Here is a 57,671-nt window from a genome sequence, read left to right on the forward strand (position 1 = left end):
GCTTCATAGGTATTAGTGAAACCTAAAACCCTTAATAAGTTTTTAATTATTCTTCTCATTGTTGAGAAATCATCAACAATCAAAACCTTCATTTCTTTATTCAAAATATTCCCCTAGAACAACAATCTACCTATTACTATATATATGTATATATAGATAAAAATTGAAAAAAATACACTATTTTTGTTAATTATCTTTAACTAACTAACATACTGCGGGCCATTATCACCAAAATCCATTGCCAATAACTACCCATTAATAGTTAAATATTAGCAGAATTAACTTTAGATTTCAGTTTATGTAACGCTTGGCTAAGAATTTGGCTAACACGTGACTCACTCACCTCTAGAATTAACCCTATCTCTTTTAAATTTAACTCTTCATCGTAGTACAGTGATAACACCAAGGCTTCTCTTTGTGGTAGTGCCTCTATCATTTCAGCTAACTGCTGCGTAAATTGATTTTCAGCCACATCATCAAAGGTGCTATCCGCCGTTGCACTGCTTTGTGCAAACATATCATTTGGATTAGGTAAATCTTCATAAGCGACTAATTTGGCACAATTAACATCCTGCAGCATTTTCTGATATTCACTCAGAGTAACCTGTAAATGCTTAGCGACTTCTACTTCAGTAGCGCTTTCTCCGGTCTGCTTTTCCACTTCATCAATGGCCGTTGCGATAGTGCGGCTATTTTTATGTACCGAACGTGGTACCCAATCGCCTTTACGCAGGTCATCTAACATCGCACCTCGAATACGAATACCGGCGAATGTTTCAAAGCTTGCACCTTTAGTTGCATCAAAATTACGCGCCGCTTCTAATAAACCGATCATGCCTGACTGTACTAAATCATCGACAAGTACATTGGCAGGTAATCTGGCCATTAGATGGTATGCAATTTTTTGTACTAACTCTGAATGACGACCAATCAAGTCAGTTGTATCAGATTGATATCCCTGCGCTTTAATCACTTATAAATATTCCCGCTTGGTTATTATCTATATCTGCCATTTATAAAAGTTCTTTAATACTTTCATCGTTATCGTTTAATAATAACTTCTCAATGAAAAATTCTAGATGCCCACCTGGCTGATGTGGAATAGGCCAATCACTGGCACGATTTGCTAATGCTTTAAATGCTAATGACGCTGGTGTTTTAGGAAAAGCATCCACCACGGTTTTTTGTTTTCTCACTGCTTGACGTACATTGCCATCAAAGGGAATACAAGCAACTAACTCTAACGATGCATCTAAGAAACGATCGGTAACTCGAGTCAGCTTAGTAAATAGGTCTTGCCCTTCACGTAAACTGCGTACCATGTTGGCAACAATCTTGAAGCGATACACGCCATTTTGCTTACTTAATATTTTAATCAAGGCATAAGCATCGGTGATCGATGTTGGTTCATCACATACCACCATTAATACGTCTTGCGCTGCTTGTGCAAAACTCACTACCATATTAGAAATACCGGCAGCAGTATCTATTAATAAAATATCGATAGGTGTTTGTAGGGAGCTAAAAGCTTGGATTAAACCTGCATGCTCTACATCCGTTAATTCCACCATTGATTGTGTACCAGAGGTCGCTGGAATAATCATCACCCCTTCAGGGCCATGTACAATCACTTCATCTAAGGAACATTCACCAGATAACACATGAGATAGGTTTTTAATGACTCGAATCCCTAATAATACATCGACATTTGCTAACCCTAAATCGGCATCAAGTATCATTACTCGCTTACCCATTTTTGCAAGCGATACAGCCATATTAAGCGTTACATTTGTTTTGCCTACGCCACCTTTACCGCCAGTGACTGCAATAACTTTTACTTGGTGATTTGTCATTCGTCTTAACCCGCTTGCTTGATCTGCCATCATCTTACTTACTCATTATTTAAATTAATTAAACCAACACACTAACTACTATAACACCGAAATTAATCGTCTGTATTGCTATACCATTGATGCGACTCTTCTTGTTGTTGGTTTTCCATCATTGTTAATGTATCACTAATTAAACTTTCTACTTTTGCAATTTCAATATCTTCGGGAACACGTTGCCCTGTGGTGATGTAACTAATAGGTAATGCATGTTTCATTGTCACACTTAATACTTCACCTAATCCTAGACTTTCATCAATTTTAGTTAAGATACAACCCGATAATGGAATACGTTTAAAGTGCTGTAATGCTTCTTCAACCACTCGACGTTGTGCCGTTGAAGGAACCACTAAATAGCTTTTAATATTTACGCCACTGCTACTCATTAATGTTTCTAATTGTTCTGACAGGCGAACATCGCGTTGCCCCATACCAGCAGTATCAATTAACACTAAACGCTTTTCTCTGAACTGATATAAAATTTGCGATAATTCATCCGCATCTTTAGCAACTCGCACAGCACAACCCATGATTTTACCGTAAGTGGCTAACTGTTCATGTGCGCCAATACGGTATGTATCAGTGGTGATCAAAGCAACTTGCTCTGGACCATATTTAATCGCAAATTGTGCTGCAAGCTTAGCGATTGTGGTGGTTTTCCCCACGCCCGTCGGACCTAATAAAGCAATCGCACCACCTTTTAACAAGATTTCATTTTGTCCGATAAAGATTTTATCTTGTAACAATGCTTGGATATATTGCTGAACTTCACTAGAAGAAGCGTCTTCAGGTACATAACTCGCTAAGTTATCGGCAATTTCATCGGAAAATCCAGCACTATTTAACCATTTAATGATCATCGCTCGAACCGGCTCTTTACGCTCCATCTCTTGCCACATTAAACCGGATACTTGATGCTCTAAAAGCTTACGTAACGAAGCAACTTCTTCGCTTATTTTTGCCATGCCTTTGTTATCTTGTGCACGGTTAGCTGAAGCAGCTTGTTTGATTGAGCCTTGGCGTGGCTCTTGGCGATGCCAATTTTGTTGTTCTGCTAATGTAGGTGGCTGTGTTGGAACGGATCTCGCATTCTCTTTTTCCAACTCTTCATGGAAAGAGAAAGCTGGCGGCTCTTGACGCTTCTTAGGCGCAGGCTTTTTGTTTTGCTGCGCATTAACCTTACCAAAAAATGAGTTTAATGATTTTGCAAAGTCTTCACCGCTCTCTTTACGGTTACTGCGAATGCTATTAGGTAACTTAATTTTAGGCGCGCTTTTTTCAGCCCCTTTTGAAGATAGCTGAACATTATCATCTTTCAGTTGTGACAAGCTATCCGCTTTATCAGATTTAGGCTCGGGTGCCTGAGACTGGTAATCAACCGCTGCGACTATTTCAATGCCACCCACTACTTTTTTATTCGACATGATCACAGCTTCAGGACCTAATACTTCCTTCACTTCCACCATTGCAGTACGCATGTCTTTTGCAAAAAATCGTTTAATTTTCATTGATTACAACCATTATTGCCCAACTGAGCTAATTATTTTAATTTGCTTATCATCCGGAATTTCCTGATAAGAGAGTATATGCAAACTCGGAATAGTATTTTTAACAAAACGCGCTAATGTGCCACGTAACACTCCTGATGTTAATAATACCGCCGGTTGTCCTACTAACTCTTGTTGCTGTGCAACTTCAATCAGTGAATTCTGAATACGCTCTGCTAAACCAGGCTCAATTCCCGCCCCGTCAGCACCACCTGCTTGTATAGACTTATGCAGTATTTGTTCCAACTCTGAAGACAAGGTTATAACAGGGATTTCCGGCTCATTGCCAATAATTTCTTGGACTATCATGCGTTTTAGTGAAATACGGCACGCTGCTGTCAAAACTTCGGCATCTTGGCTACGTGGACCATAATCAACCAAGGTCTGTACAATAGAGCGAATATCACGAATCGCGACATTCTCATTTAACAATCCTTGCAACACTTTTACTACCGTACTTAATGACAGTACTTCCGGTACTAAGCCTTCAACAAGTTTAGGATGCTTTTTAGCTAACATATCTAATAAACTTTGCGCTTCTTCATGACCTAATAACTGCGCCGCATTATTACTTAAGATCTGACTTAAATGAGTGGCAACTACAGTAGCAGTATCAACGACTGTATACCCTAAGGCTTGGGCTTGCTCACGCTGCGCTTCATCTATCCAAACAGCCTCTAATCCAAAGGCCGGATCAATCCCGGTAATGCCTTCAATAGGCCCAAACACTTGCCCTGGATTAATTGCCATATCTTTATCATGATAAATATCAGCATGACCACAGCCTACACCCATTAATGAAATAGAGTAATGGTTAGGTGACAAATCTAAATTGTCGCGAATATGTACAGGTGGAATTAAGAACCCCATCTGTTGAGATAGTTTTTTACGTACCCCTTTAATGCGATCTAATAACTGTCCACCCTGAGATTTATCTACTAATGGAATCAAGCGGTAACCAACCTCTAAGCCGATAGTATCAACACTGCGCACATCATCCCAACCTAACTCTTTGACTTCGGCTGCACCGGCTTCATTAGCCGCGCCACTCTTTTGTAAAGCCAAAGCGGTTTCTTCCTGAGTTTTCAAACGCTTTAACTGCCAATAAGCACCACCAGCAGCAACGCCACCTAAAGTCAGAAAAGCGAGGTGTGGCATGCCCGGTACGATCCCCATAACCAGTAAAATACCGGCAGTGATCATTAATGCTTTTGGATCATTAAACATCTGACCCAGCATTCGATTACCCATATCTGCTTCGGTATTTTCACGGGTTACCGTGATCGCAGCTGCAATGGATAATAATAGAGAAGGGATTTGTGCAACTAAACCATCACCTATGGTCAATAAGGTGTAGATCTCTGCAGCCTCAGACAGAGGCAGATCATATTGCGCCATACCTATGATAAAACCGCCAATGATATTAATAAATAAAATCATAATACCGGCGATTGCATCACCTTTAACAAACTTACTTGCACCGTCCATTGAGCCATAAAAATCGGCTTCCATGGTGACCTCTTCACGGCGTAAACGCGCCTGATCTTGGTCAATTAACCCAGCATTTAAATCGGCATCAATGGCCATTTGTTTACCAGGCATTGCATCCAATGTAAAACGAGCACTTACCTCTGAAATTCGCCCTGCACCTTTAGTCACCACAACAAAGTTAATGATCATTAAAATGATAAAAACAATCAGGCCCACCGCCAAATTACCGCCGATCACCACTGAACCAAACGCTTCAATCACGTTACCAGCAGCGTTACCGCCTTCATGACCTTCTAATAACACAACACGGGTTGATGCCACATTAAGTGCTAAACGCAATAAGGTCGCGATTAATAGCACGGTCGGGAAAGCAGCAAAATCTAGCGGACGCTTAGTATAGATAGAGACCAATAAGACTATTAATGCTAAAGCGATATTAAAGGTGAATAGAATATCTAATAGCAATACCGGCATAGGTAAGATCACCATGCCTAATGTCGCAAGTACTAGAATTGGTGTCCCTAAGCCACCCAGTAAAGTTGCTCGTTTAGACCAAAGTGATGTGAAGATTGCGTTAATAGTGTCACCTAAAAAGAAAAATGTTAACGAATACTAAATATCCAATAGGGGTTACTCTAACCAACTAATTTAGATATTAAAAGTGGTGGATGCTCTGTATACAAGATAAGCACGCTTCAATGTGATAAATAATGACTAAATACACGTTAATCTTATTATTAAAGTGTCAAATAATTATCTTCATCTTAGTCATAAGCAAATAGAATACCAATTAATAAAGAAAGTGGAAAAGTACTTCGATAAAAGAGGGGCAGATAAGACTTAGTTCGGGTAGAGGAAATCATCTGGCACAGGAATGTCATTAGGTAAAGCTTTTGGTCGACCTGATTTACCTTTTCTAAACTGTTCCAATTGGTAGATGTAAGCTAATATCTTAGCGATCGCAATAAATAACTCTTCAGGAATATCATCACCGATTTCGGTAGTATGATAAACCGCACGACACAATTGTGGTGATTGCATCACAGGCACCTCATGCTCTCGCGCTACTTCACGAATTTTCAGGGCCATAAAGTCAACACCTTTTGCAACAACATAAGGAGGTCGGTCGCCCTCTTTATCGTACTTAAGCGCCACTGAATAATGGGTCGGGTTGGTCACAATCACATCGGCATCGGGAATATCGCCCATCATAGTTCGTTGTGACATCTCATATTGTAATTGACGAATACGTTGTTTGACTTCAGGTTTACCCTCTGAGTTTCGGAATTCATCTTTGACCTCTTGTTTGGTCATTTTTAACTCGTCATTATGCTTGTATATTTGATAGGGCACATCAACGGCAACAATCACTAATAATGACAAACACAATAATAGAAACATCCAGCTCAGCATATCTAAGGCTTCAAAAGCACTGCCGGGTAATTGACTAACAGATAGATGTAAAATATGTTCAAAGGTCGCTGCTAAAATAGCCCAAGCAACACACATAACCACGGTGACTTTTAAAATTGACTTAATCAACTCAACCCATGCTTGCATTCCAAACATGCGTTTAAAACCAGCTTTAGGACTCATTCGGCTAAATTTAGGCATCATGGCTTTAGTACTAAATAGCATGCCACCTAATAGAGAACTACCAAGGACAGAAATAACAAATAACATCAGAAGAATAAGGAAAACAGGCAAGCCTAAACCACTCACGCCTTCCACCAGCGCATGCCACATATGATCAGGCGAATAGATATCAGCACGTTCAAAGGTAAATGCACGCTTCATCATCACAGATAATTCATAAGCGAGCCTATCACCAAATACAAACATTGATAACGCAGCAGCAATTAGCACCGACGCGGTTGCAAGTTCTTTAGAGCGGGCCACCTGCCCCTTTTCTTTAGACTTCCGGATTTTATCGGGGGTGGCCTGTTCGGATTTCTCCGTACCGCTTTCATTTTCAGCCATGTCTTAGCCTATTAATATCCAATAAAATACTAAGGTGGAGCACAAGGGTTATTAAGCATTTCACACATACTTGTAACCCCTTCTGTCCATTGATTTTCAAAGTGCATAGGCACATTTAATAAAGTTAACCATAGTACAAATAAACCAAATACCATACTAATGGAAAAACCTAAACTGAAAATGTTTAGCTGTGGTGCTGCTTTAGTCATGATACCAAAGGATAAATTAACCAATAACATCGCCACCATAGAGGCAATCGAAAAAGCTAAAGCCGCGTGAAACATAGTAGAAAGCCAATCCGCCACATGATAATAATCTAATGCTAACAAACCACTTTCCGAAACAGGTAAAGTCGTAAAACTCTTAATGATCATTTCAATCATCAATAGGTGCCCATCCACGCCTAAAAACAGCAAGGTCACTAATAAAACATAGAACTGACCTACCACAGGAGAGCTTTCACCACTTAAAGGGTCGGCCATGGAGGCAAAACCTAAACTGGTTTGCATAGCGATGATCTGGCCAGCAATAACAAAGGTTTGGACAACAAAAACGGAAATAGTACCAATAGCAACGCCAATCAATACTTGTTGCATCACTACAATAAAACTATTTAATGAAAACAGCTCAATATTATCAGGGCCAGCAGGGATAGCAGGTAAGGCGATTAATGTAATGGTTAAGGCATAAAATAAGCGAATACGTGTCGGTAAAGTATTAGAGCCAATGGCAACCATCACCATCATCATGGCGGCAATACGGCTGAATGCCCATAGATAACTGGCAATCAGATCTAAAATAAGATCCGCCGAGAAAACCATTAGCCAACCACTTGCGGGATCTGATCAATCATGGACACAAAGAATTCCATTAATTTACCAAACCCCCAATGTGCACCAAAGGCTAACGCCACTAAGGTCATAATAAGACGAGGTAAAAAGCTTAAGGTTTGTTCGTTAATAGAGGTCGCCGCTTGGAAGATAGCCACCACTAAGCCCACTAATAAGCTAGGAATGATCACTGCAGAAACAAGGATCAATACCAACCATAGCGCTTGTCTAAAAATATTAACAAAAACTTCCGGTTCCATAAGTCTCCCTACAACCCGAAACTATTAGCTAAACTGCCCATGACTAAATTCCAGCCATCCACTAATACAAATAACATCAACTTAAAGGGTAAGGAAATAATCATAGGCGATAACATCATCATACCCATCGCCATCAAGATACTGGCCACCACTAAGTCAATAATCAAAAAAGGAATAAACAACATAAAACCAATTTGAAAGGCGGTTTTTAATTCACTGGTGACAAAGGCAGGAATCAATACCGTAATTGGCACCTCTTCCGGTGTATCCACTTGTACATCCGCAATTTCCATAAACATTTCAAGGTCTTTTAAACGCGTTTGCGACAACATAAACTTCATCATCGGCTTCTTACCTTCCTCCAATGCTTGCACAATGGTCATCTCTTCATTGAGATAAGGTTGTAACGCTGTTTCATTGATGCGGTCAAACACCGGCGCCATGATAAAAAAGGTCAAAAACAACGCAATACCATTAATCACCTGATTAGAGGGAGAGCTTTGCAATCCTAATGCTTGACGAAGAATCGACATCACCACCACGATACGGGTAAAAGAGGTCATTAGTATCAGCATAGCTGGAAGAAAGCTCAATGCCGTCATAAAAGCTAAAACTTGCAGGGTAACGCTGTATTCCTGATCACCTGCAGGGCTAGTTGTCACTGTCACCGCCGATAAGGCAGTAGGGTCTGCTAATACTTGTGGCACAAACATTATTAGACTTGAGACTAATAACCAGAGTAGCTTATTCATTATTTTTCTTTCCTACTTTGGATAGCACGGTAGCAAATGCAGCTTTGAATGATGGATTTTCAGGGATATCAGTGGTTTCTTCCTCAACGGGTTCTAATTGGTCCAGTAAATTCACTGAGTGCTCACTTACCCCTAACAAATATTGTTTACCACGCACCTCTATAATTTGTACACGGCTTTTATTGGTTAAAGCTTGTGTGGAAATCACTTTAATTGGACTATGTTGACCACCATGACGGATCAAATTGCTTTTTTTCATCAAAAATGCAAATAAGAAGATACAAGCCAGTACCAAAATCAGTGACCCCAACATGGTACCGATCGCTAACTCTGGTCGCTTACTTGTCTCTTCTAACGCCACGGCAGGTAAGCTGACTGTTACTGCAGCAACCTGCATTATCGCAATGAGTGGCTTCATTTTAATTTTTTAATACGTTCAGTTTGGCTAATCACATCGGTTAAGCGAATACCAAATTTATCGTTCACGACCACTACTTCACCATGGGCAATCAAGGTGCCGTTTACCAACACATCCAATGGTTCGCCAGCGATTCGTTCTAACTCAACCACTGAACCTTGGTTAAGTTGTAACAAGTTACGTATATTGATTTTGCTGCGCCCTACTTCCATGGAAATAGTCACAGGGATATCGAGAATACTATCTAAACGCTCTAGCTCCTCATCACTCATTGGTTTCTTAGTATCTTTCAGCTCATCTAAATCAATACTTTTAGCCTCTGAGCTCGCTTTTTCAGATTCTTCTAATGCGGCAGCCCAATCATCAGCCATATCTTGTTCTGTACTCATTATTTACTTCCTATTATTGCATTCACAATACGATTGCTATTTGTCTCTTAAATCTTCTAAATGAATTTGTGTTTTTTGAATTTCAGGTCGACTAATTTTTTCGGTAATTTTTAAAGCATAATTTTCATTTGCTTTACCTAAGGTTGCTCTATAACTTGGCAAACCTTCCACTGACACTAATAAGCTTTCCGGTAGGTCAACGGGAATAATATCACCTGTTTTTAAATGCATGATTTCACGCAATGACAACTCTTTTTCCACCACACTAGCATCAATCCCTACTTCCACATCCATGATTTCATCTTGAAGCGCTTGCGACCAACGTTGGTCGGTGTCTTCTTTATCACTTTGTACACCTGCATCCAATAGCTCACGAATAGGCTCTAACATGGAATAAGGCATAGCAATATGGAAGTCACCACCACCACCATCTAGCTCAATATGGAATGAATTAACCACAATCACTTCCGTTGGGCTGACGATATTGGCCATCGCAGGATTCACTTCTGAATCAAGGTATTCAAACTCGGCATCCATGACCGGCGCCCAAGCGTTATGGTAATCCTCAAAAATTATTTTTAATAACATTTGAATAATACGGCGCTCGGTTGGTGTAAATTCTCGACCTTCAATTTTGGCGTGGTAACGTCCGTCCCCGCCAAAAAAGTTTTCAACTAGGATAAACACTAAACGTGCTTCCATAGTAATCAAACCGGTACCTTTTAAGGGACGAAAACGTACCATATTTAAACTGGTTGGAACAAATAAGGTATGAATATACTCACCAAATTTGAGCATCTGTACACCATTGATAGACACTTCAGCGGTGTGACGCAACATGTTAAATAAGCTAATTCTTAAGTGTCGAGCAAAGCGCTCGTTAACCAATTCCAAGGTTGGCATACGACCACGGACAATTCTGTCCTGGGATGAAAAGTCAAAATGGGCATGGGTATCACCCGTGTCCATATCATCGTTATCACCATTGTCCTCATCGACATCATCAACACCATGTAATAGCGCGTCAATTTCATCTTGAGATAATAAATCCATGCTTAAACCTTATCTATTACTGTAAAACAAAACCGGTAAATAATACCGTATGGATTAACGCACGTTGCTCAACCATAGTGGTCGCTTTATTAAGCTCTTCAAGCGCAGTCATTCGTAATTCATTTTTGCCCTGAGGACTTCTTAGCTGCTCCACTGAAGCTTGCCCAAAAACTGTCACTAAGGTGCTTTCTAATAAAGGAATATGTTTACGTACTAATACTGTATCAGCTTTATTATCGACAATTAACTGTACTTTAATTTGTGCTGTTCTATTGCGACTGCCTTCCATTAGGTTAAATACTAAAGGCCTTGGCATAGGCACATAATTAGCCTCTAATTTTTCCACTTCTTCCACAGGTGTTTGCTGTGCTGCGTCTTCACTTTCTGGGTCTCCGCTAAAGAACAGAAAAAAAACAGCAGCTGCAGCGATAATCAATACCAAAACGGCAGCAACAATAATAATGATTAATTTCTTTTTCCCTGCAGGTGCGTCACCTGATACTGCATCTTCTTCTGCCATGAATACTCCTTAAAATAATCAGTGTGGATAACATTTCTAAACTAGGTAAATAATACACTGATTTTCATAGTTATTTAGTCGTAAATTTGTGATGTTTAAAAAATATTATGCATAATAATCAATTCCTTGATCATTAGAGGCTATTTTTGAAGGCACCCAAATTGCTGTGCCATTATCTTCAACCATATCTTGGTTATCAGCAGTATTGCCATTGAATACGGTTGATGATGCTTGTTGTCCAGATTGCTGACGTTGCTGCGACTGTTGTGACTGCTGCTCAACATTCGCTTCACTTAATTGGATCCCTTGTTGTGCTAACTGCTCTCTTAAACGCGGCATATTTTGTTCAATAATGTCTTTACTTAACCCCGCTTGAGTCTGAATACTTAACTGTACTTGATCCTGCTGCACTTGCACCTTAATAAACATAGACCCTAACTCAGCCGGATCTAAACGAATTTGTACTTCTTGTTTTCCTTCCGATAGCATCATCATCACACGTTCGCCCATTAGGTGAGCCGCTTGTTTAGATTGAATATCCAAAGGTTCCTGTAATAGATGATTAGTCGCTTGCATCTGTTGATTAACGGCGACCAGTTTATCGGATTGAATTGCATTGGTTTGAATAGGTTTGGCACCATTTACATCAGTAATCGTTTGAGCCGCAGCCAGCCCTTCTACTTTCAACGTAGCAGGTGTATGTTCAGAATCAGATTGTTCCCCTTCTGCACTAGGTACTTCAGCCAAGGAGCTAGTTTGCTCAGTTGCTACTAATTCTGTTGTTTTATTAGTTAGGTTTATTGGACTGTCTAATTGATTTTTTTCCAACGATCCTTGTTTACCTTGTACTAGCTCATCCACTACAACTTGATTTTCACCCTGTGTAGTATTGAGGTTAGTTTGCTGCATATTTGCTAAGCTGCTTGTGCTGTTACTTTGCACATTGGTATTGATCTGCTGTGCATCTCGAATACTGGATAATAGCTGAGCTTGTTGTGATGCTGTTGTTTGCCCTTTAGCGTCACTGAGCACTATTTCCGAATCCGTGTCATTTTGTACTGAATTCGCATCTAATTTTGTTGGTTGTGCATTGAAGTTATCAAAAGTAAAAGCAGCGCCTTGATCAACAGTTTGAATGTTATCGCTATTACCAGCTGCTAGTTGAGTATTAACCACGCTTTCGGGCTCAGGCGTATCTGATTTTGTTGTTTGTGTACGGATATTATCAAAAGTAGAAGCAGCACCTTGATCAACGGTTTGTATATTATCGGTATGACCAGCAGCTAGTTGAGAATTAACCACGCTTTCAGAGTCAGACGTATCTGATTTTGTTTTTTGCGCATGGATATTATCAAAAGTAAAAGCAGCACCTTGATCAACGGTTTGTATATTATCGATATGACCAGCAGCTAGTTGAGAATCAACCACGCTTTCAGGATCAAGCGTATCTGCTTTGGGATCCGTCAATTCATCTAACATATCAACACTATTTATATCACCTGGAGCCGTCTGCTCAAGCGGTTCATTAGTACTGCTTAATGAAGAAAAGCTTATGTCCGCTTGTTGTTGCTCTAACGCATTAATAGGTTGCTCGGATAACTGTTCAGTAGCTTGGCGATCCACTACTTGCGTATAAGTAGAAGTTAATTCAGCATTATCATTTGTGGTGGTTGGTAATACTTCCACAGTGCTTTCCTGCTGATTAACTAGGTTTTGGCCAATAACCTTATTCGTAGGGCTATCGCTAACCATCAGTTGTTGCTGATTTTGATCTATCTCTTGGTTTTGTTCTGTTAACGAAGTCGTAGCGTTGATTAAATTATTTGGCACTTCTCTTGGATTTTCTATAGATTCGTCATGCAGCTTAGCCGCATTATCTGTAGGGGTTTTATCAGCAACAATTTTATCGTTTAATAACTCAGAAAATCGCAGTTTGTTGAGCGAAGATCCCTGCTCAGAAGACAATAAGCCGTTCTCAGTCACTTCACTCTCTTTATGTGCTTTCAAATCGCTGGCTGTATTTCCAGCTAAAAATAAAGGCTGCATCATAAAACATTCTCTCTATATCAATACACTGGCCAATTACGCAATGTCGCTACTGGTTAGTTGTATTCTTGCTGTGATTGTTTGTTTTTAAAAAACTGAAAAGTCGCAAACTCGTCTAATAACTGCTGCTCTTTTTTATCTTCTAATTTACTTTTCTCAAGGGCTTTTTTCTCTAGTAATAACCCCATTGCTTTATGAGCTATCTGACTATCTGTCCACTTACGTTTTGCTTCACGTACCGCATATTCATACTTAACAAGGGAAGACTGCTGATTACTTAAACCTTGGTCGATCTGCACAATAAATTGCTGATATTTCCCAAGTGTAGAGATAGTTAAACCTTGAGATCCTTTTTCACTTAGCTGTGAAATATACTGACGACGGTATTGATGCAGGTTCTGTAATTGATTACGTTGCTCAAAAAGATCGTTTTTAGCCTGTTGATAAACTTTCAACGCTTGATCAACTTGTTTTTCTCTTTGTTCATATACAAGCTGTAATGCATGGTTGGACATAATATAATCCTTTAACTATTCACAAACTCCTGCGTTAAAACGGCAAGCTGTGTCAAACAATCGTTATAACTGATACTGTCTTTCATACCTTGTTGCAAGAAGTGATCCAATCTAGGTTTAATTAGGATAGCTTTATCAATTCGTGGGTCACTACCGCGTGAATATGCGCCTATCGTAATCAGTTCTTTGTTTTCTTCATACAAGGCATAAGCCTGTTTTAGTACTCGTGCTAGGGTTTGATGTTCGTCAGAGGTAACCATTGGCATCACTCGACTAATCGATTTAGCGACATCAATAGCGGGGAAATGTCCGGCATCGGCTAAATTTCTAGATAGTACAATATGTCCATCTAAAATAGCCCGAGAGGCATCGGCAATAGGGTCTTGTAGGTCATCACCTTCGGTTAATACGGTAAAGAAAGCACTAATAGATCCTTGATTATCATTGCCATTACCGGCTCGCTCAACCAATGCAGGTAGCTTGGCAAAAACAGAAGGCGGGTAGCCCTTAGTTGCTGGTGGCTCACCAATCGCTAATGCAATTTCACGTTGCGCCTGAGCAAAACGCGTTAAAGAATCCATTAATAGCAATACATTTAACCCTTGATCGCGAAAATACTCGGCAATAGTTAATGCCGTTTCACAACCTTTTAAACGCATTAATGGTGAAGCATCGGCAGGGGCGGCAATAACCACCGCCCTCGCTCTTCCCTCTTCACCTAATATCTCTTCAATAAACTCTTTTACTTCTCGGCCACGCTCACCAATCAAACCAACCACTACTACATCCGCATTAGTACCGCGAGTCATCATGCCTAACAACACACTTTTACCAACGCCTGAGCCAGCAAATAACCCCATACGCTGGCCTTGGCCAACGGTTAATAATGCGTTAATCGCTTTGATACCTGTATCTAATGGGGATTTAATCGCTTTGCGAGAAAGCGGGTTAATACGTGTATTTTGAAAACCACTCATCGTACTGGTTTTTACATCACCCTTGCCATCGATTGGATTACCCATACCATCCAGTACGCGTCCTAATAATTCCATACCAACAGGAATGCCTACTTCTTTAGTTTGTGGGATAACTTTTGCACCGGGTAACACACCGGTTAATCTTTCACTTGGCATTAAAAATAAACGCTCACCAGCAAACCCAACGACTTCGGCATCGATATAACCGTCGTTTGTTTCAACTTTACACATACTGCCAACTGCAGCACTACACCCTACCGCTTCTAGCGTGAGACCAACAACCCTCACCAGTTTACCTGCCACTACTGGGTGAATTATAGAGTCGCCTACTTGGTATTGGTTAATACGCTGAGCTAAGCTATTCATTAACGTCAGTTACTCTGTTACTACTTTCTATTGAGTCTTCGATGGACGCTTCTGATCCTTCTACATCCTCTGCTTGGATAGCTTCATCATCACCTTGCTCGGTCACTGTTTCAGCTGCTTCTTTTAGCATCTCTTCGGTTTGCATCTCATAATCTAATGGTTGCTCGTTGAGTAACTCACCATCATTACTGACCTCTGGCGTATTTTGATAGTTTTCTTTAAGGAAATGCTTTAATACTTGTGTAATACGCGTTGAAAAAGCGTAATCGACACTTGAGGTTTGTGTTTGTATTTGGCAATCACCACGCAATAGAGCAGGTTCAGCGCGAAGATCCCAACCTCGCTTTTCACACTCTTTTTCAGAGAAAGCATCTTGTACAAAGTGGAGGTCTTCTGGGTTTAAGCAGATGATAATATGTTGCTCACTAACTGGTAGCGCTTCAACTCCCTGCTTTAAAGCTTGCAGAACCACTTGCGGGTTAACTGTGACTTCGCAACGCACCATTTGCTCGGCAAGCTGTGTTGCTAATGTTATAAGCTGTACTTCAACATGCTCATCTAACTTTTCTAATGGTTTATGTAAACGGGACACAAGTTGTTGCCAATGTAAGGTTTGTGCATCTATCCTCACTTGCCCTTCTTGTAAGCCTTCTTCTACGCCTTGTTTAAGCCCCGCTTGGTGCCCTTCACTTAACCCTTCTAGTTTTCCCTCTTCAAGCCCTTGATTAAATCCGGCTTCCTTACCTTCATTAAAACCATCTTCATAGGCTGAGGCTCGAATCGCTTCAATATCTTCTAATGTTAATGGCGTTGGGCCTTCCTCTTTAGCTTCCTGCTGTTCAGAAGTCTTCTCTTGATACCAGTTCGCAGGACGACCAAAGAGATCTGTTTCATCATCACCTAATGCAACATCCTGTTCAAAGTCAGGTATTGTCCATTTCTGGAATGCATTGTCATTGTCGTTATTCGAAGCCATCCATTTACCTTATTTTTCAGCTAACGTGAGTGAGCGATATTATAAAAACTCATCTCCGCCACCGCCACCTAGCATAATTTCACCGGAATCAGATAAACGACGAGCAATATTAAGGATCTCTTTTTGTGCTCCTTCAACTTCGCTGATTCTGATAGGTCCCATCGCTTCTAGGTCATCGGCTAACATCTCTGCTGCACGTTTAGACATATTCGCTAATACTTTATTCTTAAGCAACTCATCGGCACCTTTTAAAGCTAATTGTAGTTGCTCTGGTGGCACTTCACGTAATAGGGTTTGAATACCACGGTCATCAACATCGATAAGGTTATCAAATACGAACATAAGATCTTGAATTTGTTGACTCATATCTTCATCAGATTCACGTAATGAATCCATTAATGGACCTTCAATAGCCGTATCTAAGTAGTTCATAATGTTAGCAGCTGCTTTAGCACCACCCATTTTCGCTGCTTGTGCGCCAGCTTGACCTGCAAACTGTTTCTCCATGATCTCGTTTAGTTCTTGTAACGCAGCTGGTTGAACCTCTTCTAAGTCAGCAATACGCATCATTAAGTCTAAACGCACTTTCTCTGGGAATTGCGTCAATATTTCAGCAGATTGCTCTGGATCTAAATAAGATAAAACAATGGTTTGAATCTGCGGATGCTCATTTAAAATGATACTCGCAACTTGACGCGCGTCCATCCATTTCAATGAATCAAGGCCTTTAGAACCACTGCCTAAAATAATTTGATCCACTAAGTTACCGGCTTTATCTTCACCCAGTGCTTCAATCAGTGATGAACGAACAAAGTTTTCGCTATCTAACCCAATATTACTGTATTTTTGAATATCTTCGATAAATGCGCGATGCACACCACTCACTTTAGCTTGTGAAGAGTCGTCCAATGCAGCCATCTTCATACCTAACTTTTGTACTTGTTTAGGCTCTAAATTTCTGAATATTTGCGCTGCATCGGCAGGCGTTAAGCTCAACATTAATAAAGCCGACTTTTCAACACCCGTTAATTGAGTAACGTCATAGGTAGTGACTTTTGTTGTTTCTTGGTTGTTTTCATTCTCACTCATCTTCCATTAACCACTCTTTAATTACTTGTGCCGATAAACCAGGCTCGTTAGCCACTAATGATCTTACTGCTGTTAATAGATCTTCATCTTTATGGAGATCTGGCAGTTTAAACTGACCATTACTCATTCCGAACTCAAGGCTTTCATTATCATCATCAGATAGCATTTGTAGATTATCATTCTCTACTGAACCAATCGCCCCACCTAGTTCATACTCTTCCGCACTTTCAAGCGACTCTGGGTATAACAGTTTTTTCATAATAGGACGAACGATTAATAGCAAAGTCAAAATAATGACAAATAAACTACCGCCAAATCTTACGTAACCTTGGAAGGTTTCTGTTTCCCATAATGCTTGCTCTGGTTCAACAGGTAATTCAGGTCGATTAAAGCTGACTGAAGCCAGTGCCAAAATATCGCCACGTGCAACATTGATCCCCAAACCACCCAACAATAACTGTTTAATATTTTCTACTTCTGCTGCACTGCGTGGTGTATAAACGACTTCACCCGCTTCATTGGTTGATTTAATGTAATCCAATGCCACTGATACTGCTAATCTATCAACTTTACCCACTTTATGTTTAGTATGCGTAATGGTGGTATCTACTTCATAGTTACGAGTTGATTCTGTACGAGAAGAGCCATTATTTTCAGCCTTGGCATTTTCCGCTGCTTCCTCTAACTCTTCAGGAATCGCACCATTTGCAGGAGGTTGATTTGATAAAGCACCCGGTACAGAACCAATATTCGCCCCTAATGATGACTTATCTTCAATCAGCATTTCACTACGTACAGCCTGATTAGAGGGATTAAAGGTTTTTTTCGTTTCCTCTACCACGGTGAAGTCCATCACTAAATCCACTTCAGAAGTATAGTTGGCGATACCTAATACTGGTATAAGAATAGCATCAATTTTTGACTTATATTCATCTTCTCTTTCACGCTGCATCGCAAACTCTTTACTAGTTTGGGCAGAGCTACCTGTACTACTTCCTGAATGCAGTAAACGCCCTCTTTGGTCTGTTACTGTCACATTATTAGGTGAAAGTCCCTGCACAGCTGAAGCGACCAGGTCTACAATGGAATCAACTTCCTGCGCAGATAACGCATAAGAACGTGCACTAGTTACAACAACTGTCGCACTTGCTTGTCTTTCTTTACGAGCAAACACACTCTCTTTAGGGATAGCTAATAATACTTGTGCATTAGTGATGTTTTTCATCTCTTTAATCGCAAGCGCTAATTGACGTTCACGACTTAGCTTTAACCTTTCTTTTTCAACACGTTGACTTACACCAAAGCCCATATCTTGTAATAAAATATCATCGCCGTTGTCCGCATCATCATTAGCTAAACCTGCGCGTGTCATTAGCAATTTAACTTTTTGATATTGATCGGACATAACTGAAACGTTATTACCTTCTAACTTGTAGGGGATTTTCTGTTGGTCTAAAAAATCTAATGTAGAGATAAGTTCATCAGTTTGGTAAGTCCCTAACGGGCGGTATTCAGCTTCTTTACCCCATGACCAGATGATCACAACAATCGCCAACACAATTAATAAGCCAATAATCATGCTAATTTGTCGTAATACATCTACGTTAGAGAAGAATGATGAAACAGCACTTTTCTTTGGCGCTGTAATCTCACTTTCATTCCCTTCTAACAATAAATTTGCGTTGCTTGCTGAATCAGACACAGGACTTCCTTTTTAACTAATTTACTTTAAACAAAGACTGATTAAACAGGCATACTCATTACTTCTTTGTAAGCTTCTACCATTTTATTACGCACTTGTACTGTGGCATCAAAGGCTAAGCTTGATTTATTCGCTGCAATCATCACATCAGACAAACTGACGTTTTCATCACCCATTTCGAAACCGTTACGTAAGTCTGAAGTGTTTTGCTGCAAACCATTAACATTCTCAATAGCTTGCTTCAGCATGGCAGAAAAGTCCGCAGGAGCAGGGTTAACAGAAGAAGTGTTTAGATCACGGCTCAAGCCTTTTGCTTCTACACTTTGTGTTTGTAACTCTTTAAACATTGATGCTGCATTAATATTCATTGTGATTAGCCTATTTTTGACACTGATACTTGTAAAAAGCAATTACTATGCCATTAACTAAAAATAGGTATTAATTTATATTGAAAAGACAAGGTGCAAAAATTATTAATATAAGAAGTGAGTAAAAATAACGAAGTCAGGTGAGGAAAGGTAATGGCACTAAGTTACCTTAATGCCATTAATAATAATTAACTATTCAGCGTTTAGCTTTTCAATCTCTTTATCTAAAGCTAAATCAGCACGCTCTGCTTTGAACTCTTGGTATAAAATATCTTTTTGTTGAGTATTAACAGTTCGTTCAGATGCACTGATCAGTTGATCAAAAATAGCCTGCGTAGATTGCTGGCCAATACCTACTAATACACACAGGTTGGTTTTATCAGCAATATTCACAATGTCTGTTTGAATTGGGTTAGTACCCACTAGCGTTTGCTGGGTTACTTGTTTAGAAACACTCGAGAAGGTTGTACCTGATTCAACACCTGACGCCGCTTCTATTTTATCACGGTATGTTTTATCCATCGCACTAACACGCGTTTCAATTCGTTGTGCTAAAGAGGTACGTGCATTAGCTACCGCTTGTTGTTTATCGATCGACATATTACCTGACCATAAAACACATTCAGATACAGCAATACCATCATCAATTTGAGGGTTTAAAATCCATCCTGGAATGTCACCGACAGCGGTTTCTTGAACCGGCTCATTCGAAGAACATGCCGTTAATAACACAATAGTAGATAAGCTTAATAGAGACTTTATTTTTAACATCATCATTCCTTAATTTAAAAGATTAACAGCAAACACTGCTTAATGTGATTGCTATAACAATCATCCTTTTCATTACAGTCTAAGTTATTTATAAATTATTTACATAAAAAAATCCCCATTTTAATACTTAAAATGGGGATTTAAATTACTTAATATTTATCTAGCATCTTTTAGGATGCTGGAATGTTTACTAATTAGCTTTTGAATTCAGGGTAAGCTTCAACACCACAATCGTGCATATCCATACCCGCATCTTCTTGCTCAGCAGTAACACGGATACCCATAGTTACTTTGATGATAGACCAAACGATCCATGATGCGATGAATACAAATCCAAAGATAACCGCTGCGCCGTAAAGCTGAGTCATAACTGATGCACCGTCGTTAGACATTGGAACAACTAATAGACCGAATAGACCACACACACCGTGTACAGAAATAGCACCTACTGGATCATCGATTTTTAATTTATCTAGACCAACAATGCTGTAAACAACGATTACACCAGCAATTAAGCCGATAAGTGCTGAACCTAGTGGTGATGGAGATAGTGGATCAGCAGTGATTGCAACTAAACCAGCTAATGCGCCGTTTAGAATCATAGTTAAATCTGCTTTACCCCATTTGAATTTACTTACTAATAACGCTGCGATAGCACCTGTTGCTGCTGCTGCGTTAGTGTTTAAGAAGATTTGACCAACTGCTGTTGCATTTTCTGCATCAGAAACAAGTAGTTGAGAACCACCATTAAAGCCAAACCAACCCATCCATAGGATGAATGTACCTAATGTTGCAAGTGGCATGTTTGAACCAGGAATTGGGTGAACACTACCATCTTTACCGTATTTACCACGACGAGCACCTAGTAAAACAACTGCCGCTAATGCTGCTGCTGCACCTGCCATGTGAACAATACCAGAACCAGCGAAGTCACTGAAACCAGCTTCACTTAGGAAACCACCGCCCCAAGTCCAGTAACCTTCCATTGGGTAGATGAAACCTGTTAGGAATACTGAGAAGATTAAAAATGCCCATAGCTTCATACGTTCAGCTACTGCACCCGATACGATAGACATTGCTGTTGCAACGAATACCACTTGGAAGAAGAAATCAGATTCTAGAGAGTGGTCTGCACCTTCAGAAGGTGAACCAATTAATGAACCAAAAGAAGGTAACCAACCACCAGCGCTGTTATCAACATACATAATGTTGTAACCAACTAATAGGAACATAGTACATGCAATTGCATATAGTACGATGTTTTTAGTTAAAATTTCGGTAGTGTTTTTAGAGCGAACTAAACCTGCTTCTAACATGGCAAAACCTGCTGCCATCCACATAACTAGCACACCTGATATTAAAAAATAAAAGGTATCCAACGCAAATCTTAGTTCTGTAACTGTTGTTTCCATAATAGTAATCCTTAACTTATATAAACTTGTGGTTTAAAGTGCTTCTTCGTCGAATTCGCCAGTACGAATACGAACAACTTGCTCTAATGGCTGAATGAAAATCTTACCATCACCTACTTTCCCTGTATTAGCTGCGCTAATAATAGCCTCAACTAAACGCTCAACATCTTCGTCCTTAACCGCAATTTCTAATTTCACTTTAGGTAAGAAATCAACTTGGTATTCTGCGCCACGGTATAATTCTGTGTGGCCTTTTTGACGACCGAAACCTTTAACTTCAGAAACAGTAACACCTGCGATACCAATACCCATGACTGCTTCGCGTACTTCATCTAATTTAAATGGCTTAATAATTGCGGTTAACATTTTCATCATATATTCCTTTAAGGTGTATTAAACGTTTGTTCATAGCCTTCTATTAACAACTACCGTGCCAGAAAAAAATAACCATTATTTAACAACAACTTAAGAACGAACCACCACTAAATACATATCGAAAACGCACCATAACAGTGCGTTAATTAAGTGTGCCATGCACCGATATGTAACAGATGAAATATTTATCACAAAAATAATTAATGAACTTAGTAAATGATTGATTGTCATGATCCTTTATGCCCATAAAAGCTCATTTATACTGCTTAGAAAGCAACTTTTATTAGCATTTAATCCTTTATCTCTCTGCTATCAATGGCCATGAAATAAAAATTAATTAACCAACTAACCTGCTTAGCCCTTAGCAAATAAAGCTTCATCTGCTATAGTGCGTAACAATTTTTCGACTTAACAACCTTGAAGGTATGTAACATGAAAAAAATAAGCCTACTGCTTATCACTTTCTTACTGAGTATGAATGCGCTTGCCGCTCCAATGATTGTTCCTAAAGCTCCATCAATCGCAGCCAAAGGCTACCTATTGATCGACTTTGATTCTGGGAAAGTCCTTTCTGAAAACAATAGTACTGAAACGCTAGAGCCAGCTTCTCTAACTAAGATGATGACCAGCTATATTATCGGTCAAGAGCTTAAATCAGGTAACTTAAAGTTAACGGATAAAGTAACCATCTCAAATAATGCTTGGTCTAAAAACTTCCCTGATTCTTCAAAAATGTTTATCGAAGTCGGTAAAGAAGTTACCGTTGAAGATTTAAACCGAGGCATCATTATTCAATCAGGTAATGACGCTTGTGTGGCGATGGCTGAGCATATCGCAGGTAGTGAATCTGCTTTTGCTGACCTAATGAACTCGTGGGCAGCGCAATTAGGCATGAATGATACACACTTCGTAAACAGTCATGGTTTACATGCAGACGGTCATCATACAACCGCTGCTGATATGGCTATTCTAGCGAAAGCAATCATCACTGATGTGCCAAATGAGTACAAAATCTACAGCGAAAAATCATTTAAATACAATGGTATCGTTCAATATAACCGTAACGGTTTATTATGGGATAAAAGCCTTAATGTAGATGGCATGAAAACTGGCCATACTAGCGCAGCTGGTTACAGCTTAGTCTCTTCTGCAACTAAAGATGGCATGCGTTTAATCAGTGTGGTTATGGGTACTCGCTCTGATGAAGCCCGTAAAGTTGAAAGTAAAAAGCTATTAAATTGGGGTTTCCGTTTCTTTGAAACAATCACTCCTTATAAAGCTAATGACCAACTAGCTAATGAACGTATTTGGATGGGTACACAAGCAAACATTCGCTTAGGTGTTCCAGTTGATACGCCATTAACTTTGCCACGTAACCAATCACAAAACCTAAAAGCTGACTTTGTAATCGACAATGAATTACGTGCACCAATTCAAAAAGGTGACATAGTAGGTCAAGTTAACTACACACTAGCTGATGAAGCAGTGGCAAGTTACGATTTAATCGCTTTAGAAACCGTTGAAGAAGGTGGTATTTTCAGCCGTATTATTGATTACATAAAATTACTATTTATTGGTTGGTTTGGTTAAAATAGTCCCCATATATACCATTCACATACAGGTATAACATTACCCCAATAACTAAAAGTGAGGCTTGTCCTCACTTTCTAATATCTAACTTGTTCAGGAACCAATCATGGCATTGAATACTAAATTTGATGAATTACTCGACTTTCCATGTAGCTTTTCATTTAAAGTAATGGGCCTTGCTGACCCACAACTTATTCCAGATGTAGTGTCTGTTATTCAACAAATTGTACCAGGTGATTATGCACCTACAGTTAAACCAAGCTCTAAAGGTACTTACCATTCATTAGCAATTCCAGTGATTGTGAATAGTAAAGAGCAAATTGAAGATATTTATAGTGCTTTAAATAAACTCGATCTTGTACGTTACATTTTATAAGCCAACAATATGACAGCCATTCAAGATAAATTAATCATTCGTTACTTAGGGGTTAAACCCTACCAAGAAACGTGGCAAGCAATGAGTGATTTTACTGAACAACGCGATCAAGATACAACCGATGAAATTTGGTTAGTAGAGCATACACCGGTATTTACACAAGGGCTTGCAGGTAAAGCTGAGCACTTGCTAAGAACCTCGGATATTCCGGTGGTTAAAAGTGACCGTGGCGGACAAATAACTCACCATGCACCAGGACAATTAATTGCCTACTTACTGATCAACATTCGTCGTAAAGACTTCAACGTACGTAGTTTAGTCAGTATCATAGAACAGGCGATCATCGACCTTCTCGCTGATTATAATGTCATTGCGATTGCCAAACCTGATGCACCAGGTGTTTATGTTGATGGAAAAAAAATTGCTTCATTAGGACTAAAGATCCGAAAAGGTTGCTCATTTCACGGGCTAGCCTTAAATGTAGATATGGATCTCAAGCCTTTTTTACAAATTAACCCATGTGGTTATGCAGGATTAGAGATGACTCAATGTCGCGACTTAGGTATTAGCGCGTCAGTGGCTGAGTTATCACCATTATTGATTGAAAAATTGAATCAAAGTTTACACTACACACAGATAGAGAGTTTTATTAATGAACACTAAGCCAAGCCAATTAACCGCGGGCAACAAACTGCGCGATGCAGATAAAATGTCTCACATTCCAATTAAAGTTATTCCTTCAGACAAAGCCACTGTGTTAAAAAAACCGTCTTGGATGAAGATTAAATTGGCTGCTGATAATACCCGTGTTAGTGAAATTAAAGCGGCATTACGTAAAAATAAATTACACTCTGTATGTGAAGAAGCTTCATGCCCTAACTTAAATGAGTGTTTCAACCACGGTACAGCGACCTTCATGATTCTAGGTGATATCTGTACTCGTCGTTGTCCATTCTGTGATGTTGGTCATGGTAAGCCTTTAGCTGTTGATAAAGATGAGCCAAAAAAACTGGCAGAAACCATCAAAGATATGAAGTTGAAATACGTTGTAATTACCTCTGTTGACCGTGATGACTTACGCGATGGTGGCGCACAACACTTTGCTGATTGTATTCGTGAAATCCGTTTATTAAATCCAAGTATTAAGATTGAAATATTAGTACCTGACTTTAAAGGCCGTATGGATAAAGCATTAGCTTGTTTTGAAAAAGATGTACCGGATGTATTTAACCATAACTTAGAAACTGCGCCGCACTTGTACAAGCAAGTTCGTCCAGGTGCTGATTACAAATGGTCATTACAGCTACTTAAGAAGTTTAAAGAGCAGCACCCTACTGTACCTACTAAATCTGGTGTTATGATGGGCTTAGGTGAAAGTAACGAACAGATTGAAACAGTAATTCGAGATCTTGCTGACCATGGCGTAACCATGTTAACACTTGGCCAATACTTACAGCCTAGCTTACAACATCTTGCCGTAGAGCGTTATGTTCCACCAGCAGAGTTTGATGCACTAGGTGAAATGGCTAAGTCAGTCGGCTTTGAACATGCTGCTTGTGGCCCATTAGTACGTTCTTCATACCATGCAGATTTACAAGCATCAGGTAAAGAAGTTAAATAAACTGACTTTATCACTCGTAATAAAAAGCCAGCAACTAAGCTGGCTTTTTTGATCCTAGACTAATGCCAATCATACTAATTAACAGATCTATTTTACTTGTTAAAATAGTTTATTTCTTCGTCGTAAATTTCGTAAAGGGAACAGCCATTAAAGAATGAATATCTTTTCATTCATTCCCCGACAGATGATTAACGAAGTTAATCATCGATAGGCTCAATTTACGTCTTAAACTAAGTCATTTTTGCTGCGCAAAATTTAGCTCACTTATTTAATATAATTGGTATAAATAAACAAATCATTATTTTTGATCGTTATGAGGGCTCTGTTGCTCCTCTTCTTGGTATTGATTCTGATTTTGTAACTTATCGTTATCAAGCACCTGTTTTAGATCCGCTAGGTGTTGGCGAACCGCAGCACCATAGTGTTTATCATCTCCCCAGACATTTGCTAACTCTTCTAATGCACTTTCATCGTACTTCTTAAATAGGTCGCCGGCCTTTTCAGCAAAAGATGGCGACTCACCTAATAGCTTTAATGCATCCACACCTAAATTCACCGCAGAATCAAAGCTTTCACGTCTAAAAGTATGGACGCCTTTTTGAATAATTCGATAAGCATGTGTTCTATCAATGGCGCGCACCACGATTTTTAAGTTAGGGAAATGCTTTTGTGCAATATCAATAATTTGTAGAGACTTTTCCGCCTCATCCACAGCAATCACCAGTAACTTAGCTTCATCTGCACCGGCTGATTTTAATAAATCACCACGAGCAGCATCACCATAGAACACCTTAATACCAAAACGACGCACTAAATCGATTTGTGCTGGGCTATGGTCCAAAATAGATAGATGATATCCCTGCGCTGTTAATAAACGCCCTACCACTTGCCCAAAACGTCCATAGCCCACAATAATCACATGATCAGTAGATTCTAAATGTTCAGGATCATCATACGCAGCGGTATGTTTGTCTTTTAATAACAGATGCTCATATATCATTAATAATACAGGTGCAAATAACATAGAAATAGCCACCACCAAGGTGGTTATTTTAGACTCTTCAGCGGTCAGAATATTTAAAGTACCTGTTAATGAAATCAATACAAAAGCAAATTCACCACCTTGCGCTAATGCCAATGAAAATAATATTTTCTGCTTAGATTTAAGCTTAAAAAGTAATGCAATCCCATATAAAACAAGCCCCTTCAGAACGATTAAGCCAATCACTAATCCCATGATTAACAAAAATTGTTCCGATAACAGTTGAAAGTCGATAGAGGCGCCTACCGCAATAAAAAATAGCCCTAATAACAAACCTTTAAAGGGCTCAATATCTGTTTCTAACTCATGCCTGAACTCGCTTTCAGCCAAGACCACTCCGGCTAAAAACGTACCTAATGCCGGTGAAAGTCCGATTTTTTGCATAATCAAGGCAATAGAAACCACCAAAAATAGCGTAAATACCGTAAAAATCTCCCTTAAGCGAGTCTCTGCAATATAACGGAACAAAGGCGTTGAAACATATTTGCCAACAAAGTAGATGCCACTAATCACTAACACTGAAACCGCGACTTGTCCCCAAGCAGGAAAATCTTCTATTAGACTACCGTGACTGTTAACGCTTGAGCTTGCATCACTAAACGCTAATAAAGGTAACAAAGCTAAAATAGGGATCACTGCAATATCTTGGAAAAGTAAGATAGAGAAGGTATTTTGCCCTGCGGGTTGCTTGATCCAGCCTTTTTCAGTCAGCGTTTGTAACACAATGGCCGTAGAAGATAACGCTAACATTAAACCTAACGCTAATGTTGTTTGCCAATGCATATCAAATAATAAGTAACAAGCGCCCCATATTAATAAGGTGCTTAATCCAACTTGTAAACCACCTTGGATCACAATGGAATGACGCAATTTCCATAGGCGACTCGGTTGCAACTCGAGACCAATTAAAAACAGCATCATTACCACACCAAACTCTGCAAAGTGCAGTACTTCAGATTGGTCTCCTACCAATCCTAGTGCAAATGGTCCGATTAAAATTCCTGCTAACAGGTAGCCTAATACAGAGCCTAAACCAAGGCGTTTAGCAATAGGAACAGCGGCTAGCGCGGCAGCAAGATAAATGACAACAATTTCTAACATTAGAGTCCTTTAGTGATTAATAAATATAACGAAGAGAGGTGGTTATTAGTTTAATGGATAAGTCTCAATAAATATCGCTTATTTTCACTATCCCTGCAATCTTAAATTTACCGTTAAATACACAAAAGCCTCTATTAAAGAGGCTTTAAGTAATATCGATAAATTAATAATGGTTAACTAATCAAAACCATAAAAACCTGGGAATATCACGATCGAAGCTAATACTAACAATTGCAAACCGATAAAGGGGATAACACCTTTATAGATATCCATGGTTTTTACCTGTGGTGGAGCAACCCCTTTTAAATAAAAGAGGCTAAACCCAAAGGGTGGTGTTAAAAATGAGGTTTGTAGATTCATGGCAATCAATATTGCAAACCAAGTAAGATCAATCCCCATCATCTCAGCAATTGGGTAGAGCATAGGTACCACAATGAATGAGATTTCAACAAAGTCGATGAAGAAACCTAGAATCAAAATAACAATCATTGAGATAATTAAGAAGCCCCATTTTTCACCCGGTAAGCTAAACATGATCTCCTCAATAATCTCTTCACCACCCGTGTAAGAGAAAACCATTGAGAAAGCCGTTGCACCGATAAAGATAGCAAATACCATTGCAGTCACTTTAAGGGTTTCAAAGGAGGATTCCCAAATCACCTTCCATGAGCATTGTCTATATAGCATAGCTAATAGAATCGCTCCCACACCACCAATCGCAGAAGACTCAGTGGGTGTCGCTATGCCATAAAAAATAGAGCCTAATACAGCAAAGATAAGAGTAAGAGGTGGTGCAATCGCTTTAAAAGCGATCCAATAAGGTTTTACACCACGAGTTCCAGACAAGGCTGACTCTGGTAATGCAGGTGCAGATTCAGGTTTAAAATATGCATAAATCAACACGTAGAGGATAAAGGCCCCCACGAGTATTGCCCCAGGGAAAACCGCAGCTCTGAATAGGTCACCTACTGGCACCCCCATTACATCACCCAATATAATAAGAATAATAGAAGGTGGAATAATTTGTCCTAAGGTGCCCGATGCACAAATAACCCCAGTGGCTAACTGTTTATCATAGTTATATTTGAGCATCACAGGTAATGAAATTACCCCCATTGCTACCACAGATGCGCCCACCACACCCGTTGAAGCCGCTAATAAGCAACCTACTAGAATGGTAGAAACAGCAACACCACCTCGAACACGCCCAAACAACTGCCCCATGGCTTCTAACAATTGTTCCGCTAATTTGGTTTTTTGTAGAATATTCCCCATAAAGATAAACATAGGGACTGCCATCATGATCGAGTTTTCCATGATGCTCATAATGCGATAAGGCATAAAAGCAAATAACTCTACACCTTCGGCGAAGATGCCAAAGATCAATGCAACACCAGCAAATACAAAGGCAACAGGAAAACCTGTTAATAGCAGTAATAACGCCACTCCAAACATAATAATACCAATCATAAAATTCCCTTTAAATGTGGTTATTGCTTATGCTACGTAAGCTTTTTATTAATACACCGAATGCACTTAATGCTAATGCCAATGCAGAGAGCGGGATCATCGATTTAATAATCCAGCGATGTGATAAACCACCGGGATCACCACTGGTTTCTTGTAAATTATATGACTCTAACGCAAAGTCGTAGCCGTACCAGATAATAAGCGCACAAAATGGTAACAAGAAGAAGATACAGCCCAGAAAATTAATCCATGCTTTACCTTTTTCACCTAACCTTTCATAAATAATATCAACTCGAACGTGCCCTTCTTCCTTTAGGGTGTAAGCAATCCCTAATAAAAACATTGAAGCAAACAGATGCCACTCTAGCTCTTGCAAACCAATGGAGCTGGATTTAAAAAAGTAACGTGCCACCACATCGTAAAAAACATTAGCTAGCAGCAGGATCATTAATGTGGCTGCTATTTTTCCAACTATATCGGAAAAACGATCAAATACACTTTGCAGACTTTCCATCCAATAATATTCCTTATAGATAAAGAGTGGATAAGCAAAAATCAAAAGCGACACAATCCATAGTGTCGCTTTTAATAATCAAGCAATTATTCTTTAGTACTTTGAATATAACCAAACTCTGAAATATCAGTCCATACTCGTACTAATTTCAGATAATCCTGTTGAGACTTAATAATTCGAGCCGCCATTTCGTCATCAGCTGCTTTCTCAGCAAGAATGTCATCATTGGCTTTTTTCAATGCAGTTAACACTTCAGGAGGGAAGGTTTTAACTTGAATATTAGGGTATTCGGAGGTCATTTCAGCCCAGTTTTCCGCGCTTGATGCATAAGATTGCACATACATATCGTAAGAGGCTTTATGCATTGCTACTTTCAAAATAGCTTGTAAGTCGGCAGGTAACTTCTCCATTTTCTTTTTGTTAATAATGAACATTAACTCGGTTGCAGGCTCATGCCAGCCCATGTAATAGAAAGGTGCAATTTTATGGAATCCCATGCGTAAATCTAAAGATGGTCCTACCCACTCTAATGCATCAATCGTGTTACGCTCTAAAGCCGTGTATAACTCACCCGGTGGAATATTCACTGGCGTTGCACCTAATTTTGCTAAGACTTCACCGGCAAAACCAGGAATACGCATTTTTAAGTTTTTCAAGTCTTCTAAACTATTGATCTCTTTACGGAACCAGCCCCCCATTTGCACACCAGTATTCCCCCCTGGGAAGGCAACTAAATTATGCTGAGCATAAAGTTCATCCATTAAATCTTGACCACCACCGTATTGGAACCAAGCATATTGCTCCATCGCCGTCATACCAAAAGGCATAGTGGTGAAGTACATCGTATTAGGCACTTTTCCTTTGTAATAATAACTTGCTGAATGGCCCATATCGTATTGGCCACTTTTCACCATATCAAAAACACCAAAGGCCGACTTATGTTTGTTTGCCGAATCCACTCGGATTTTCAAACGCCCATTTGACATTTCCTCTGCCATTTTCACCATATTCTTCACTGAATCACCAAAAACAGGGAAATTAGGTCCCCATGATTCCGCTAATTTCAAACGATAAACTTTGTCCGCAGCAAATGCATTAACGCTGGTTGCCATCACAACAGCTGCCACTAAGGTATTTTTAAATAAAGACTTCAGCATTGTAAACTCCATGTAAATTTAGGTTAAACCCATTGTTTTAAAACAATAAAGTGAAACTAGCCTCGCTCTGTTTCACCTACTCACAACAGGATAAGTGTTATAAGCTTGTTAACAGACTGCCACTACCTTAAAAGATATGAATCTGTTTAATCACTAATTTGATGCCTACATCACAAGCAGTTAGTTTTTTTTAAGAAAAAGCAAGACTCGCTCAATAAAACAACACTTTAACCACCCAACAAATAACTTAAGCACTATTAAATTAATTATTCAGCTAGTGTTATTAGTTCAATATGCCTATCATTTACAAAGCGTTATCAACTACCTAGCAAGCTCTCATAGCTCAGCATCATTTTTACAGGCTTAACAAACAATGAGTTTTACCAATAGTGTTTTATATCAGCAGATTGGCGCGAGCCCATTGCAAAGCATTACTCATCCTTTACTCACAGAAAAAGGCGTTCAATTATCTATTAAACGCGACGATCTGTTACATGCAGAAATTTCAGGTAATAAATGGCGAAAACTAAAACACAATTTACTTGAGGCGGAAGCACAACAAAAAACTCACCTACTTAGCTTTGGTGGTGCTTTTTCCAATCATATCCATGCCTTAGCTGCCGCCAGTTACCACTTTAAATTTCAAGCAACAGGTATTATCAGAGGGGAAGCGCATTATGCTTCTAACCCTACCTTATCTCAGACACAGAAATGGGGCATGAAGTTAAATTTTGTTGATAGAAAAACCTACCGCTTAAAAGAACAAGCGGATTATTTACAGCAATTACAACAACAAAATCCCAAGGTTTATATACTTCCAGAGGGAGGTACTAATAACTTAGCGATACCTGGTGTTGCGGATATTATTACTGAGTTAAAGCAGCAACATATTGGCCCTGTCGACCATATATTTACGGCAACTGGCAGTGCAGGAACTTTAGCCGGTTTAATCAGCGGAGCTTTACAGCAGAGCCCTAATACACAACTACATGGCGTTGCAGTATTAAAGAATGCGGATTATTTACGGGAGACTATCAAACAGTTAGTTAATAAAGAGCACCAAGTTAGTTGGCACTTACATACTGAAAATCATGAAGGTGGTTATGGGAAGATATCTCAAGCTTTGTCTCAGTTTTGTCATCAATTTACACAACAAACACAGGTCCCTATTGAACCTGTTTATACAGGAAAAATGTTTTATGCTTTATGGCAATTGATTGAACAGAATCACTTTCCCAAAGGCACCAAGATAGTAGCGCTACATACTGGCGGGTTACAGGGGTTAGCAGGATTAAAATTACTTAATAAATTTCAATAATATAGCCATTGGAGAACATGCCAGTTGCTAAATTATTGATTACCTTCAGTGCGGATTAACTGATATCGATAGCACGCATACGTTTAGGTGACATAAACAACCCACCCTGTCCTGCGTATACTCCCAAGCGAAGTAAGCACTTCCATTCTTGCTGGCTTTCAATACCCACGGCAATAACTTTTGCATCACTATTTAAACAACTTGCTAGTAAACTTTGCACCGCCACTTGATTGGTGCTTCTTAAGTGAATATCTCTGATTAAACTGCTGTGAAGTTTTAAGTAATCAATATTAAAATCTAAAATGTATTGTGTATTAATGACGTACTTACCAACATTATCTATGGCGATTTGGCAGCCTATTTTCTGTAATGGCACAATGGCGGTACGTAAAGAGTGATAATGTTTATCGATTAAATGCTCAGAAATTTCAATCACTAAGTTATTACGTAACGCCTTAGGTTTCTGCATCAATTCAAATAGGAACCATTTGTAGTTTTCTTTATTCATTAATAGGTGTGAGCACACATTCACCGATATAGGCTTAGAGGACTCACCTCTTTGTACCAATAACGCTAACACCTTTTCTAACATCTGCCTGTCTATTTTTCCCTGTAGCCCACACTTCTCAGCCATCGGCATAAATGTACCTGAGGTAATTACCTCTTGGTCATTATTGATAATACGTGGCCATAACTCTGAATAAACAATACCAACCGCATCTCGTTCCATCACATGCTGTTGATAGAGTAATAGAGACTTTTTCTCTAAGACCTGATTTAACAATGTACGCCAACGTACTGATCCTTTACTAACAACTGTATGCTTCAGGTTTTCCTCGGAAATATGCCATCCACTAACTTTTTGATGCTCAGCCACTAACAATGCTCGATTTACGTCATCAATAATCAGGTCTGTTTTACTCGCATACGGAAAGTTAACAACACCAACATGAAAGAAGCTTTCTATCATTTCTGGCTCGGGTAATTGTAATTGGAATAATGAACGAGTAAGCTGCTTTGCTACCACTTTACTCTCGTCATAATCCATTTGTGGCAATAGAATAACAAATTCAGTTTTATTCGCACGACCATAAAAACTATCATCAAAACGACGACAGAAATGATTTAACAAATCGACCATCTGCTCTATGACTTTTTCACTTGGCGCGCTACCAAAACGATATTTCAACGTGCTTAATTCAGTTAAGCTAACTAAGATTAAAGTGCTCGATGCATAACTCTCATCCATCACTACAGTATCAAGACGATTATCAAAGGCCAGGCGATTACCTATCCCCGTTGCTTCATCTAAAAACGCTTTACCGCGAATATGAATATCAAATACGCTTCGCTCTTTACGACTGTTTTCTAATCGCTCAGATAACACATCTAACGCTTTACTTGCCGCCTTCGGCCATTCACCTTTTTGTGCAATACGTGCTGTTGGATTGTTCTGCAACAAATAGCGTGCTCGACGCTCTAATAGTTCTGCACCATTAAAAGATCGTTTAATCCAACGCAAGGCAAAATACAGTAAGCTCAAAGAAAGCAAGATAGCAGTACTTATCCCAATCAAGGGCCAAAAGGTGAATTGCAAATCAGAAAAAGGCTGGCGAGTGTGTAAAATCAAATGCACCCCAGGATAATTATCTAAGGTGTAAGAGTAACGAAGTAACAACCGCATTGGGTAGTATTCACGACTTTCAAAATAGTTTTGATAAACGGTAACATCATCTCGTTTAACCTCTAAACGGACAATACCAGAGGCGTCTAAGAGATCCGGTAACCAGTGATCAAATTGAGTAACAGTAGTTTGTTTGTCTAACTGTTTTTCAATAACTTGAATAATACTGTCAACTCTTTGTTGATGGTGCTTCAAGGTCAGTGCGCGTAAACTGAATAAGCCTCCAACTAAGACTAAGCCAATACACGTCAACACAATCGCACTAGTAATAAACGTAAACTTATTAGTGAACTTCATAACATCCCTGTGGCAAACTATTTCAAATGTAAAGGTGAGTAATCATTAAAATAACAATATAATACCGAGCCAAGTAACCACTTCCATTGGTATGATACTCAACACATCGATAAACGGATCTATTTTACTGATTACCGTCATCTACTTAATGCAATTGGTATAATGCTTGGTCGTTATACTTTCATCATCATTTAAGCTTCTAATAATAAGCTGTAATAGGAAATTTTCATGGCCATTAATTCAACCCTTTCAAATCCAAGCCAAGTGTTACAGCGTAACGAATCTTTATTTATCGATAAATCTATATTAGTTGCAGGCAATATAGATGACCACTACCCTATCCACCTACAAACAATAGCATCATCAAGTACTTTCTGTTTCAATGATTACCGTTATTATGAGCAATTAAAAGAGCAATTAACGGATTCAGATGTACATTTTACAGCAGATTATCAAGGTAATGATACGCCACAAAAATTTGATTTGCTGTTAATTTATATTCCTAAAGCCAAGACAGAAATTGAATACCTACTGGCTAACTTAACCCCCCACTTAAAAGAAGGCGCGGGTATTGTATTAGTTGGTGAAAAAAAATGTGGTATCAAAAGTGTTTCAGGTCTTATAAAGCCTTATTCAGAATATAGTAATCCCATTGATTCTGCACGACATTGTAGCATTATTTATGCTGAATTAAGCAAACCTGTTAGTGAATTTAAACAACAACAATGGATTAAAGAGTATCCTTTGAATATCAATAACATTTCTCTCACTATTGTTTCTTTACCGGGTGTATTTAGTTTTGGAGAGTTAGACAAAGGCAGTGAATTGTTACTCAAGAACCTACCTGAAAATCTATCAGGTCAAGGATTGGATTTTGGTTGCGGCGCAGGTGTTTTATCTTGCTATCTCCTTAAAAAACATACTCAATTATCATTAGATTTAATTGATGTAAACGTTTATGCTCTAGCCAGTGCAAAACTAACATTAGAAAAAAATGCTCTTAAAGCGAATGTTTTTGCATCCGATGTATTTTCAAAAGTAAATAAAGAATACGATTTACTCCTTTCTAATCCGCCTTTTCACTCTGGTCAAAAGACTAATTACCAGGCAGCAGAAGGGTTTATCAACGAATCAGCTAAGTTTTTAAAGAAAAAAGGTAGGCTAACCATAGTCGCGAATAAATTCTTACGCTATGAGCCTCTTTTAATTCAGGCATATCAGCAGTTTAGTGAAGATGCTCAAAATAATAAATTTAAAGTATTGAGTTGCCTCAAATAATTATCATGTAAACCTGTTACCTTAGTCGTTTGTTGTTAGTATCAAAGAGTTAAACTGATTTAGTTAAACAGGCGCTATGGCATATCTCTCAACTGTATTAATAATGTGGTCTTAATAATAAAAAATAATTGATTTAGCGCTAAAGTAAGTAACGACTTAAAGCTTTAGGAAGAAATGCTTACCCGCTAAATAATAGATAAAACAGCGCACACTATTGGTCAGGTTGACAGTGAGACCAATTATATTAAATAAATGCTCTAAATTTTGCGTAGGAAGAGTGACTTAGCTTAAGGTGTAAATGTCATCAATGTTTATTCCATTGACGAAACTTACCACAAAGAGGTAAGTATTTTTAACAAGCGAAATAGAACATTAAGTTTGTAGGATTGGTTTTATGCATAGCTTTAAAACATAATATATGTGGAGGTTCTATGGCTGATATTTTGGCTATGATTCTTGCTGGCGGTGAGGGCTCTCGGCTTTTTCCATTAACAAAGAATCGCAGTAAACCCGCTGTCCCTTTTGGCGGAAATTATAGATTAGTTGATTTTGCATTAAATAACTTCGTTAATGCAGACTTAATGAAAATCTATATATTAACTCAATTTAAGTCCCAATCTCTCAATATTCATCTCCGCCGTGCATGGCGATTATCAGGTATTTCAGACCGCTTCATTGAAGCAATCCCGGCACAACAGCGTGTTAATAAAAACTGGTATTCAGGTACTGCTGACGCGATCTATCAAAACTATCGTTTTATTGAAAAAAGCAAAGCTGACCATGTCTGTATTTTTGGTAGTGACCACATCTATAAAATGGATGTGCAACAAATGGTGGATCACCACCAGCAAATGGATGCTGAATTAACGGTTGCTGCGATTCGTGTACAAAAAAGCCAAGCACACCATTTTGGCATTATAGAAATAGATGATGCGGGACACATGATAGGTTTTGCAGAAAAGCCTAACAATGATGAAGCAAAAACAATCCCAGGTGACCCAGACCATGTACTTGCCTCTATGGGTAACTATATTTTTAAAACAGATATATTACTCAACGCGTTAGAGAAAGATGCTTTGAATGAAGAGTCTAGCCATGACTTTGGTAAAGATATCATTCCTACAATGTTCCCACAGGGAAAGGTATTTGTTTATAACTTTAACGACAATAAAATACCGGGCGAACCTGAAAATGCTTATTGGCGAGATGTAGGTACCATAGATTCATATTGGGAAGCGCATATGGATCTGCTCAATGATGATCAACCTATCTCTTTATATAATAAAAACTGGCCTTTACACACCTATCATCCGCCCTTACCACCAGCGACATTCCGTGATCAAGGTGACTCTGAAACCCGTGTTTCAAAATCTCATATAGGGGCTGGCTCTTATATTAATGGTGCTGAAATAGAAAACTCTATTCTTGGTTTTAGAAGCCATTTATGTACCGAGGTAAAAGTAAAAGGCTGTGTCTTTTTAGGTAATGCCAAAATAGGTAAAGGTGCACGTTTAACCAATGTCATTCTAGATAAAAATGTCGAAATTGCCCCCAATACCGTTATTGGTGAAAATTTAGAAGAAGATCGTAAACACTTTACTGTTTCTGAAAATGGCATTGTAGTGATTGGAAAAGGAAGCCGTATCGGCTTTGCATAACCACTAATCCAACAAACTAATACTGCTACTTATATTACTTAAGATGAGGTTTACTCATGGCAAAAGTTCTTACTATGATTTTAGCTGGCGGCGAAGGCTCCCGTCTTTACCCATTAACGCAATCACGTACCAAACCTTCTGTGCCTTTTGGTGGCAGTTATCGACTAATTGATTGTGTATTAAATAACTTTGTTAATTCAGACTTATTACGTATTTACGTATTAACGCAATTCAAATCGCAATCTCTTAACGAACACCTACGTAAAGCATGGGAATTAAATAGTTTTACTGACACTTTCATTGATGCGATCCCCGCACAAATGAACAAGGGCAAGCATTGGTATACGGGCACAGCTGATGCTATTTATCAAAATATTCAGTTTATTGAAGCGGATGAAGCCGAGATCGTCTGTATTTTTGGTAGTGATCATATTTATAAAATGGATATTCGACAAAAAATAGAATTCCATAAACAGAAAAAAGCGACTTTAACAGTGTCTGCTATTCGCTTACCAAAAGAACAAGCTTACCACTTCGGTATTATTGAAGTAGATGTTAACGGTAGAATGATTGGCTTTACTGAAAAGCCTGCGGTGGAAGATGCAAAAACCATCCCAGGTGATCCTGACCATGTGCTCGCTTCAATGGGTAATTATATTTTCAACTCTGCGGCGCTACAAAAAGAACTCATTCGTGATGCCGAAGATGAGCAATCAAGTCATGACTTTGGTAAAGATATTATTCCTCACCTGTTAGAGACTGAAGATGTATTTGTTTATGACTTCACCACCAATAAAATCCCCAATGAAGTGGGCGGAGCTTATTGGCGTGATGTCGGTACCATTGAGTCCTACTGGGAAGCAAATATGGATCTTATCAAAGAGACTCCACCTATCTCTTTCTATAACAGAGCATGGCCAATGCATACCCATTATCCAGCCTTACCTGCTGCTAACTTTCAAAACCATCAACAAAGTAACTGCTCTATCCGTAGGTCTTTAATTTCAGATGGCGCATTAATCATTGGTGCCACGGTTGAAAAGTCAGTATTAGGCTTTAAGTGTTTTGTTGATGAAGACAGTACTGTGTATGAGTCCGTATTACTCGGAGACACTAAAATCGGTAAAAACTGTGAAATTATCAAAACCATTATTGATAAAGATGTAGAAATTGCAGATGGTGTTAAAATTGGTGTAAACCTAGACAGTGATAGAAAGCGCTTCACCGTTTCCGATGAAGGTATAGTGGTTATCCCCAAAGGTGCTAGAATTGGCTTTGATAGTTAACCTATAAACAGCATAAATTATGCTTGAATAAAGGCGTTTCCAATGGATTCTAAAAAATTAAAAATCCTGTTCATCTCTTCTGAAGTAGAAGGGTTTTCAAAAACAGGTGGCCTTGCAGATGTAGCTAAAGCCTTACCTTTAGAGCTACGTAATATGGGGCATGAAGTGGTGATTATCACTCCTTTTTATCGTACGCTAGAGCACCGAGAAACAGCGAAACAGGTACATCAACTACACTTAAAAACCGATACTGCACGACCGGATATTCCTTTTTCAGTACAAGCGCTCTCTTTAGATGGTGTTAAAGTTTTAGCCATTGATAATGCCCATTACTTCGATCGTTCAGGCTTATACGGTGAAGAAAACAATGCCTATGCTGATAATGGAGAGCGTTTTGCTTTCTTCGGAATAGCCGCATTATTAACGACTTTAGCGGAAGACTTCTCGCCAGATATCATTCATTGTAATGACTGGCATACCGGGCTTGTGCCTTACTTATTAAAAACTCGCTTTCACAATTACAGCCAATTTTCAGAGACTAAAACCGTACTAACTAGCCATAATTCAGCGTATCAAGGTATTTTTGAAAAATCCTTGTTAAGTCTGATTCCAGAAGTTAGCTCATGCATGGATGACCGTGTGTTAGAAAGTTATAGTTATATTAACTTTTTAAAAGTAGGTGTTATTTACGCTGATAAAATCAATACAGTGAGCCCTAACTATGCAAGTGAACTGTTAACTCCGTTAGGCTCTCATGGTATGTCCGATCACTTTATCGAACGTATTCACGACTTCGAAGGCATTTTAAATGGCTGTGATTATAACGATTGGAGCCCTGAAACAGATAAACTGATCCCTTACCATTTTGATAGCAATGATTTATCAGGCAAAGAGAAGTGTAAAAAAGCATTGCAAGAGAAAGTTGGATTAACCATCAATGACACTCCTATTTTTGGCATGGTTTGTCGATTAACCGACCAAAAAGGGTTTGGGCTTATTATTCCAATTCTTGAACGTTTTTTAAAACATAATGTACAACTTGTCATTGTTGGCTCTGGTGACCCAGCAATTACTGGCCACTTAACTGCATTAGCCGCTCATTATAGCGATAACTTTAAATTTATTAATGGTTATAGCAATGAGTTATCACACTTGATTGAAGCGGGCTCTGACTTCTTTTTAATGCCATCTATTTTCGAACCTTGTGGGTTAAACCAGTTATATAGTTTAGCTTATGGCACCCTACCTATTGTACGTGCTGTAGGTGGATTAAAAGATACGGTTATCGACTACGATCAAGACACGGATAATGCCAATGGTTTTATGTTTTATGAACCAAATGCTAACGAGTTATTGAATATATTAAGACGTGCATTATTACTCTATATTGAGCACCCAGAAGAGATGTTGCGCTTGAAGACTCAAGCCATGCGTTCACACTTCTATTGGTCTGACTCAGCAAAACATTATCAACGCTTGTATCACAATGCATTGCATATTAACCCACAATGGGATAATGATTAATTCACTTCAATATTAGATAACAACCAAGTTTAATAGACATAAAAAAACCTGATTAAATCAGGTTTTTTTATTAAATGCGTAGCTAGATATACTAAGACAAATTAACTAAAAACGGGTCTCTGGATAGCTTTTTATTATTATCAGCTTCAAACCAATTGAGCTTCGATGCTAGATTAACAACCTCACCAATAATCATAATAGTTGGCCCTTCCAAACCACCGCCTAAAATAGAGAGTTCAGATAAGGTTCCTGTGATCACTTGTTGGTCATTGGTAGTCCCTTTATTAATTAACGCAACAGGTGTCTGCTCATCACGCCCATTAATTAAAAGGTTAGTTTGTATCTCTTGTGCACGTAATAAGCCCATGTACACGACCAATGTTTGGTGTGGTGTCGCTAGAGACTTCCAATCTAAGGCTTTACCGTCTTCTTTTCTATGCCCTGTTACAAAGGTAACCGATTGAGCATAATCTCTATGAGTCAAAGGAATACCAGCATAGGTGCTACATCCAGAGGCAGATGTAATGCCCGGTACAACTTGGAAAGCAACGCCTGCTTCAACTAACTCTTCTAACTCTTCACCACCACGCCCAAAGATAAAGGAGTCCCCACCTTTAAGACGAACTACTTTCTTACCTTGTTGAGCAAACTCCACTAACATTTGATTGGTGCGAGATTGTTGCACTTCGTGTTTACCTGCGGCTTTCCCTACCGAGATTAAATCAGCATCACGGCGTACTAGCTCTAAGATATCCTTAGAAACTAATCGATCATATAAAACAATATCCGCTTGTTGCATTAATTGTAATGCTTTGAGTGTTAATAAAGATGGATCGCCTGGCCCAGCGCCTACAAGTGCAACATCACCTTGAGCCACATCATCATTCAAATTATCTTCCATGAATTGTTGGGCTTTTTCGGTTTGACCTTTTTGCAATAAACTTGCTAAATCCCCATTACCAAACAACTTTTCCCAGTAACGGCGGCGCAGTGACTCTTTGGTGATCACCTGTTTTACACGGTGACGAAATTCACCTGAAATCTGTGCTAATCGCCCTAAATGCATCGGCAATAAGGCTTCTAAACGCTCACGTATTAAACGTGCTAATACAGGTGCTTTACCACCACTTGAGATAGCGACAACGATTGGAGAGCGGTCAACAATAGAAGGCATGATAAAACTACATAATTTGGGCTCGTCGACCACGTTAACTAAAATCTGTTTTTGCTCTGCAAGTTGTGCAACATGTTCATTGATATGATGTTGATTGGTGGCTGCTACCACTAACCATTTGCCTTCCATCATCTCATCGGAGAAAGGCGCTTGAATCACTGATAGTTGGTTATTTTTGGCTTTTTCTAATAACGAATCACAAATATCTGGTGCACACACAGTAATTGAAGCATTCGCTTTTAATAGAAGATGCACTTTACGCGCAGCAATGTCCCCGCCGCCCACTACTAGGCAATGACGATTCTGTAATTTGGTAAAAATCGGAAGATAGTCCATATATATCTCAGGTAACTGGTCGAGGTCGACACTATAAAGAATAACAGGTGCAATATAAAATATTTAAAATGTATTATTTATGATATTTGTATATATAAATTTATTTAACTAACTGCTTTAAAGCAATAGATATACACCAAATGATTATTGAACTGTCTTTTATAATGAATATAGACAGCTGCCCTTCAATAATTTAAAACACCTACAATTAGCGCATCAAGGCTCTCACTCCATCATGCATGGTGAATATGCCTAGTATCTCATCCTGATCTAATACAGGCAGACAACTAATATCGTGAGTTAACATCAAGTTTAACGCATCTTTAATTGAAGCATCTGGCCCGACCGTCACAGGGGAACGAGTCATTACTTGATGTGCTGGTCGCTGTGCGGTGTCAAAGTCACGCTGCAACTCTGCTTCAGTACCTAAAAAAGGACTTAGTACTCTTAATAAATCTCGGTCACTAATCACACCTTGCAGTTTGCCATCTTCAATCACTAATAAGTGATGGAAACCAGCTTCAGATAATATATTTCTAAGGACAGGAATACGATCGTCCATGGTCACCGAGACAACTCTTGAGGTCATTGCTTCTACAACTTTCATATCCACTCCTTTTTGTGCATACGGATTGTGCTAGCTTCCCCTTATAGATACAAAAAAGGCCAGTACAACTGGCCTTATTATAAACGCTTAATAACAAAAAAGCAGATTAGTTGTTAACGAAATCAACACCCAGTTTAATATCAGCATGTAATACTGACAGCATCTCTTGTTTTTTCGCTTCTTCGAATGCACTTAACTCACCACAAGGTAGCACACGGTCAATACCGTTTTTACCTAATAATAGCGGTTGAGCAAAGAATGGTGAGTCAGGGTTACCGCCATCTACATAAGCATTCTGAATAATACCTTGCTTACCAGATAGTGCTTTAACAAGGTTAACACCAAATACAGCTGCAGCACGTGCCATAGATAACGTAGCAGAACCACCGCCGGCTTTTGCATTTACAACTTCAGTACCTGCATTTTGGATGCGGTCAGTTAGGTCGATAACTTCTTGGTCAGTGAACTCAACGTTTTGCACTTGAGATAATAAAGGTAGGATAGTTGTACCACTGTGCCCGCCAATAACGTTAACAAATACGTCTTCAGGTGGGATACCTTTTAGCTCACCAACAAACTCTTCAGCACGGATAACATCTAGCGTAGAAATACCAAATAGTTTGTTTTTATTGTAAACACCTTTTGATTTTAATACTTCAGCAGCGATAGCTACTGTTGTGTTTACTGGGTTTGTGATAACACCGATACATGCTGTAGGCGCAACATCAGCTACTTTGCCGATTAATGTTTTAATGATGCCTGCATTAATGTTGAATAAGTCTGAACGGTCCATACCTGGCTTACGTGCAACACCCGCAGAAATTAATACTACGTCAGCACCTTCTAAAACAGCCGTTGGATCATCGCCACCAACACCATCAACTGTAACACTTGATGGGATGTGGCTTAAATCTTTAGCAACACCCGGAGTAACTGGAGCAACATCGTATAGTGATAATGTAGAGCCTGCTGGTAAATCTAATTTAAGTAATAAAGCGAGGGCTTGACCGATACCACCTGCAGCACCAAGAACAGCAACTTTCATATTTTTCTCCAATGAAATAAAAAATGTTTATATATTTAAGAGTAATCGCATCTATTCTAAAGTGAATAAATACGCATGTGTGAAATATGTTAAACAATTGTGACTTATGTTAAAGATTAGCGTATTTGTAAATGAATGGGTACTACTAAATTCCTCAGCTCAGGACTATTTTTGAGGAAAATATTGATCATAAATCTGTTTATAAGTACCATTTTCAACAATTAACTTCAAACCTTCATTTAAACGTAAACGTAGATCATCATTGCCTTTTTTCACAGCAATGCCATAACCCTTAGAAAATTGCTCAACAAACACTGACTCCGTTCTGCTGATCACCAAAGGGGACTGTTGCCCATCTTGTTTACTCAAAAAATCATTCACCACCTCAAAATCAGCAAAAACGGCATCAATTTTCTCTCTTTGTAGAGCTAATAAAGCCGCTTTTGAAGAAAAGTAGGGAACAATATAACTATCTTCAGGCGCCAATTTTATTAAATAATTTTGATTAGAGGTATTCGCTTGTACGCCAATCAACTTACCTGATAATGAAAAGGCAGTTTGTAATGGGTTCTTGCTAACAAATACAGGTGGGACTTTATAATAACTATCACTGAAGTCGACTTTTTCTAGTCGTTCGCTAGTAATATCCAATGCTGCAATCACTGCATCATACCGCCCAAAGGGAAGGGTTAATAATAAACCATCAAATCGATGATGTTCAAAACTACAGCTCATATTCATTTCACCACAAATAGCCATTGCGATATCAATATCAAAACCTGCAATTTTTTTATCTTCAGTCAAGAACTCAAAGGGGTAGTAGTTGGCATCAGTAGCAAATCTAACTTGTATTTTTTCTAACGCTTGTGCACAAAAAGAGGTGGATAATAGGAAACTAATAAGCGCTAATTTGCGCATCAAAAAAGCCATAAGATATCGTCCTGATAAAATTTAATTCCAGCAAATGTTAGCAGAACTCCCGTAAAGAAAGTAGCTATCCTGTTATAAATGCATTTATTTTATAAAAAACGAATAAATATGCAAAAAAAGTGACATTTAATCTATTCACTGGGCACTACTTTAGATTAAAATAGTCCCTTTATTATCTTAAATAGATGGGAACAGTAATGCGCAAAGCTTCTGAATTGATGGACTTTTTTAAATGTTTACTTAAAAAAGAGCATTTAAGCTCACAAAGTGAGATTGTTGATGCTTTGTTAGAAGCCGGTTTTACACATATCAATCAATCCAAAGTATCTCGTATGTTAAGTAAAACAGGTGCTGTTAGAACCCGTAATGCAACGGGTGATATGGTGTATTGTTTACCCGTAGAATTAGGTTTACCTACCACCACTAGCCCACTTAAAAACTTGGTTGTAGATATTGACCATAATGAAAGCTTAATTGTTATTAGAACCAGCCCTGGAGCTGCACAATTAATCGCTCGCTTACTTGACTCAATGGGTAAAGCGGAAGGTATTTTAGGTACTATTGCTGGCGATGATACTATTTATATCGCGCCGAGTAGCACAGCACAAATAGAAGAAACATTGGTCGTGGTACACAAGTTATTTGATTAATAAGAGGATGTTATTAGCACTTTAAGTGCTTAAATTTTATTGTTCTTTAGCCATGTTAGTCGTAACTCTCTAGAAAGTTCCTCCCCCTGGTTACATGACTAACTATACAAATTCACACATAACCTGCTTTCCTAGCATGCGACTTTGCAATGCTTTCCTATACTAATAATGGATCAAATACTGAAAGCTTGTTCTCTTTTGCGCAACTAATAAGCTATTTAATCTACGAAAAATACCTTAGCTAATTAATAGAATAAGTATTCATCGTCATTTCTACGCAGAAATGTATGACTTACATTCAAGATATTCGACGATTAACTTCGTTAAGCTCCTATCGAAGCATTAACAATAAGGGAAGCAAATGATCAGCCTACATCGTGGTTTTACATTAATTGAGTTACTGATCGCTATCGCTATTTTAGGGATCATAGTCAGTATTGCTTACCCTTCATATCAAGACTTTGTCTTAAAAACACGACGTACTGAAGCACAAAGTGAACTGATTAAAGCACAAGTAGAGCAAAGTAGTTATCGCATCACAGAGCCGAATTACAGTTCAGATATCAATATTATTGGCTTACCAACAGCACATGAGCACTATACTTTTAGCATAGTGTCAGCCTCAACACACACTTACCTTTTAAAAGCACAAGTGAAAGAGAGTAGTGTACAAAAGCATGACGAAGTAATTTGTCAAAGCTTGTATATTAACCAAAGCGGCCTAAAAACAAGCGATGGTGAAAAGCAAAACACCGCTTGCTGGTGATACCAACAAGCGGTGTTATAAACAAACGATTAACAATTAGTAGTCGCCTGATAACTCTTCATTATGAAGAAACTTCAATGGTTTACCAAACACATGTTGATAAATAACATTGTACGCGAGTACGTTTTGTACGTAAGCACGAGTTTCATAAAATGGGATAGTGTCTATCCAGCTATCAATTTCAATTCCTTTATTGCCTTTTTTCTTTTCGGCACTCACCCATCTATCCACGCGATGTGGACCGGCATTATAAGCAGCTGTCGCTAATACTCGATTACCATTATAACGGGTTAATAGCCCATTAAAGTATGCAGTACCTAACTGAACATTAAGCTCTCCCTGATTTAACTGCTCTACTTTATTGTATTCTGTTAAACCAATTTTTTTTGCTGTTTCCTCTGCCGTTTTAGGCATCAGTTGCATATAACCACTCGCACCTACAGGAGATTTAGCATGCTGGTCAAAGCTACTCTCACGTCGGGTTATCGCATAGATATAGGTTGGATCAACATCATATTGTTTAGCGGCCTCTACAAATATTTCAGCTTTTGCATTCGGGAAACGAATATTTAATGCATTCCAGCTTTTAGAGTTAATACTCGCTAGCACTGATAAATATGGCCAATCTTGATTGTAAGCATACAAACCTAATTGCTGCTGTTTAGCTTTACTCTGATTACTGAGTAATCGTTGCCATTCTCTTTTAGCTGAAATATTTAGGTCATGGTAAAGCAGCTCTTCAATCACAGATAGCTTAGCTTCTAATCCTTTTAGGCTGCCTTTTTTTTCAACAATAGCTTGTGCGTTAAGTGAAAAATCTACACCCAGTTTTTGAGCGGCCATAAAACCATGGAAATTACGATTTTTAGCAACTTTGTTATACAAAGCCTCTGCTTGATCTGATTTCCCAGCATGCTCTAAAACACGTGCTTGCCAATATAACCAAGCCGATGAATTACGTTTATCATCTGGTAACTGCGAGATCCAAAATTCGATGTTTTTCCAATCATCACGCTTAATCGCATAACGAATACGCTGCTCAATCAAGGATACATTACCCAACTTCCCTAACTCTTTATCTAACCAAGCGAAGTATTGAATTTTACCACGTTGAACGATAATACGAGCAAATTGTGTTTTTAACTGTTTTTCTTCACTCTTAGTAAAGTTAACTTTTTTGCTATAAAAATTGTAAAGCTCCATCGCTTTTCCTAAATCTTTATTAGCTAAGCGCTTTATTGTGGGTACTAAGAAGCTAAAACTACTTGCAGATCGTGAATTGAAAAGATCACTGTTTAACAGAGTTTCTGGTTTTTCATGTAGATTGTATAATTGCTTGGCTAAAGCGAGATTTTCTTTATTCATTCTGGCCATTAAAAAGCGCATTAAACCACGTTTATTACTCACGTAACCTAACTCAAAACGTTGCCATATATCATTTTGTGTTAACAGGTCACTATTTTGGTAAAAAACATACACATCATCACATGCATTTGGCAGAGAGGTGCTAGATAACCAATATTTCTGCGCATCAGGCCACGCTTTTTTAGCGTTGCCTGTTGCAATGGCAGCCTGCAAATAATGACACTTTAACTGTCGATTATTTGGCATTCTTGGATAGGCCACCATAAACTGCGCCCAATCCTTCTCTTTTGATAGGTGGAAAAGATAACTACGCTGCAGATCTTCTGCTGCGATCTTGCCTTTATTATTTGCAATATAATCTAAAACAGCTTGATCACTAACCGTATCAAGATTAGCTCTTAAATAATAATATTTAGCCAGATACGCTAATGAATAATCATCAATTTTTTGAATGTTTTGATTGGCTTTTTGCCACTCTTTTTTCTCTTGTAATGCTAAGGTTTCAGTAAAAATATCTCGTTGAGCATCTAAACTTAATGCACTCACGAAGCTTGATGTTGAAAATAACAAACACCCTAAGATTAATCTCTTCATAACACCTCAACATAAATAATAAGTAATTAAAACATCATTTCACAAAACAACTGACGATAGCAACTCTTGCGTATAACTATGCTTTGCGTTTTCAAATATTTCAGAGGTAGTCCCCTGCTCTACTACCTCACCAGACTTCAATACTAATACTCGGTGGCTAATTGCCCTTACCACAGATAAATCATGACTAATAAACAAGTAACTTAATCCTAGCTCTTGTTGTAAATTCTTCAATAGCTCAATAATTTGTTTTTGAATACTTCTATCTAATGCTGAAGTGGGTTCATCTAACACAATTAATTTAGGCTTTAATACCAACGCCCTTGCAATGGCAATACGTTGTCGCTGCCCGCCAGAAAACTGATGGGGATATCGGTTAGCCGCCTTACTATCCAAACCTACTTTTAATAGTACTTTTTGTACCTGTTGTTCTACTGCTTGCTCACTCAACTTATTATGCTGGTTAAAAACTTGCAAACCTTCTGCAACAATATCACGCACCGACATTCTTGGGCTCAAACTCGCGTAAGGATCTTGAAACACAATTTGCAATTGTTGACGTAACAACTGCAACTCATTTTTAGGTAACTGTCCTATTGTTTCTCCTAAGTAAACCACTTGCCCAGTATGCTTATTTAACTGAAGCAATGCCTGTGCCAAAGTGCTTTTACCTGAACCACTTTCACCAACAATGGCTAACGTCTCCCCAGCGTGAATAGTTAAAGAAACATCCTTTACTACCTGCGCCGATTTAATGACTTTTCCCCAAAAATTTTTCTTAGTGGGAAAACTGACGTTAACCTTGTACGCACTTAACATTACTTTAGGATCAACCAATTCAGGCATTTCACCTTCAGGTACTGCATTTAACAAGGTTTTAGTGTATTCATGCTGTGGCGCAGTAAATACCTGCACTGTTTTTTGATACTCAACCTGTTGCCCTTTACACATAACTAGAACGTCATCAGCAAACTGCCTAACAATATTCAAATCATGGGTAATTAATAAAATACCCATATTGAGTTTCTTTTGTAACGTCTTCAATAACGCCAATATCTGCTTTTGAATCGTTGCATCTAACGCCGTTGTAGGTTCGTCAGCAATTAATAGATTAGGTTCATTTGCTAATGCCATAGCAATCATCACTCGTTGACGTTGTCCGCCAGATAACTGATGAGGATAGCTATTCAAGCGTTCTTCAGGGGTTTCTATACCAACTAATTTGAGTAGTTCTATGCTCCGTAATTGTGCTTTCTTTCCGGTTAATCCTTTATGTAACAAGAGAGTTTCACCAATTTGTTTTTCAATGCTGTGCAACGGGTTTAATGAGGTCATTGGTTCTTGAAAGATCATGCTGATTTTATTACCGCGGATTGCCTCCAACACTTGTTCAGGCTCTCCGAGCAATGGTCGACCTTGAAAATGGATTTTACCCGCTGGATGATGAGCATGTGGATAGGGTAATAATTGCAGAATAGATAATGCGGTTAGTGATTTTCCTGATCCACTCTCGCCAACAATCGCTAATGTTTTACCTTGTTCCAAAGTAAAACTAACACCGGATAATATAGACTGTTCAGCAAAACTAACGGCTAAATTATCAACACTTAATAGAGGCGCTTGTTCACTCATAATGTTTTCCTCGGATCAAATGCATCACGTGCAGCTTCTCCAATAAATACCAATAACACTAAGATGCTCGACAGAGAGATAAAAGCGGTAATCGCTAACCAAGGTGCATGCATATTATCTTTCCCTTGGGAGATCATTTCCCCTAAAGATGCCGATCCTAAAGGCAAACCAAAACCTAAAAAGTCTAAGGAAGTTAACGTTGTTAACGCACCAGTAAACAGGTAAGGCATAAAAGTGAGTGTCGCAATCATAGCGTTGGGTAAAATATGTTTGAACATGATTGTTCTGTCTTTAACACCTAATGCTTTTGCTGCCTTTACGTAATCCAGATGGCGGCCGCGTAAGAACTCCGCGCGAACCACACTCACTAAACTAGGCCAGCTAAACACAATCATTAACCCTAATAACCAGGTGAAGGTCGGTTCAACAAAACTAGCCAAAATAATCAGCATAAACAGCATAGGTAAACCTTCCCATATTTCTAGTAAGCGTTGCCCTAATAAGTCTATTTTACCGCCGTAATAACCTTGGATAGCGCCAACAATGACGCCAATCACTGAGCTCACTAAAGTTAAGGCTAGTGCAAACACTACAGAGATACGAAAACCATAAATTAAACGGGCGACTACATCTCGCCCTTGATCATCGGTACCTAACCAATTCACCGCATCTGGTGCTGAAGGAGCTGCGCTAGTGAGTTCATAATTAATGGAGTCATAATAAAAAGGGATCAAAGGCCAAATCATCCAACCTTCTTGGTTAATTTTATTAATCATATAAGGGTCACGATAATCGGTGGTGATATCAAAATTCCCACCTAACTCTTGCTCTGGGACATCCTCAATCACAGGAAAATACCAGTTTGACTGATAGGACACCATAATCGGTTTATCGTTTACCCAAAGCTCTGCAAGCAAACTTAAACAAAATAAAATAGTAAAGATCCACAGTGAATAATAACCACGTTTATTGGCTTTGAATTGAGTCCAACGTTGATGATTACTCGGGTTTTTCCGCATACGCTGCCAAGTTAATAGTAACGACATTATTGGCCCTCAAAAGTAATACGTGGATCAATTAAGGTGTAGGTAATATCACTAATTAATTTCAACACTAACCCCACTAAGGTAAAAATATACAAGGAGCCAAAAATAACTGGATAGTCGCGAGAAATAACCGATTCAAAGCTTAATAACCCCAATCCATCTAATGAGAAAATCACTTCAATCAACATAGAGCCAGTAAAAAAAATCCCAATTAATGCAGCAGGTAACCCAGCTAAGACTAATAACATTGCATTTCTAAAAATATGCCTATACAAGACTCTATTTTTAGAACAGCCTTTCGCTCTAGCGGTTATCACATACTGCTTATTAACCTCATCTAAAAAGGAGTTTTTCGTGAGCATAGTTAAGGTAGCAAAACTGGCTAATACACTGGCTAGAATCGGTAAGGCGAGGTGCCAAAAGTAATCTTTAATTTGTGCATACCAAGACAGTTGCTCAAAATTATCGGAGGTTAAACCACGCAAAGGAAACCAACTAAAATAGGAACCACCAGCAAAAAGCACCACTAAAATAATCGCAAAAATAAAGGCTGGAATAGCATAACCAATGGTAACTGCAGTGCTGGTCCACACATCAAAGCGGCTACCGTGACTAGTGGCTTTTTTAATACCTAGGGGAATGGAAATAAAGTAGGCTAATAAGGTCGTCCATAAACCCAGGGAAATCGATACTGGCATCTTTTCATAGATCAAATCAATCACGCTTTTATCACGATAAAAACTATCGCCAAAATCAAAATTGATATAGCGCCACAACATGGAAAAATAACGCTCATATAAAGGTTTATCAAAACCATATAACTTTTCTAAAGCTTTAATGTACTCAGGGTCCACCCCCTGCGCACCTCGATATTGACTCTGTTTACTTGCCCCCTGCTTTATCTCACTTTCAGTGCTTGCAGTAAGACGATTACTAGCATTAGCATCAATTCCTTGATACTTAGCAATGGCTTGTTCCACTGGCCCACCAGGAGCAACTTGCACAATAAAAAAGTTAAGGGTCATGATCCCCAATAACGTTGGAATAATTAACAACAACCTTTTTAAAATATATTGCTGCATCTATTGTCTCTTTTCATTATTTTTAGGTGTTACTTCCTTTGACCACCAAGTATCTAAGCCAAGCTCGTAATCGGGAGCGATCTTCGGGTGCTCAAATTTATCCCAATAGGCAATGCGAGATGCCGGTAAATACCACTGAGGGATCACCATATCCTGCGACAATAACACACGGTCTAGCGCTTGAGTTGTATCCACTAGCTGTTGACGAGTGGTCGCAGTAATTAACTGTTTAGTTAAGGCATCGATCACAGGGTCACAAATACCTGCCCAATTCGATGTGCCCACTTGATTAGCACTGTCGCATCCCCAAAAGCTTGCTTGTTCATTACCAGGGGAAATAGATTGCCCTTTGCGTAATGAAACAAGATCAAACTGGAAGTTGTTTAAACGATTAATGAATTGTGAAATATCCACTAAGCGGATATTAGTTTTAATGCCTATTCTTTGTAGGTTACGACGGAATGGGTGAATAATCCGCTCAAAGTCTTTGCTATACAGTAAAAACTCAAAGCTCAATTGCTCACCTTGCTGGTTTTGCATTTTACTGTCTTTTAAGGTGTAACCCGCCTCTGCTAATAATGCAACTGCTTGGCGCATCTGCACTCTCACGTTGCCATCACCTGATGTTTTGTTATTCGTTAAAGGCTGAAAGACTGATTCAGGGAGCTCTGATTTGTAAGGGGTTAAAATCGCCTTTTCAGCTTCGCTAATTTTTGTTCCTGTCGCTAACTCAGAGCCGGAGTAAAAACTGTCTATACGTGTGTACGCATTGTAAAACAGGGTTTTATTTGCCCATTCAAAGTCGAATAATAATGAAATCGCTTTGCGTACTTTAGGATCTTTAAATTTATCTCTACGTAAATTAAACCAAAAGCCTTGCATTCCCTGTGGGTTTTTATCAGATATTTGCTCTCGTTTTATTTTTTCGCTATCAAATTGTTCGCCAACATAACCTGTTGCCCAACGTTTAGAAGAGCTTTCTAAACGATAATCAAAAGCGCCCGATTTAAAGGCTTCAAAGGCCACTGCATCATCACGATAATAATCAAAAATAAGACGATCAAAATTGTATCGCCCTTTGTTAACGGGTAAACCTTTTGCCCAATAATCTTCATTACGTTGATAAACGATCTGCTTACCAGCATCAAAACCTTCAATACGATAAGGTCCGGATCCAAGCGGAATAATCAAACCACTTTTAGCAAATGCTTTATCCTGCCAAAAGTGTGCTGGGAAAATAGGGATTTGACCAATAATTAAAGGAAGTTCACGATTACCAGTCTCTTTAAATTTAAAAGTCACCTGTAACCTGCTATCAACCACAACCTGCTCAACCCCAGCGTAATAGGAACTATAATGAGGCGCACCTTCTGTGGTTAATATATCAAAGCTAAATTTTACATCCTTTGCAGTAATTGGCTGACCATCTTGAAATTTTGCATTAGGGTTAATTAAAAAACTCACTGAGCCAAAGTCATCCGCAACCTTCACTTTTTCTGCTACTAATGGATATAAACTAAAAGGTTCATCACTGGATTGCTGTAATAATGTATCGTAGATATAAGAAACACCTTCTGCGGCATTTCCTTTTACTATAAATGGGTTGAGTGAATCAAAGCTACCTATTGAGGCTTGTTTAAATGTCCCTCCCTTAGGAGCATTTGGGTTCACATAATCAAAATGCTGGAACTTGAAATCGTACTTTACATCCCCATACATACTAATAGCATCAGCCCAAGATTGACCATGAGAAAAAAAACTCATTGTAAAAAGGGTGCAAAATATGTAACTGTGTATATGCTTAATCTTATTCATAAAACAGAATAGCTCTAATAAAGTGATTATATAAGAGCATTAAAGATATCAAATGATTAAGTTATTGAAAGACTTTTAACCACAAATAATAGGAGATGTAATCTGAAATAAAGAATAAAACTAATTTACGCTTTCACAGACTAAGTACGACAATTCAGCAAGTAAAATTGCAATTTTTTTTCAAAAAAATATGCTTAGTTCAAAGAATAAATTGGTTTATCGAGAAGGCTTTCTAGATGTGACTTTCATCACATTTAAATTAAATTGAAAAGCCTAATCTATTACTGAACACAATAAGTGTATAACTAAAAGGTGTCCTAAATGAGAATTGAAATTACTAGCAAACAAATGACTATCACAGACACAATGCGCGCAAAAGTAGAGGAACGCTTCGAAAAGTTACAGAAACTACAAGTTTCACTGATTAAACCACATTTCATCATCACCAAAGAGCCTAAGGGTGTCAAAATTGAAGGCACAATTGGTGTTCCAAACGGTAAAATTTTTGCTCATGCTGAGCATGACGACTTATATGTTGCTATCACGCAATTATTCCAAAAAATTGAGCGTCAATTAAACAAACACATTCATAAAGATGAAGCAAACCGAGCGAAAAATAACGGTAAAGAGTTATGTCGTAACGGTGAAATTTCAGGCGAGCCGATAGAAGAGCCAGAGGTTGAAATTGAATCAGATGCTGAAATCAAAATGAACAAAGAATTTGCTGCATAAAGACTGCATTTAAATTAATGAGTCATTAACACCAAGGAGGCTATCAGCCTCCTTTTTTGATCTCTCATTTAAGCTCGATTCACTTTCTTAATAGTTATACCAATCTGTAAAATTAACTGGTGAGTTTCATCCAATCTCTAAAGCATATACTTTTCACTCTTATAGGGATGCTGAGAAAGTCATTTCATGCTTTATATGTTTCATCAATAATACCGAAATAGGTAAATCAATTAGATCATATTTTTACTATGATTGGTATAAATCAAAAACAAAATTAAATTCAACACATAAACATGCAGGCTGAAGCCAGCGCCCCTAATATTAAGCTTCGCTTAATGGCTATCGCCGCTTATGCCAATCTGTAAAATTAACTGGTGAGTTTCATCCAATCCATAAAGCATATACTTTTCACTCTTATAGGGGGCTAAGAAAGTCATTTCATGCTTTATATGTTTCATCAATAATACCGAAATAGGTAAATCAATTAGATCATATTTTTACTATGATAGGTATGAATCAAAAACAAAATCAAATTCAACACATAAACATGCAGGCTGAAGCCTGCGCCCCTAATATTAAGCTTCGCTTAATGGCTATCGCCGCTTATGCCAATCTATAAAATTAACTGGTGAGTTTCATCCAATCCATAAAGCATATACTTTTCACTCTTATAGGGATAAAGTCATTTCATGCTTTATATGTTTCATCAATAATACCGAAATAGGTAAATCAATTAGATAATATTTTTACTCTGATTGGTATGAATCAAAAACAAAATCAAATTCAACACATAAACATGCAGGCTGAAGCCTACGCCCCCTAATATTAAGCTTCGCTTAATGGCTATCGCCGCTTATGCCAATCTGTAAAATTAACTGGTGAGTTTCATCAATAATACCGAAATAGACCAATCAATTAGATCATATTTTTACTTAGATTAGTTTTTCGGTAATAAAAAAGGAGGCTATTGCCTCCTTTCGGTAATATCGTTGATATTACTTATTCTCATAATGACGATTATCATGTGCTTGCTGTAACATCACACGACTTTCATCTAAGAATAATGATGAATAATCACCCATCCAGTTAGTAACTGATTTAAAACGCTCAATAAACTCATCTCGATTTTGATTTTCCAATAGTTCGATCGCATCAGAGAAATGTTTATGGTATCGCTTGATCATGGTTAAGTTATTTTTTTGCGATAGGATAATATCAGCATATAAAGCTGGCTCCTGCGCAAATAAACGCCCTACCATTGCTAACTCTAAGCGATAAATAGGTGAACTTAGATCTAATAATTGCTCTAGATCCGCATCTACTTCTTGCAGATGAACACCATATACGAAACTAGTGAAATGACGTAGTGCTTGGATTAGCGTCATCGACTCATCATGTGTAGGTGCCGCTACAGGGTAAAGATGTGCCCCCCAGATCTTCATCTGTTCAATTAACCATTGGTAGTGTTCTTCACCGCGTCCATCACAGTACACAATAACTTGCTTTGCAAAACTAGAGATATCAGGACCGAACATAGGATGAAGACCAACAACAGGGCCTTCATGGACCGCTAACATCTCTGTTAATGGTTCGTCTTTAACACTGGTAATATCCGCTAAAATACAATCTTTAGGGAGGAAATTAAGCTGTTTAATCACATCCGTAGTTACATCAATCGGCGAACCAACAATCACTAAACCTGCTTTGCTACAAATAGCTTCTGCTTGATCCCAGTTAGCACGTCCTAAAACATCTACTTCGTAACCCGATAGTTTAAACATTTCAACAAAACGTTGGCCTAATAAACCGTTACCACCAATGATCACGATACGCTTCATTGCTGGGTTAACTGTTTTAAAGCCTGTTTCGTTTTCACTTGCATAAGACTCACGCATGGTACGGCGTAAGATATCTTCAATCAGGTTCGCAGGAACCCCTTTAGATTCAGCTTCTTCACGACGTTTAGCTAACATTGCAGCTTCACGATCTGGTGCATAAATAGGTAAACCATGTTTAGTTTTAACCTCACCTACTTCACCCACTAAGCGTAAACGCTCAGCTAATAGATCAATGATTTGCTGGTCAACAGCATCAATTTGATCTCGTAATTTACTTAAAGGCATAATTTACTTCTTATTTATTCAAGACAGTATCTTTTAATGATACAGCCGCTTGCTCTAATAATTCACAGGTAGTTGCCCAATCAATACAAGCATCCGTTACTGATACACCGTACTTAAGATCTTCAACTGGTAGTTTAGTTGGCTGATTACCAGCATTAATATTACTTTCCAGCATAATACCAATAATAGACTTATTACCCGCAACAACTTGTTGGAATACATCTTTAGCAACCAATGGTTGTAATTCATGGTTTTTACTAGAGTTTTCATGACTACAATCAACGATTAGAATCTCTTCCATATTCGCTTTTGCTAACGCTTGCTCTGCTAGTGCAACGTTGATTGAATCATAGTTTGGTTTACCGCCACCACCACGTAAAATAACGTGACCGTCTTTATTACCAGCAGTTTGTAGTAATGCACTTTGACCTGCTTGGTTAATACCCATGAAACGATGTGGAGATGAAGCTGATTGCATTGCATTTACAGCCGTTGATAAGCTACCGTCTGTGCCATTTTTGAAACCAACTGGTGTTGATAAACCACTCGCCATTTCACGGTGTGTTTGTGATTCAGTGGTACGTGCGCCAATCGCAGCCCAACTGAATAAGTCACCAATGTATTGTGGACTGATTGGGTCTAATGCTTCAGTCGCAATAGGTAGACCTAACTCAGAAATCCAAAGCAGAAGTTCACGTGCTTTTTTAAGACCTGTCTCAATATCAAATGAATCGTCCATATGAGGGTCGTTAATCAGACCTTTCCAACCGACTGTTGTACGTGGTTTTTCAAAATAAACGCGCATAACAATATATAAGGTATCTTTATATTGTTCATGTAACTCTTTCAAACGTGTTGCATAATCTTTTGCAGCTTCAATATTATGAATCGAACATGGACCACAAATAACTAAAAAGCGATGGTCAGTTTTATGAACGATGTTAGAAATAGTTTGACGAGATTCATTAATGAATTGATACACACTATCAGAAGCGGGCAAAGACGCTTTAAGCTCTGCAGGTGTAATTAAAACAGTTTCTGATTGGATGTGGATATTTTCATTTTTTTGCGTAGTCATTTTGCTCTCATAGACAATTAATAGTGAAAATATAATAGCATAGCAAAATAATAGATCATGTGATTAAACCGCGGAGCTCAAATAAATGCGGATTAAATTAAATTAATGCCGCTATTTACCTGTTTTATTTTACAATAAAATATAATCTTGCTTATCTAACTGTGTTAAATAACGAGATAGGGACACCAAAAGCTCCTTCTAACCAGTATGTTTATTATCAATATTTACTCAAATAAGGTATGTACTACACTATGTCAGTTATCACTTCTCATGTAATGACCTCCTGGTCGGAAATAAAAACATTACAAACTGACTGGAACCCCTTATTAGAGCAATCCGATGCAGATAATATATTTCTCACCTGGGAGTGGATGGAAAGTTGGAAAGATACCTGCTTTGCTGACACAAAATTATTGTTTATTGTATTAAAAGAAAATAACAAACCGATTGCGATTGCCCCTTTTTATATTCAGCCTTACCAACTCCTTAAGACATTAACCTATCAAGTATTACGATTTGCAGGGGATCAAGGGATCGGCTCTGAGTACTCCAACTTTATTGTTAGAAAACAAGATAGTGTTAATTTAAAGCAACAGCTTTGGCAGACACTACTAGCAAAACAAACAAGCTCTCATTGGGATCTTATTTGGTACACGAATGTCAGCAGCTGGACAACTGGTGGTCAAAGCTTAATAACATCACTACAACAAACTCCTGAACTACGTTTAGCGTCACGTGAGGTTGATTTCGCTAATACCAGCTTAAAATCACTATCCCTGTCCCTGCTACCTGAACTATCAAAAAGCTTACGTACTAATATAAAGCAGACTCAAGGTTATTTATCGAAGTTAGGAGAGTGGCAAGTAAGCTATTGTGAAGACCCTGTATTACTTAATAAAAGTTTGCAGCAATTATTTGAACTACATAACTTACGCTGGCAACGTACTGGTCTTAAAGGATCCTTTCAGCGACGCCCAGAAATGGCTACCTTCTATCAAGACTTTACAAGAAAAGCATTACATAAAGGTTGGTTAAGATTAGCTGAATTAACATG

Annotated in this window: 52 protein-coding genes and 1 pseudogene (1 of these 53 running past the window's edge); 14 read left to right on the forward strand and 39 right to left on the reverse strand. The window is 38.5% G+C overall.

The window, feature by feature from the left end:
* From DS885_RS00970 to flhA, 5 genes and pseudogenes are all read right to left on the reverse strand, one after another.
* Window positions 1-104: pseudogene (locus DS885_RS00970) on the reverse strand (response regulator); the annotation flags it as partial.
* Window positions 105-262: 158 nt separating this feature from the next.
* Window positions 263-973: an RNA polymerase sigma factor FliA gene (locus DS885_RS00975; RefSeq protein ID WP_113817539.1), complete on the reverse strand. Its 711-nt coding sequence runs from the start codon at window positions 971-973 to the stop codon at window positions 263-265.
* A 40-nt stretch (window positions 974-1,013) separates the two neighbouring features.
* Window positions 1,014-1,886: a MinD/ParA family protein gene (locus DS885_RS00980; protein ID WP_113817540.1), complete on the reverse strand. Its 873-nt coding sequence runs from the start codon at window positions 1,884-1,886 to the stop codon at window positions 1,014-1,016.
* A gap of 59 nt (window positions 1,887-1,945) precedes the next feature.
* Window positions 1,946-3,397, reverse strand: a complete 1,452-nt coding sequence (gene flhF, locus DS885_RS00985) for a flagellar biosynthesis protein FlhF (protein WP_113817541.1) — start codon at window positions 3,395-3,397, stop codon at window positions 1,946-1,948.
* Window positions 3,398-3,409: 12 nt separating this feature from the next.
* A complete protein-coding gene (gene flhA / locus DS885_RS00990; RefSeq protein ID WP_258546819.1) occupies window positions 3,410-5,461 on the reverse strand; it encodes a flagellar biosynthesis protein FlhA in 2,052 nt (683 codons plus the stop codon).
* Between flhA and DS885_RS17690 the strand changes: the two genes are divergently transcribed.
* Window positions 5,415-5,543 (forward strand): hypothetical protein, encoded by a 129-nt coding sequence (locus DS885_RS17690; protein ID WP_258546809.1) that lies wholly within the window; start codon window positions 5,415-5,417, stop codon window positions 5,541-5,543. The two genes, flhA and DS885_RS17690, sit on opposite strands and share 47 nt — an antisense overlap.
* 224 nt (window positions 5,544-5,767) lie before the next feature.
* Here DS885_RS17690 and flhB read toward each other — a convergent pair whose 3' ends face one another.
* The 18 genes from flhB to DS885_RS01080 all read right to left on the reverse strand — a co-directional run bounded on the left by flhB (window position 5,768) and on the right by DS885_RS01080 (window position 21,723).
* Entirely contained in the window at window positions 5,768-6,907 is a 1,140-nt protein-coding gene (flhB, locus tag DS885_RS00995; protein ID WP_113817543.1) for a flagellar biosynthesis protein FlhB, read from the reverse strand.
* A gap of 29 nt (window positions 6,908-6,936) precedes the next feature.
* Window positions 6,937-7,728: a flagellar biosynthetic protein FliR gene (gene fliR, locus DS885_RS01000; RefSeq protein WP_113817544.1), complete on the reverse strand. Its 792-nt coding sequence runs from the start codon at window positions 7,726-7,728 to the stop codon at window positions 6,937-6,939.
* A complete protein-coding gene (gene fliQ, locus DS885_RS01005; RefSeq protein WP_113817545.1) occupies window positions 7,728-7,997 on the reverse strand; it encodes a flagellar biosynthesis protein FliQ in 270 nt (89 codons plus the stop codon). Before fliQ ends, fliR begins: the two co-directional genes overlap by 1 nt.
* Window positions 7,998-8,005: 8 nt before the next feature.
* On the reverse strand, window positions 8,006-8,749 hold the full coding sequence (fliP, locus tag DS885_RS01010) for a flagellar type III secretion system pore protein FliP (RefSeq protein WP_113817546.1): 744 nt from the start codon (window positions 8,747-8,749) through the stop codon (window positions 8,006-8,008).
* Window positions 8,742-9,167, reverse strand: a complete 426-nt coding sequence (fliO, locus tag DS885_RS01015) for a flagellar biosynthetic protein FliO (protein WP_258546810.1) — start codon at window positions 9,165-9,167, stop codon at window positions 8,742-8,744. The genes fliP and fliO overlap by 8 nt, the downstream gene beginning before the upstream one ends.
* Window positions 9,164-9,556, reverse strand: a complete 393-nt coding sequence (fliN, locus tag DS885_RS01020; protein WP_113817547.1) for a flagellar motor switch protein FliN — start codon at window positions 9,554-9,556, stop codon at window positions 9,164-9,166. Before fliN ends, fliO begins: the two co-directional genes overlap by 4 nt.
* A 36-nt stretch (window positions 9,557-9,592) precedes the next feature.
* Window positions 9,593-10,609, reverse strand: a complete 1,017-nt coding sequence (fliM, locus tag DS885_RS01025; protein WP_113817548.1) for a flagellar motor switch protein FliM — start codon at window positions 10,607-10,609, stop codon at window positions 9,593-9,595.
* Between the two features lie 16 nt (window positions 10,610-10,625).
* Window positions 10,626-11,129 carry a flagellar basal body-associated FliL family protein gene (locus tag DS885_RS01030; RefSeq protein ID WP_113817549.1) on the reverse strand — a complete coding sequence of 168 codons (504 nt, stop codon included), beginning with the start codon at window positions 11,127-11,129 and terminating at the stop codon, window positions 10,626-10,628.
* A 105-nt stretch (window positions 11,130-11,234) separates the two neighbouring features.
* Window positions 11,235-13,178, reverse strand: coding sequence for a flagellar hook-length control protein FliK (locus tag DS885_RS01035; protein ID WP_113817550.1), 1,944 nt, complete (start codon window positions 13,176-13,178; stop codon window positions 11,235-11,237).
* 53 nt (window positions 13,179-13,231) lie between these two features.
* Entirely contained in the window at window positions 13,232-13,690 is a 459-nt protein-coding gene (fliJ, locus tag DS885_RS01040; protein WP_113817551.1) for a flagellar export protein FliJ, read from the reverse strand.
* An 11-nt stretch (window positions 13,691-13,701) separates the two neighbouring features.
* On the reverse strand, window positions 13,702-15,033 hold the full coding sequence (gene fliI, locus DS885_RS01045) for a flagellar protein export ATPase FliI (RefSeq protein WP_113817552.1): 1,332 nt from the start codon (window positions 15,031-15,033) through the stop codon (window positions 13,702-13,704).
* Entirely contained in the window at window positions 15,026-16,009 is a 984-nt protein-coding gene (gene fliH / locus DS885_RS01050) for a flagellar assembly protein FliH (protein ID WP_113817553.1), read from the reverse strand. Before fliH ends, fliI begins: the two co-directional genes overlap by 8 nt.
* Window positions 16,010-16,048: 39 nt before the next feature.
* Window positions 16,049-17,098: a flagellar motor switch protein FliG gene (gene fliG, locus DS885_RS01055; RefSeq protein ID WP_113817554.1), complete on the reverse strand. Its 1,050-nt coding sequence runs from the start codon at window positions 17,096-17,098 to the stop codon at window positions 16,049-16,051.
* Window positions 17,091-18,800 (reverse strand): flagellar basal-body MS-ring/collar protein FliF, encoded by a 1,710-nt coding sequence (gene fliF / locus DS885_RS01060; RefSeq protein ID WP_113817555.1) that lies wholly within the window; start codon window positions 18,798-18,800, stop codon window positions 17,091-17,093. Before fliF ends, fliG begins: the two co-directional genes overlap by 8 nt.
* Window positions 18,801-18,841: 41 nt before the next feature.
* Window positions 18,842-19,168: a flagellar hook-basal body complex protein FliE gene (fliE, locus tag DS885_RS01065; RefSeq protein WP_113817556.1), complete on the reverse strand. Its 327-nt coding sequence runs from the start codon at window positions 19,166-19,168 to the stop codon at window positions 18,842-18,844.
* A 192-nt stretch (window positions 19,169-19,360) separates the two neighbouring features.
* Window positions 19,361-19,939, reverse strand: coding sequence for a hypothetical protein (locus tag DS885_RS01070; protein WP_258546811.1), 579 nt, complete (start codon window positions 19,937-19,939; stop codon window positions 19,361-19,363).
* A 194-nt stretch (window positions 19,940-20,133) separates the two neighbouring features.
* Window positions 20,134-21,351, reverse strand: coding sequence for an ammonium transporter (locus DS885_RS01075; RefSeq protein ID WP_113817558.1), 1,218 nt, complete (start codon window positions 21,349-21,351; stop codon window positions 20,134-20,136).
* 33 nt (window positions 21,352-21,384) lie between these two features.
* Window positions 21,385-21,723 (reverse strand): P-II family nitrogen regulator, encoded by a 339-nt coding sequence (locus DS885_RS01080; protein ID WP_113817559.1) that lies wholly within the window; start codon window positions 21,721-21,723, stop codon window positions 21,385-21,387.
* Between the two features lie 435 nt (window positions 21,724-22,158).
* Between DS885_RS01080 and DS885_RS01085 the strand changes: the two genes are divergently transcribed.
* From DS885_RS01085 to lipA, 4 genes are all read left to right on the forward strand, one after another.
* Window positions 22,159-23,316, forward strand: a complete 1,158-nt coding sequence (locus DS885_RS01085) for a D-alanyl-D-alanine carboxypeptidase family protein (RefSeq protein WP_113817560.1) — start codon at window positions 22,159-22,161, stop codon at window positions 23,314-23,316.
* A gap of 106 nt (window positions 23,317-23,422) precedes the next feature.
* Window positions 23,423-23,692, forward strand: coding sequence for a DUF493 family protein YbeD (gene ybeD, locus DS885_RS01090; RefSeq protein WP_113817561.1), 270 nt, complete (start codon window positions 23,423-23,425; stop codon window positions 23,690-23,692).
* Between the two features lie 9 nt (window positions 23,693-23,701).
* On the forward strand, window positions 23,702-24,355 hold the full coding sequence (lipB, locus tag DS885_RS01095) for a lipoyl(octanoyl) transferase LipB (protein WP_113817562.1): 654 nt from the start codon (window positions 23,702-23,704) through the stop codon (window positions 24,353-24,355).
* On the forward strand, window positions 24,345-25,313 hold the full coding sequence (gene lipA, locus DS885_RS01100; protein WP_113817563.1) for a lipoyl synthase: 969 nt from the start codon (window positions 24,345-24,347) through the stop codon (window positions 25,311-25,313). The genes lipB and lipA overlap by 11 nt, the downstream gene beginning before the upstream one ends.
* Window positions 25,314-25,611: 298 nt before the next feature.
* Here the strand turns inward: lipA and DS885_RS01105 are convergent, their stop codons facing one another.
* From DS885_RS01105 to DS885_RS01120, 4 genes are all read right to left on the reverse strand, one after another.
* Window positions 25,612-27,456 (reverse strand): monovalent cation:proton antiporter-2 (CPA2) family protein, encoded by a 1,845-nt coding sequence (locus tag DS885_RS01105; RefSeq protein WP_113817564.1) that lies wholly within the window; start codon window positions 27,454-27,456, stop codon window positions 25,612-25,614.
* Between the two features lie 177 nt (window positions 27,457-27,633).
* Window positions 27,634-28,926 (reverse strand): TRAP transporter large permease, encoded by a 1,293-nt coding sequence (locus tag DS885_RS01110; protein ID WP_113817565.1) that lies wholly within the window; start codon window positions 28,924-28,926, stop codon window positions 27,634-27,636.
* A gap of 10 nt (window positions 28,927-28,936) precedes the next feature.
* A complete protein-coding gene (locus tag DS885_RS01115) occupies window positions 28,937-29,440 on the reverse strand; it encodes a TRAP transporter small permease subunit (RefSeq protein WP_113817566.1) in 504 nt (167 codons plus the stop codon).
* 86 nt (window positions 29,441-29,526) lie between these two features.
* Entirely contained in the window at window positions 29,527-30,597 is a 1,071-nt protein-coding gene (locus DS885_RS01120) for a TRAP transporter substrate-binding protein (RefSeq protein WP_113817567.1), read from the reverse strand.
* 373 nt (window positions 30,598-30,970) lie between these two features.
* Between DS885_RS01120 and DS885_RS01125 the strand changes: the two genes are divergently transcribed.
* On the forward strand, window positions 30,971-31,915 hold the full coding sequence (locus tag DS885_RS01125) for a 1-aminocyclopropane-1-carboxylate deaminase/D-cysteine desulfhydrase (protein ID WP_113817568.1): 945 nt from the start codon (window positions 30,971-30,973) through the stop codon (window positions 31,913-31,915).
* Window positions 31,916-31,970: 55 nt separating this feature from the next.
* Here the strand turns inward: DS885_RS01125 and DS885_RS01130 are convergent, their stop codons facing one another.
* On the reverse strand, window positions 31,971-33,896 hold the full coding sequence (locus tag DS885_RS01130; protein WP_113817569.1) for an EAL domain-containing protein: 1,926 nt from the start codon (window positions 33,894-33,896) through the stop codon (window positions 31,971-31,973).
* Window positions 33,897-34,124: 228 nt separating this feature from the next.
* Here DS885_RS01130 and rsmC point away from each other — a divergent pair, with 228 nt between their 5' ends.
* The 4 genes from rsmC (at window position 34,125) to glgA (ending at window position 39,642) form a co-directional block, all read left to right on the forward strand.
* Window positions 34,125-35,174, forward strand: coding sequence for a 16S rRNA (guanine(1207)-N(2))-methyltransferase RsmC (gene rsmC / locus DS885_RS01135; RefSeq protein ID WP_113817570.1), 1,050 nt, complete (start codon window positions 34,125-34,127; stop codon window positions 35,172-35,174).
* A gap of 431 nt (window positions 35,175-35,605) precedes the next feature.
* A complete protein-coding gene (gene glgC, locus DS885_RS01140; protein WP_113817571.1) occupies window positions 35,606-36,832 on the forward strand; it encodes a glucose-1-phosphate adenylyltransferase in 1,227 nt (408 codons plus the stop codon).
* A gap of 56 nt (window positions 36,833-36,888) precedes the next feature.
* Window positions 36,889-38,118, forward strand: a complete 1,230-nt coding sequence (gene glgC / locus DS885_RS01145; protein WP_113817572.1) for a glucose-1-phosphate adenylyltransferase — start codon at window positions 36,889-36,891, stop codon at window positions 38,116-38,118.
* 42 nt (window positions 38,119-38,160) lie between these two features.
* Window positions 38,161-39,642, forward strand: coding sequence for a glycogen synthase GlgA (gene glgA, locus DS885_RS01150; RefSeq protein WP_113817573.1), 1,482 nt, complete (start codon window positions 38,161-38,163; stop codon window positions 39,640-39,642).
* A gap of 91 nt (window positions 39,643-39,733) precedes the next feature.
* Here the strand turns inward: glgA and cysG are convergent, their stop codons facing one another.
* The 4 genes from cysG to DS885_RS01170 all read right to left on the reverse strand — a co-directional run bounded on the left by cysG (window position 39,734) and on the right by DS885_RS01170 (window position 43,722).
* Window positions 39,734-41,152 carry a siroheme synthase CysG gene (cysG, locus tag DS885_RS01155; RefSeq protein WP_113817574.1) on the reverse strand — a complete coding sequence of 473 codons (1,419 nt, stop codon included), beginning with the start codon at window positions 41,150-41,152 and terminating at the stop codon, window positions 39,734-39,736.
* 208 nt (window positions 41,153-41,360) lie between these two features.
* The gene (locus DS885_RS01160) at window positions 41,361-41,759 is read right to left on the reverse strand and encodes a CBS domain-containing protein (protein ID WP_181817670.1); all 399 of its coding nucleotides are present in this window, start codon (window positions 41,757-41,759) and stop codon (window positions 41,361-41,363) included.
* A gap of 106 nt (window positions 41,760-41,865) precedes the next feature.
* On the reverse strand, window positions 41,866-42,804 hold the full coding sequence (mdh, locus tag DS885_RS01165; RefSeq protein ID WP_113817576.1) for a malate dehydrogenase: 939 nt from the start codon (window positions 42,802-42,804) through the stop codon (window positions 41,866-41,868).
* 165 nt (window positions 42,805-42,969) lie between these two features.
* Entirely contained in the window at window positions 42,970-43,722 is a 753-nt protein-coding gene (locus DS885_RS01170; protein ID WP_113817625.1) for a transporter substrate-binding domain-containing protein, read from the reverse strand.
* Window positions 43,723-43,931: 209 nt separating this feature from the next.
* Between DS885_RS01170 and argR the strand changes: the two genes are divergently transcribed.
* The gene (gene argR / locus DS885_RS01175) at window positions 43,932-44,384 is read left to right on the forward strand and encodes a transcriptional regulator ArgR (protein WP_113817577.1); all 453 of its coding nucleotides are present in this window, start codon (window positions 43,932-43,934) and stop codon (window positions 44,382-44,384) included.
* A 361-nt stretch (window positions 44,385-44,745) separates the two neighbouring features.
* Entirely contained in the window at window positions 44,746-45,150 is a 405-nt protein-coding gene (locus tag DS885_RS01180; protein WP_113817626.1) for a type IV pilin protein, read from the forward strand.
* Between the two features lie 36 nt (window positions 45,151-45,186).
* Here the strand turns inward: DS885_RS01180 and DS885_RS01185 are convergent, their stop codons facing one another.
* The 5 genes from DS885_RS01185 to DS885_RS01205 are packed head-to-tail and all read right to left on the reverse strand — an operon-like array spanning window position 45,187 to window position 52,633.
* Entirely contained in the window at window positions 45,187-47,109 is a 1,923-nt protein-coding gene (locus DS885_RS01185) for a transglycosylase SLT domain-containing protein (protein ID WP_113817578.1), read from the reverse strand.
* Window positions 47,110-47,148: 39 nt separating this feature from the next.
* A complete protein-coding gene (locus DS885_RS01190; RefSeq protein ID WP_113817579.1) occupies window positions 47,149-48,741 on the reverse strand; it encodes an ABC transporter ATP-binding protein in 1,593 nt (530 codons plus the stop codon).
* Entirely contained in the window at window positions 48,738-49,787 is a 1,050-nt protein-coding gene (locus tag DS885_RS01195) for an ABC transporter permease (RefSeq protein WP_113817580.1), read from the reverse strand. Before DS885_RS01195 ends, DS885_RS01190 begins: the two co-directional genes overlap by 4 nt.
* Window positions 49,787-50,869 (reverse strand): microcin C ABC transporter permease YejB, encoded by a 1,083-nt coding sequence (locus DS885_RS01200; protein ID WP_113817581.1) that lies wholly within the window; start codon window positions 50,867-50,869, stop codon window positions 49,787-49,789. Before DS885_RS01200 ends, DS885_RS01195 begins: the two co-directional genes overlap by 1 nt.
* A complete protein-coding gene (locus DS885_RS01205; protein ID WP_258546812.1) occupies window positions 50,870-52,633 on the reverse strand; it encodes an extracellular solute-binding protein in 1,764 nt (587 codons plus the stop codon).
* 372 nt (window positions 52,634-53,005) lie between these two features.
* On the opposite strand from DS885_RS01205, the gene hpf reads away from it, so the two are divergent.
* Window positions 53,006-53,416, forward strand: coding sequence for a ribosome hibernation-promoting factor, HPF/YfiA family (gene hpf / locus DS885_RS01210; RefSeq protein WP_113817583.1), 411 nt, complete (start codon window positions 53,006-53,008; stop codon window positions 53,414-53,416).
* 995 nt (window positions 53,417-54,411) lie between these two features.
* On the opposite strand, the gene tyrA is transcribed toward hpf, so the two are convergent.
* Entirely contained in the window at window positions 54,412-55,539 is a 1,128-nt protein-coding gene (gene tyrA / locus DS885_RS01215) for a bifunctional chorismate mutase/prephenate dehydrogenase (protein WP_113817584.1), read from the reverse strand.
* 10 nt (window positions 55,540-55,549) lie between these two features.
* Window positions 55,550-56,617, reverse strand: coding sequence for a 3-deoxy-7-phosphoheptulonate synthase (locus DS885_RS01220; RefSeq protein ID WP_113817585.1), 1,068 nt, complete (start codon window positions 56,615-56,617; stop codon window positions 55,550-55,552).
* Between the two features lie 251 nt (window positions 56,618-56,868).
* Here DS885_RS01220 and DS885_RS01225 point away from each other — a divergent pair, with 251 nt between their 5' ends.
* Window positions 56,869-57,671, forward strand: the 5' portion of a protein-coding gene (locus DS885_RS01225; protein ID WP_181817671.1) for a GNAT family N-acetyltransferase. The gene runs 322 nt beyond the window's last position; 803 of the gene's 1,125 nt are visible here — the first part of the coding sequence; it begins with the start codon at window positions 56,869-56,871; its stop codon lies beyond the right edge, outside the window.

The organism is Psychromonas sp. B3M02 (genome assembly GCF_003318165.1).
Lineage (GTDB): Bacteria > Pseudomonadota > Gammaproteobacteria > Enterobacterales > Psychromonadaceae > Psychromonas.

Coding starts and splice junctions, on each gene's coding strand:
- DS885_RS00980 (WP_113817540.1), bottom strand. CDS start 1,886: ATGATGGCAGATCAAGCAAGCGGGTTAAGACGAATGACAAATCACCAA.
- flhF (WP_113817541.1), bottom strand. CDS start 3,397: ATGAAAATTAAACGATTTTTTGCAAAAGACATGCGTACTGCAATGGTG.
- DS885_RS17690 (WP_258546809.1), top strand. CDS start 5,415: ATGCCTAATGTCGCAAGTACTAGAATTGGTGTCCCTAAGCCACCCAGT.
- flhB (WP_113817543.1), bottom strand. CDS start 6,907: ATGGCTGAAAATGAAAGCGGTACGGAGAAATCCGAACAGGCCACCCCC.
- fliR (WP_113817544.1), bottom strand. CDS start 7,728: ATGGTTTTCTCGGCGGATCTTATTTTAGATCTGATTGCCAGTTATCTA.
- fliQ (WP_113817545.1), bottom strand. CDS start 7,997: ATGGAACCGGAAGTTTTTGTTAATATTTTTAGACAAGCGCTATGGTTG.
- fliP (WP_113817546.1), bottom strand. CDS start 8,749: ATGAATAAGCTACTCTGGTTATTAGTCTCAAGTCTAATAATGTTTGTG.
- fliO (WP_258546810.1), bottom strand. CDS start 9,167: ATGAAGCCACTCATTGCGATAATGCAGGTTGCTGCAGTAACAGTCAGC.
- fliN (WP_113817547.1), bottom strand. CDS start 9,556: ATGAGTACAGAACAAGATATGGCTGATGATTGGGCTGCCGCATTAGAA.
- fliM (WP_113817548.1), bottom strand. CDS start 10,609: ATGGATTTATTATCTCAAGATGAAATTGACGCGCTATTACATGGTGTT.
- DS885_RS01030 (WP_113817549.1), bottom strand. CDS start 11,129: ATGGCAGAAGAAGATGCAGTATCAGGTGACGCACCTGCAGGGAAAAAG.
- DS885_RS01035 (WP_113817550.1), bottom strand. CDS start 13,178: ATGATGCAGCCTTTATTTTTAGCTGGAAATACAGCCAGCGATTTGAAA.
- fliJ (WP_113817551.1), bottom strand. CDS start 13,690: ATGTCCAACCATGCATTACAGCTTGTATATGAACAAAGAGAAAAACAA.
- fliI (WP_113817552.1), bottom strand. CDS start 15,033: ATGAATAGCTTAGCTCAGCGTATTAACCAATACCAAGTAGGCGACTCT.
- fliH (WP_113817553.1), bottom strand. CDS start 16,009: ATGGCTTCGAATAACGACAATGACAATGCATTCCAGAAATGGACAATA.
- fliG (WP_113817554.1), bottom strand. CDS start 17,098: ATGAGTGAGAATGAAAACAACCAAGAAACAACAAAAGTCACTACCTAT.
- fliE (WP_113817556.1), bottom strand. CDS start 19,168: ATGAATATTAATGCAGCATCAATGTTTAAAGAGTTACAAACACAAAGT.
- DS885_RS01070 (WP_258546811.1), bottom strand. CDS start 19,939: ATGTTAAAAATAAAGTCTCTATTAAGCTTATCTACTATTGTGTTATTA.
- DS885_RS01075 (WP_113817558.1), bottom strand. CDS start 21,351: ATGGAAACAACAGTTACAGAACTAAGATTTGCGTTGGATACCTTTTAT.
- DS885_RS01080 (WP_113817559.1), bottom strand. CDS start 21,723: ATGAAAATGTTAACCGCAATTATTAAGCCATTTAAATTAGATGAAGTA.
- DS885_RS01085 (WP_113817560.1), top strand. CDS start 22,159: ATGAAAAAAATAAGCCTACTGCTTATCACTTTCTTACTGAGTATGAAT.
- ybeD (WP_113817561.1), top strand. CDS start 23,423: ATGGCATTGAATACTAAATTTGATGAATTACTCGACTTTCCATGTAGC.
- lipB (WP_113817562.1), top strand. CDS start 23,702: ATGACAGCCATTCAAGATAAATTAATCATTCGTTACTTAGGGGTTAAA.
- lipA (WP_113817563.1), top strand. CDS start 24,345: ATGAACACTAAGCCAAGCCAATTAACCGCGGGCAACAAACTGCGCGAT.
- DS885_RS01105 (WP_113817564.1), bottom strand. CDS start 27,456: ATGTTAGAAATTGTTGTCATTTATCTTGCTGCCGCGCTAGCCGCTGTT.
- DS885_RS01110 (WP_113817565.1), bottom strand. CDS start 28,926: ATGATTGGTATTATTATGTTTGGAGTGGCGTTATTACTGCTATTAACA.
- DS885_RS01115 (WP_113817566.1), bottom strand. CDS start 29,440: ATGGAAAGTCTGCAAAGTGTATTTGATCGTTTTTCCGATATAGTTGGA.
- DS885_RS01120 (WP_113817567.1), bottom strand. CDS start 30,597: ATGCTGAAGTCTTTATTTAAAAATACCTTAGTGGCAGCTGTTGTGATG.
- DS885_RS01125 (WP_113817568.1), top strand. CDS start 30,971: ATGAGTTTTACCAATAGTGTTTTATATCAGCAGATTGGCGCGAGCCCA.
- DS885_RS01130 (WP_113817569.1), bottom strand. CDS start 33,896: ATGAAGTTCACTAATAAGTTTACGTTTATTACTAGTGCGATTGTGTTG.
- rsmC (WP_113817570.1), top strand. CDS start 34,125: ATGGCCATTAATTCAACCCTTTCAAATCCAAGCCAAGTGTTACAGCGT.
- glgC (WP_113817571.1), top strand. CDS start 35,606: ATGGCTGATATTTTGGCTATGATTCTTGCTGGCGGTGAGGGCTCTCGG.
- glgC (WP_113817572.1), top strand. CDS start 36,889: ATGGCAAAAGTTCTTACTATGATTTTAGCTGGCGGCGAAGGCTCCCGT.
- glgA (WP_113817573.1), top strand. CDS start 38,161: ATGGATTCTAAAAAATTAAAAATCCTGTTCATCTCTTCTGAAGTAGAA.
- cysG (WP_113817574.1), bottom strand. CDS start 41,152: ATGGACTATCTTCCGATTTTTACCAAATTACAGAATCGTCATTGCCTA.
- DS885_RS01160 (WP_181817670.1), bottom strand. CDS start 41,759: ATGAAAGTTGTAGAAGCAATGACCTCAAGAGTTGTCTCGGTGACCATG.
- mdh (WP_113817576.1), bottom strand. CDS start 42,804: ATGAAAGTTGCTGTTCTTGGTGCTGCAGGTGGTATCGGTCAAGCCCTC.
- DS885_RS01170 (WP_113817625.1), bottom strand. CDS start 43,722: ATGCGCAAATTAGCGCTTATTAGTTTCCTATTATCCACCTCTTTTTGT.
- argR (WP_113817577.1), top strand. CDS start 43,932: ATGCGCAAAGCTTCTGAATTGATGGACTTTTTTAAATGTTTACTTAAA.
- DS885_RS01180 (WP_113817626.1), top strand. CDS start 44,746: ATGATCAGCCTACATCGTGGTTTTACATTAATTGAGTTACTGATCGCT.
- DS885_RS01185 (WP_113817578.1), bottom strand. CDS start 47,109: ATGAAGAGATTAATCTTAGGGTGTTTGTTATTTTCAACATCAAGCTTC.
- DS885_RS01190 (WP_113817579.1), bottom strand. CDS start 48,741: ATGAGTGAACAAGCGCCTCTATTAAGTGTTGATAATTTAGCCGTTAGT.
- DS885_RS01195 (WP_113817580.1), bottom strand. CDS start 49,787: ATGTCGTTACTATTAACTTGGCAGCGTATGCGGAAAAACCCGAGTAAT.
- DS885_RS01200 (WP_113817581.1), bottom strand. CDS start 50,869: ATGCAGCAATATATTTTAAAAAGGTTGTTGTTAATTATTCCAACGTTA.
- DS885_RS01205 (WP_258546812.1), bottom strand. CDS start 52,633: ATGAGTTTTTTTTCTCATGGTCAATCTTGGGCTGATGCTATTAGTATG.
- hpf (WP_113817583.1), top strand. CDS start 53,006: ATGAGAATTGAAATTACTAGCAAACAAATGACTATCACAGACACAATG.
- tyrA (WP_113817584.1), bottom strand. CDS start 55,539: ATGCCTTTAAGTAAATTACGAGATCAAATTGATGCTGTTGACCAGCAA.
- DS885_RS01220 (WP_113817585.1), bottom strand. CDS start 56,617: ATGACTACGCAAAAAAATGAAAATATCCACATCCAATCAGAAACTGTT.